54 protein-coding genes and 1 other RNA gene (2 of these 55 cut by a window edge) are annotated in these 57,671 nt (G+C 45.4%); 36 read left to right on the plus strand and 19 right to left on the minus strand.

What is annotated here, in order from left to right:
- Positions 1-445, minus strand: partial view of an outer membrane channel protein TolC gene (gene tolC, locus ACWPOD_RS13400; protein ID WP_012842165.1) — the start only. The gene continues 884 nt to the left of window position 1, outside the view; the window shows 445 of its 1,329 coding nt (coding positions 1-445); its start codon is at positions 443-445; the stop codon falls past the left edge of the window.
- Positions 446-674: 229 nt separating this feature from the next.
- Here tolC and nudF point away from each other — a divergent pair, with 229 nt between their 5' ends.
- From nudF to parC, 6 genes are all read left to right on the plus strand, one after another.
- Entirely contained in the window at positions 675-1,325 is a 651-nt protein-coding gene (nudF, locus tag ACWPOD_RS13405) for an ADP-ribose diphosphatase (RefSeq protein ID WP_456231945.1), read from the plus strand.
- Entirely contained in the window at positions 1,325-1,768 is a 444-nt protein-coding gene (locus ACWPOD_RS13410) for a DUF1249 family protein (protein WP_005395930.1), read from the plus strand. The genes nudF and ACWPOD_RS13410 overlap by 1 nt, the downstream gene beginning before the upstream one ends.
- A gap of 61 nt (positions 1,769-1,829) precedes the next feature.
- A complete protein-coding gene (gene cpdA / locus ACWPOD_RS13415) occupies positions 1,830-2,636 on the plus strand; it encodes a 3',5'-cyclic-AMP phosphodiesterase (protein ID WP_046874001.1) in 807 nt (268 codons plus the stop codon).
- A gap of 47 nt (positions 2,637-2,683) precedes the next feature.
- Complete coding sequence (gene yqiA / locus ACWPOD_RS13420; protein ID WP_167426903.1) at positions 2,684-3,268, plus strand: esterase YqiA; 585 nt, start codon at positions 2,684-2,686, stop codon at positions 3,266-3,268.
- A 249-nt stretch (positions 3,269-3,517) separates the two neighbouring features.
- Positions 3,518-5,398: a DNA topoisomerase IV subunit B gene (gene parE / locus ACWPOD_RS13425; RefSeq protein ID WP_005395924.1), complete on the plus strand. Its 1,881-nt coding sequence runs from the start codon at positions 3,518-3,520 to the stop codon at positions 5,396-5,398.
- Between the two features lie 3 nt (positions 5,399-5,401).
- Complete coding sequence (parC, locus tag ACWPOD_RS13430) at positions 5,402-7,687, plus strand: DNA topoisomerase IV subunit A (RefSeq protein WP_005395922.1); 2,286 nt, start codon at positions 5,402-5,404, stop codon at positions 7,685-7,687.
- A gap of 37 nt (positions 7,688-7,724) precedes the next feature.
- Here parC and degS read toward each other — a convergent pair whose 3' ends face one another.
- The 3 genes from degS to zapG all read right to left on the minus strand — a co-directional run bounded on the left by degS (position 7,725) and on the right by zapG (position 10,994).
- The gene (gene degS, locus ACWPOD_RS13435) at positions 7,725-8,789 is read right to left on the minus strand and encodes an outer membrane-stress sensor serine endopeptidase DegS (protein ID WP_005395921.1); all 1,065 of its coding nucleotides are present in this window, start codon (positions 8,787-8,789) and stop codon (positions 7,725-7,727) included.
- 190 nt (positions 8,790-8,979) lie between these two features.
- Positions 8,980-10,347: a Do family serine endopeptidase gene (locus ACWPOD_RS13440; RefSeq protein ID WP_005395920.1), complete on the minus strand. Its 1,368-nt coding sequence runs from the start codon at positions 10,345-10,347 to the stop codon at positions 8,980-8,982.
- 203 nt (positions 10,348-10,550) lie between these two features.
- Positions 10,551-10,994 carry a Z-ring associated protein ZapG gene (zapG, locus tag ACWPOD_RS13445; RefSeq protein ID WP_005395919.1) on the minus strand — a complete coding sequence of 148 codons (444 nt, stop codon included), beginning with the start codon at positions 10,992-10,994 and terminating at the stop codon, positions 10,551-10,553.
- A 195-nt stretch (positions 10,995-11,189) separates the two neighbouring features.
- On the opposite strand from zapG, the gene zapE reads away from it, so the two are divergent.
- The 8 genes from zapE to sspB all read left to right on the plus strand — a co-directional run bounded on the left by zapE (position 11,190) and on the right by sspB (position 17,826).
- Positions 11,190-12,293, plus strand: a complete 1,104-nt coding sequence (zapE, locus tag ACWPOD_RS13450; RefSeq protein ID WP_167426902.1) for a cell division protein ZapE — start codon at positions 11,190-11,192, stop codon at positions 12,291-12,293.
- A 250-nt stretch (positions 12,294-12,543) separates the two neighbouring features.
- Positions 12,544-12,972: a 50S ribosomal protein L13 gene (gene rplM / locus ACWPOD_RS13455; RefSeq protein ID WP_012842158.1), complete on the plus strand. Its 429-nt coding sequence runs from the start codon at positions 12,544-12,546 to the stop codon at positions 12,970-12,972.
- A 15-nt stretch (positions 12,973-12,987) separates the two neighbouring features.
- Positions 12,988-13,380: a 30S ribosomal protein S9 gene (rpsI, locus tag ACWPOD_RS13460; RefSeq protein WP_005372876.1), complete on the plus strand. Its 393-nt coding sequence runs from the start codon at positions 12,988-12,990 to the stop codon at positions 13,378-13,380.
- A gap of 618 nt (positions 13,381-13,998) precedes the next feature.
- Positions 13,999-14,589 (plus strand): ubiquinol-cytochrome c reductase iron-sulfur subunit, encoded by a 591-nt coding sequence (gene petA / locus ACWPOD_RS13465; RefSeq protein ID WP_005396462.1) that lies wholly within the window; start codon positions 13,999-14,001, stop codon positions 14,587-14,589.
- Positions 14,589-15,854 (plus strand): cytochrome b, encoded by a 1,266-nt coding sequence (locus ACWPOD_RS13470; protein ID WP_456231946.1) that lies wholly within the window; start codon positions 14,589-14,591, stop codon positions 15,852-15,854. The genes petA and ACWPOD_RS13470 overlap by 1 nt, the downstream gene beginning before the upstream one ends.
- The gene (locus tag ACWPOD_RS13475; protein WP_005372881.1) at positions 15,851-16,588 is read left to right on the plus strand and encodes a cytochrome c1; all 738 of its coding nucleotides are present in this window, start codon (positions 15,851-15,853) and stop codon (positions 16,586-16,588) included. Before ACWPOD_RS13470 ends, ACWPOD_RS13475 begins: the two co-directional genes overlap by 4 nt.
- Positions 16,589-16,684: 96 nt before the next feature.
- Positions 16,685-17,320, plus strand: a complete 636-nt coding sequence (sspA, locus tag ACWPOD_RS13480) for a stringent starvation protein SspA (RefSeq protein WP_005372897.1) — start codon at positions 16,685-16,687, stop codon at positions 17,318-17,320.
- A 17-nt stretch (positions 17,321-17,337) separates the two neighbouring features.
- Entirely contained in the window at positions 17,338-17,826 is a 489-nt protein-coding gene (sspB, locus tag ACWPOD_RS13485; RefSeq protein ID WP_048626626.1) for a ClpXP protease specificity-enhancing factor, read from the plus strand.
- A 70-nt stretch (positions 17,827-17,896) separates the two neighbouring features.
- Here the strand turns inward: sspB and ACWPOD_RS13490 are convergent, their stop codons facing one another.
- Genes ACWPOD_RS13490 through ACWPOD_RS13505 form a run of 4 tightly spaced genes read right to left on the minus strand, consistent with a single transcriptional unit; the run spans position 17,897 to position 21,347 of the window.
- Positions 17,897-18,565, minus strand: a complete 669-nt coding sequence (locus tag ACWPOD_RS13490) for a BON domain-containing protein (RefSeq protein WP_054867253.1) — start codon at positions 18,563-18,565, stop codon at positions 17,897-17,899.
- Positions 18,566-18,586: 21 nt separating this feature from the next.
- A complete protein-coding gene (locus ACWPOD_RS13495; protein ID WP_005372901.1) occupies positions 18,587-19,177 on the minus strand; it encodes a phosphoheptose isomerase in 591 nt (196 codons plus the stop codon).
- A 3-nt stretch (positions 19,178-19,180) separates the two neighbouring features.
- Positions 19,181-19,549 (minus strand): YraN family protein, encoded by a 369-nt coding sequence (locus ACWPOD_RS13500; RefSeq protein ID WP_012842156.1) that lies wholly within the window; start codon positions 19,547-19,549, stop codon positions 19,181-19,183.
- Complete coding sequence (locus ACWPOD_RS13505; RefSeq protein WP_048626628.1) at positions 19,536-21,347, minus strand: penicillin-binding protein activator; 1,812 nt, start codon at positions 21,345-21,347, stop codon at positions 19,536-19,538. Before ACWPOD_RS13505 ends, ACWPOD_RS13500 begins: the two co-directional genes overlap by 14 nt.
- A gap of 68 nt (positions 21,348-21,415) precedes the next feature.
- On the opposite strand from ACWPOD_RS13505, the gene rsmI reads away from it, so the two are divergent.
- From rsmI to lpxC, 16 genes are all read left to right on the plus strand, one after another.
- Positions 21,416-22,279, plus strand: a complete 864-nt coding sequence (gene rsmI / locus ACWPOD_RS13510) for a 16S rRNA (cytidine(1402)-2'-O)-methyltransferase (RefSeq protein ID WP_005396454.1) — start codon at positions 21,416-21,418, stop codon at positions 22,277-22,279.
- Positions 22,280-22,446: 167 nt separating this feature from the next.
- An RNA gene (rnpB, locus tag ACWPOD_RS13515) (RNase P RNA component class A) lies at positions 22,447-22,874 on the plus strand.
- A gap of 229 nt (positions 22,875-23,103) precedes the next feature.
- Complete coding sequence (gene rsmH, locus ACWPOD_RS13520; RefSeq protein ID WP_006743238.1) at positions 23,104-24,054, plus strand: 16S rRNA (cytosine(1402)-N(4))-methyltransferase RsmH; 951 nt, start codon at positions 23,104-23,106, stop codon at positions 24,052-24,054.
- Positions 24,055-24,059: 5 nt separating this feature from the next.
- Positions 24,060-24,377: a cell division protein FtsL gene (gene ftsL / locus ACWPOD_RS13525; protein WP_124008985.1), complete on the plus strand. Its 318-nt coding sequence runs from the start codon at positions 24,060-24,062 to the stop codon at positions 24,375-24,377.
- Positions 24,374-26,167: a penicillin-binding transpeptidase domain-containing protein gene (locus ACWPOD_RS13530; RefSeq protein ID WP_134647748.1), complete on the plus strand. Its 1,794-nt coding sequence runs from the start codon at positions 24,374-24,376 to the stop codon at positions 26,165-26,167. Before ftsL ends, ACWPOD_RS13530 begins: the two co-directional genes overlap by 4 nt.
- Positions 26,168-26,229: 62 nt before the next feature.
- Positions 26,230-27,711 carry a UDP-N-acetylmuramoyl-L-alanyl-D-glutamate--2,6-diaminopimelate ligase gene (gene murE / locus ACWPOD_RS13535; RefSeq protein WP_456231947.1) on the plus strand — a complete coding sequence of 494 codons (1,482 nt, stop codon included), beginning with the start codon at positions 26,230-26,232 and terminating at the stop codon, positions 27,709-27,711.
- A complete protein-coding gene (locus tag ACWPOD_RS13540) occupies positions 27,708-29,072 on the plus strand; it encodes a UDP-N-acetylmuramoyl-tripeptide--D-alanyl-D-alanine ligase (RefSeq protein ID WP_301610486.1) in 1,365 nt (454 codons plus the stop codon). The genes murE and ACWPOD_RS13540 overlap by 4 nt, the downstream gene beginning before the upstream one ends.
- Positions 29,072-30,154 carry a phospho-N-acetylmuramoyl-pentapeptide-transferase gene (gene mraY / locus ACWPOD_RS13545; RefSeq protein WP_005372931.1) on the plus strand — a complete coding sequence of 361 codons (1,083 nt, stop codon included), beginning with the start codon at positions 29,072-29,074 and terminating at the stop codon, positions 30,152-30,154. The genes ACWPOD_RS13540 and mraY overlap by 1 nt, the downstream gene beginning before the upstream one ends.
- A gap of 39 nt (positions 30,155-30,193) precedes the next feature.
- Positions 30,194-31,507 carry a UDP-N-acetylmuramoyl-L-alanine--D-glutamate ligase gene (gene murD, locus ACWPOD_RS13550; RefSeq protein ID WP_456231948.1) on the plus strand — a complete coding sequence of 438 codons (1,314 nt, stop codon included), beginning with the start codon at positions 30,194-30,196 and terminating at the stop codon, positions 31,505-31,507.
- Between the two features lie 18 nt (positions 31,508-31,525).
- Positions 31,526-32,722 carry a cell division protein FtsW gene (gene ftsW / locus ACWPOD_RS13555; RefSeq protein WP_005396444.1) on the plus strand — a complete coding sequence of 399 codons (1,197 nt, stop codon included), beginning with the start codon at positions 31,526-31,528 and terminating at the stop codon, positions 32,720-32,722.
- Positions 32,709-33,776 (plus strand): undecaprenyldiphospho-muramoylpentapeptide beta-N-acetylglucosaminyltransferase, encoded by a 1,068-nt coding sequence (gene murG, locus ACWPOD_RS13560; protein WP_124008988.1) that lies wholly within the window; start codon positions 32,709-32,711, stop codon positions 33,774-33,776. Before ftsW ends, murG begins: the two co-directional genes overlap by 14 nt.
- 22 nt (positions 33,777-33,798) lie before the next feature.
- Positions 33,799-35,256 (plus strand): UDP-N-acetylmuramate--L-alanine ligase, encoded by a 1,458-nt coding sequence (murC, locus tag ACWPOD_RS13565; protein WP_005396442.1) that lies wholly within the window; start codon positions 33,799-33,801, stop codon positions 35,254-35,256.
- 192 nt (positions 35,257-35,448) lie between these two features.
- Positions 35,449-36,231 carry a cell division protein FtsQ/DivIB gene (locus ACWPOD_RS13570; RefSeq protein WP_456231949.1) on the plus strand — a complete coding sequence of 261 codons (783 nt, stop codon included), beginning with the start codon at positions 35,449-35,451 and terminating at the stop codon, positions 36,229-36,231.
- Entirely contained in the window at positions 36,224-37,486 is a 1,263-nt protein-coding gene (gene ftsA / locus ACWPOD_RS13575) for a cell division protein FtsA (protein WP_012842150.1), read from the plus strand. The genes ACWPOD_RS13570 and ftsA overlap by 8 nt, the downstream gene beginning before the upstream one ends.
- A 30-nt stretch (positions 37,487-37,516) precedes the next feature.
- Positions 37,517-38,755, plus strand: coding sequence for a cell division protein FtsZ (gene ftsZ / locus ACWPOD_RS13580; RefSeq protein ID WP_012842149.1), 1,239 nt, complete (start codon positions 37,517-37,519; stop codon positions 38,753-38,755).
- 101 nt (positions 38,756-38,856) lie between these two features.
- Entirely contained in the window at positions 38,857-39,774 is a 918-nt protein-coding gene (gene lpxC / locus ACWPOD_RS13585; protein ID WP_005381871.1) for a UDP-3-O-acyl-N-acetylglucosamine deacetylase, read from the plus strand.
- Positions 39,775-39,887: 113 nt separating this feature from the next.
- Here the strand turns inward: lpxC and ACWPOD_RS13590 are convergent, their stop codons facing one another.
- Entirely contained in the window at positions 39,888-40,346 is a 459-nt protein-coding gene (locus ACWPOD_RS13590) for a DUF721 domain-containing protein (RefSeq protein ID WP_005396436.1), read from the minus strand.
- 408 nt (positions 40,347-40,754) lie between these two features.
- Between ACWPOD_RS13590 and secA the strand changes: the two genes are divergently transcribed.
- From secA to dapB, 3 genes are all read left to right on the plus strand, one after another.
- Positions 40,755-43,484, plus strand: coding sequence for a preprotein translocase subunit SecA (gene secA / locus ACWPOD_RS13595; RefSeq protein ID WP_005396435.1), 2,730 nt, complete (start codon positions 40,755-40,757; stop codon positions 43,482-43,484).
- 166 nt (positions 43,485-43,650) lie between these two features.
- Positions 43,651-44,049 (plus strand): 8-oxo-dGTP diphosphatase MutT, encoded by a 399-nt coding sequence (gene mutT / locus ACWPOD_RS13600; RefSeq protein ID WP_005396433.1) that lies wholly within the window; start codon positions 43,651-43,653, stop codon positions 44,047-44,049.
- Between the two features lie 110 nt (positions 44,050-44,159).
- Positions 44,160-44,969, plus strand: coding sequence for a 4-hydroxy-tetrahydrodipicolinate reductase (dapB, locus tag ACWPOD_RS13605; RefSeq protein ID WP_047009079.1), 810 nt, complete (start codon positions 44,160-44,162; stop codon positions 44,967-44,969).
- Between the two features lie 8 nt (positions 44,970-44,977).
- On the opposite strand, the gene ACWPOD_RS13610 is transcribed toward dapB, so the two are convergent.
- Entirely contained in the window at positions 44,978-45,205 is a 228-nt protein-coding gene (locus tag ACWPOD_RS13610; RefSeq protein ID WP_176319018.1) for a hypothetical protein, read from the minus strand.
- Positions 45,206-45,450: 245 nt separating this feature from the next.
- On the opposite strand from ACWPOD_RS13610, the gene carA reads away from it, so the two are divergent.
- Both carA and carB read left to right on the plus strand, forming a co-directional pair.
- Complete coding sequence (gene carA, locus ACWPOD_RS13615) at positions 45,451-46,590, plus strand: glutamine-hydrolyzing carbamoyl-phosphate synthase small subunit (RefSeq protein ID WP_167426894.1); 1,140 nt, start codon at positions 45,451-45,453, stop codon at positions 46,588-46,590.
- Positions 46,591-46,606: 16 nt separating this feature from the next.
- Positions 46,607-49,840, plus strand: coding sequence for a carbamoyl-phosphate synthase large subunit (gene carB / locus ACWPOD_RS13620; protein ID WP_167426893.1), 3,234 nt, complete (start codon positions 46,607-46,609; stop codon positions 49,838-49,840).
- A 323-nt stretch (positions 49,841-50,163) separates the two neighbouring features.
- Here the strand turns inward: carB and ACWPOD_RS13625 are convergent, their stop codons facing one another.
- Both ACWPOD_RS13625 and ACWPOD_RS13630 read right to left on the minus strand, forming a co-directional pair.
- A complete protein-coding gene (locus ACWPOD_RS13625) occupies positions 50,164-50,589 on the minus strand; it encodes a hypothetical protein (protein ID WP_145473186.1) in 426 nt (141 codons plus the stop codon).
- Positions 50,586-51,455, minus strand: a complete 870-nt coding sequence (locus tag ACWPOD_RS13630) for a hypothetical protein (protein ID WP_104974495.1) — start codon at positions 51,453-51,455, stop codon at positions 50,586-50,588. Before ACWPOD_RS13630 ends, ACWPOD_RS13625 begins: the two co-directional genes overlap by 4 nt.
- Before the next feature lie 307 nt (positions 51,456-51,762).
- Between ACWPOD_RS13630 and ACWPOD_RS13635 the strand changes: the two genes are divergently transcribed.
- Positions 51,763-52,542, plus strand: a complete 780-nt coding sequence (locus ACWPOD_RS13635; RefSeq protein WP_005396424.1) for a TSUP family transporter — start codon at positions 51,763-51,765, stop codon at positions 52,540-52,542.
- On the opposite strand, the gene ACWPOD_RS13640 is transcribed toward ACWPOD_RS13635, so the two are convergent.
- The 7 genes from ACWPOD_RS13640 to ACWPOD_RS13670 form a co-directional block, all read right to left on the minus strand.
- On the minus strand, positions 52,484-53,338 hold the full coding sequence (locus ACWPOD_RS13640) for a LysR family transcriptional regulator (RefSeq protein ID WP_104971268.1): 855 nt from the start codon (positions 53,336-53,338) through the stop codon (positions 52,484-52,486). The two genes, ACWPOD_RS13635 and ACWPOD_RS13640, sit on opposite strands and share 59 nt — an antisense overlap.
- Positions 53,339-53,466: 128 nt before the next feature.
- A complete protein-coding gene (locus ACWPOD_RS13645) occupies positions 53,467-54,087 on the minus strand; it encodes a TRIC cation channel family protein (protein ID WP_167426892.1) in 621 nt (206 codons plus the stop codon).
- Positions 54,088-54,156: 69 nt separating this feature from the next.
- A complete protein-coding gene (gene btuF, locus ACWPOD_RS13650; protein ID WP_012842144.1) occupies positions 54,157-54,981 on the minus strand; it encodes a vitamin B12 ABC transporter substrate-binding protein BtuF in 825 nt (274 codons plus the stop codon).
- Entirely contained in the window at positions 54,981-55,934 is a 954-nt protein-coding gene (locus ACWPOD_RS13655; protein WP_167426891.1) for a cobalamin biosynthesis family protein, read from the minus strand. The genes btuF and ACWPOD_RS13655 overlap by 1 nt, the downstream gene beginning before the upstream one ends.
- Positions 55,935-55,945: 11 nt before the next feature.
- Positions 55,946-56,641: a 5'-methylthioadenosine/S-adenosylhomocysteine nucleosidase gene (mtnN, locus tag ACWPOD_RS13660; RefSeq protein ID WP_005396324.1), complete on the minus strand. Its 696-nt coding sequence runs from the start codon at positions 56,639-56,641 to the stop codon at positions 55,946-55,948.
- A 63-nt stretch (positions 56,642-56,704) separates the two neighbouring features.
- A complete protein-coding gene (locus tag ACWPOD_RS13665) occupies positions 56,705-57,133 on the minus strand; it encodes a DUF1499 domain-containing protein (protein WP_041852996.1) in 429 nt (142 codons plus the stop codon).
- Between the two features lie 91 nt (positions 57,134-57,224).
- On the minus strand, positions 57,225-57,671 hold the 3' end of the coding sequence (locus ACWPOD_RS13670) for an FAD-dependent oxidoreductase (protein ID WP_167426889.1). The gene runs 966 nt beyond the window's last position; 447 of the gene's 1,413 nt are visible here — the last part of the coding sequence; its start codon lies beyond the right edge, outside the window; its stop codon occupies positions 57,225-57,227.

Below are 57,671 nucleotides of genomic sequence, written 5' to 3' on the forward strand. Positions count from 1 at the left end.
GTGCGCGTAGAACTTCAAAATACGCTTGTGAAACACGAAGAATTAGTGCTTGTTGAGTCGCAGCGTAAGTTGCGTCTGCTTGGCGAGCACTTTTCTCAGCGGTATCTAGCGAGATCCAAGATGCGCGGTTGTAAAGTGCTTGTGAAAAGCTAACACCAGCGGTTAGAGCGTTGGCATCGTTTGATACGTCATTGACTAGATTTGAGTCGTATTCAGTATCACCACGAGTTAAGTTGTAACCTGCTGTTAGGTTAATTTGTGGTAATAGAGCACTACGGCTTGAGGTGATTGCTTCGAAAGCTTGGTCACGTTGTGCTGCTACACTGAGCAATTGTGGATCATTTTGTTTTGCTAAGTCGTAGATTTCAGCCAAAGAGTCTGCGAACGCAGACGTACTCATGCTACCTAGCGCTGCACTGATAAATAGTGGAAGCAATTTTTTCATTTTCTATTCCCGCGGTCAATAGATTGGTTAATTCTCAGTAGTTTAACTCAATTTGCACGATATTTACTCTAAAGTTTGCACTTTTTTACACGTAATTATCCAGTCGTGCAATAAATTTTCACCAAAGACTTAAATTAATTTGTAACTATTGTACAAAAAGTTGAGCCAAGTCCTTTGAGCAAGCGAATAACAATGAGTAAACTACAAGATTCACTCAGAGAGGTGTCGAATGCAACAGTGTGACAAACAACAAAAGGATTTTACTTCGCAAGATGTAAAAGTCATCTCGAAAGAAACCTTATTTGAAGGCTTTTTCAAAATGGTGAAATATCGCTTTCAGCATAAGCTATTTGCTGGAGGTTGGAGCGAGGTTGTTGAACGAGAAGTGTTCGAGCGTGGTCATGCTGCAGCGATGCTTCCTTATGATCCAAATACGGATCAAGTGGTTATCATTGAACAGATTCGAGTAGGAGCCTTAGAGCATCAACACCCATGGCAGCTAGAGATTGTCGCGGGTATGATTGACCGTGATGAATCAGCTGAAGCCGTCATTCGCCGAGAAGCTGTCGAAGAGGCGGGGATACAAGTGGGGCGTGTTGCGCCAGTCACCTCTTATTATCCTTCTGCTGGCGGTTGCTCGGAAAAGTTGGACGTATTTGTTGGTGAAGTGGACGCATCTAAAGCGCACGGCATTCATGGTTTAGACTATGAGAATGAAGATATTCGCGTACATGTTTTGAGTCGTGAGCAAGCATATCAATGGGTGAAAGACGGAAAATTTGAAAATGGTGCGTCGATTATTGCGTTGCAATGGTTGCAATTAAACCATCAAGAGTTGAAGTCACAGTGGGGGCAACCCCAAATGGTGGAGAGTAAGTAATGGCACAAGTGGCTGAAAAACAGAGGTATCATGTTGATTTAGCGGGTCTAATGAGAACCTATGAGACCAACTACGCTAAATTGAACGCCTTATTGCCTGCTTCTGCCGAAGTTGGGGATGTACGCTGCTATCAAGCGGCGAACATGGTTTACCAACTGACCGTGAATGAAATCACAAAATACACCACAGTTGTTGAGATATGTCAGAGTGATGAAACGCCAGTGTTTCCTTTACCGACGATGTCTGTCAGGCTTTATCACGATGCGAGAGTAGCCGAAGTATGCTCAAGCGGAGAGTTCTCTCGCATAAAAGCTAAGTATGATTATCCCAACGACCAACTGATGCAGAAAGATGAAAAGCATCAACTAAACACATTCCTCGGTGAATGGCTGACGTTTTGTTTACGAAGTGGTATCAGTAGAACACCACTTGCCTTCAATTGATCGTCACGTCACTAAAGGAAAATAACAAATAACGATATAGTGGACGGATCAGGTTTTCATTTTGCAATCATCTAGTGACAGCATCAAACTTTTACAAATTACGGATACTCATCTGTTTGCTGCCGATGAGGGAAGTTTGCTGAGCGTAAAAACGGCCGATAGCTTTAACGCTGTTGTTGCTGATGTTTTACGCCGCAACGTGACGTTTGATTACATCTTGGCGACAGGGGACATTTCCCAAGACCATAGTGCAGAATCTTACCAGCGCTTTGCCGAAGGCATTGAACCGCTAGAGAAAGACTGCTTTTGGCTGCCTGGTAATCATGACTACAAGCCCAATATGGGCAGTGTATTACCTTCGCAACAAATCAAAGCGGCAGAGCATGTATTGCTTGGCGCGCATTGGCAGTTGGTTCTTTTAGACTCGCAAGTTGTTGGCGTTCCCCACGGACGCTTGAGTGATCAGCAGTTAGCGTTACTCGAAGAAAAGTTAGCAGAACACCCAGAAAGGCACACACTTGTGTTGCTGCATCACCATCCATTATTAGTGGGAAGCGCGTGGCTTGATCAACATACCTTAAAAGATGCCGAAGCGTTCTGGCAGGTTGTCGATCGTTTTGATAACGTGAAAGGCATTCTCTGTGGACATGTTCATCAAGACATGAATGTGCTTCATAATGGTATTCGAGTGATGGCAACACCCTCGACGTGTGTTCAGTTTAAGCCTAACTCGGATGATTTTGCCCTCGATACGACTTCGCCTGGTTGGCGTGAACTGCAGTTGCACGCTTGTGGTGATATTACGACCCAAGTGGGCCGACTTCCTGACGGCCAGTTCCAACCAGACTTCTCTTCTAACGGATACTAACGCGCCCGAGCTCTATGTTCGGGCTCGCTTTTTTGTGCGAGATATCTATGAGTAAACCTTCACTTCTTCTGTATATCCATGGCTTTAACAGTTCTCCATTCTCAATGAAAGCCAATGTGATGAGAGCATACTGCGAGCAGCATCGTCCTGATATCAAAGTGATTGTTCCCCAGTTACCTTGTTATCCTCAACAAGCGGCGAAAATGTTGTTGGATATCATCGAGCAACATAAAGACGATTATAACATTGGTCTGGTGGGCAGCTCATTAGGCGGCTTTATGTCAATGTGGCTAAATGACAAGTTTGGATTTAAAGCGGTTGTGGTCAACCCCGCGGTTAAGCCCTATGAGTTGTTAGTAGATTATTTGGGTGAGCAAACTAACCCTTATACGCACGAAACCTATACACTTGAAGCTTGTCATATTGACGAGTTAAAAGCTCTTGATGTACAAAGCATCGCGTCGCCACATTCTTTCTGGTTGTTACAGCAGACAGAAGATGAGGTTTTAGACTATCGACAAGCGGTAGATAAGTTTGCAGACGCTAAGCAAACAGTAGAACAAGGCGGTGATCACAGTTTTGTAGGCTTTGAGCGTTATCCTGCACAGATTATCGAATTTCTAGAACTGTAATTCGAAAGCGATTGGAAAAGGCTCATAGTTTTTATTGATATATCCAACCGTTTCTTGACATGGGCGGTATGCTTTCCGACTATGTTTTGCCAAAAGATCTTAAGGGTCGAGGACCCTGGCTACTTTGTTATGCATCATGTTTACAAGCACTTAGTGATGTGAACAGGGTGGCTTTTTCGTTTCCTGAGTATGGGTTCACCCATTGGTGATATTCAGGCAACAAGTAAACTTTGAGAATAATTCCGTATTATGACTGAACAATATAATGCTGGTGCCATTGAAGTACTGAATGGCTTAGAGCCAGTACGTCGCCGACCAGGGATGTATACGGATACAGCGCGCCCAAACCATTTGGGCCAAGAAGTTATCGACAACAGTGTCGATGAAGCGCTAGCCGGACATGCCTCAAAAGTACAAGTCATCCTACATGCCGACCAATCACTAGAAGTGATCGATGATGGTCGAGGCATGCCTGTTGATATCCACCCAGAAGAGAAAGTGTCAGGCGTAGAGTTAATCCTATGCAAGCTGCACGCAGGTGGTAAGTTCTCTAACAAAAACTACCAATTCTCTGGTGGTTTGCACGGGGTAGGTATTTCGGTAGTAAACGCGTTGTCAAAACGCGTTGAAGTAACCGTTCGTCGTGATGGTCAAGTGTATGAAATTGCATTTGAGCACGGTGATAAAGTCTCTGACCTGACCGTAACCGGCACATGTGGTCGTCGCAATCGCGGTACCAGCGTGCATTTCTGGCCTGATGCGAAGTACTTCGATTCGGCTAACTTCTCTGTTACACGCCTAGTCAATAATCTGCGCGCAAAAGCGGTTTTGTGCCCGGGCCTAGAAATTACATTAACCGACAAAGTTAATGGTAAAGACTATAAGTGGTACTACGAAGACGGTCTTAAAGACTATCTTGCGGAAGGCGTAAAAGGCTACCCAGTTATTCCTGAAGAACCATTTACTGGTGAGTTCTTGGCGGATACCGAAGCGGCAAACTGGGCGGTAATTTGGCAGCCAGAAGGTGGTGAGATGATCACCGAAAGCTACGTTAACCTGATCCCAACTGCTCAAGGTGGTACGCACGTTAATGGTTTACGCCAAGGCTTGTTAGAAGCGATGCGCGAGTTCTGTGAGTTCCGTAATCTATTACCTCGTGGCGTGAAGCTAACGGGTGATGACGTTTTCGACCGCTGTTCTTACGTGTTGTCGGTTAAAATTCAAGATCCGCAATTTGCAGGCCAGACCAAAGAACGTCTGTCTTCTCGTCAAACCGCGGCATTTGTCTCAGGTGTCGTAAAAGATGCGTTCAGTCTTTGGTTGAACGAAAAGCCTCAGCTAGCAGAGCAATTGGCAGAAGTCTGTATCGCTAACGCGCACCGTCGTATGCGTGCAGCGAAAAAAGTCGTACGTAAGAAAGTGGCGTCCGGCCCAGCACTGCCAGGTAAGTTGACCGACTGTTCAGCACAGGACTTAAGTCGCACTGAAATCTTCTTTGTGGAGGGTGACTCTGCGGGTGGCTCGGCAAAACAGGCACGTGACCGTGAGTTCCAAGCCGTGATGCCACTGCGTGGTAAGATCTTGAACACGTGGGAAGTCTCTGCTGACCAAGTATTAGCATCTCAAGAAGTACACGATATTTCAGTGGCTTTGGGGATTGATCCTGACAGCGATAACCTTGATGGTCTTCGTTACGGTAAGATCTGTATCCTTGCCGATGCGGACTCGGATGGTCTTCACATCGCAACGCTGCTTTGTGCACTGTTCACTCGTCACTTCCGTGCACTGGTTGAAGCGGGTCATATCTACGTGGCGATGCCGCCTCTGTATCGAATCGATTGCGGGAAAGAAGTGTTCTACGCCCTCGATGACGATGAAAAAGATGGCATCTTAGAGCGCTTGTCGAAGAAGAAAGCCAAAATCAACGTGCAACGATTCAAAGGTTTGGGTGAGATGAACCCACTTCAGTTGCGTGAAACCACCATGGATCCGAACACGCGTCGCTTAGTGCAGTTAACCATTGACGACTCTACGGCGACCATGGAAATGATGGACATGCTGCTGGGCAAAAAGCGTGCAGATGACCGTCGTTCTTGGCTACAAAACAACGGCGACTTGGCAGAGGTGTAACGGATGTCTACAGAAATTACCTACGATGGCGTCGAACAATTGCCAATGCGCAAGTTCACTGAAGACGCTTATCTGAACTACTCGATGTACGTCATCATGGACCGCGCCTTGCCATACATTGGTGATGGCTTAAAGCCGGTTCAACGACGCATCATTTATGCGATGTCAGAGCTTGGTCTCTCTGCATCAGCAAAATACAAAAAATCTGCACGTACCGTTGGTGACGTGTTAGGTAAATACCATCCGCACGGTGATTCAGCGTGTTACGAAGCGATGGTATTGATGGCTCAGCCATTCTCTTACCGCTATCCATTAGTCGATGGTCAAGGTAACTGGGGTGCGCCAGATGATCCGAAATCATTCGCGGCAATGCGTTATACCGAAGCAAAACTGTCTAAGTTTGCTGAAGTATTGCTAGGCGAACTGGGTCAGGGTACGGTCGAATGGCAACCTAACTTTGATGGCACAATGAAAGAGCCACAAATGTTGCCAGCACGCCTGCCTCATATCCTGCTTAACGGTGTAACCGGTATTGCAGTTGGTATGGCAACAGATATCCCACCGCATAACGTTCGTGAAATCGCAGATGCGACTATTCATTTGATCGACAACCCGAAAGCAGAACTGCCGGACGTGATGCAGTATGTTAAAGGTCCGGATTACCCAACAGAAGCAGAAATCATCTCGCCGCAAGCGGATATTGAGAAGATTTACCGCAACGGTCGCGGCAGCATCAAGATGCGCGCGGTATGGCACAAAGAAGGGTCTGATATCGTTATCACCTCTCTGCCACACCAAGTATCGGGTGCAAAACTGCTTGAGCAAATCGCTAACCAGATGCGTGCGAAGAAGCTACCAATGGTTGACGATCTTCGTGACGAGTCGGATCACGAGAACCCAACGCGTATCGTTGTGGTACCTAAGTCAAACCGCGTCGATTGTGATTTGTTGATGAACCACTTGTTCGCATCAACGGATCTTGAGCGCAGCTACCGCGTTAACTTGAACATGATTGGTTTGGATAATCGTCCTCAAGTTAAAGGTCTGGTGCAAATTCTGTCAGAGTGGATTGAGTTCCGTCGCACGACCGTACGTCGTCGTCTACAACACCGCCTAGACAAAGTCATGGCTCGCTTACACATTTTGGAAGGTTTGTTGGTTGCTTACCTAAACCTAGATGAAGTGATTGAGATCATCCGTACCGAAGATGATCCTAAAGCGGTATTGATGGCACGTTTTGGTATTACCGATATCCAAGCGGATGCGATTCTAGATACCAAACTTCGTCATCTAGCCAAGCTAGAAGAGATGAAGATTCGTGGTGAGCAAGACGAGCTAGAGAAAGAGCGCGAGAAGCTAGAACAGCTACTCGGTTCTGAGCGCCGTCTAAACACACTACTGAAAAAAGAAATTAAAGCAGACGCAGAGAAATACGGTGATGACCGTCGATCTCCATTGGTTGAGCGTGCAGAGGCAAAAGCGCTCACTGAACGTGATCTTGTTCCAAGTGAACCAATCACGGTTGTGCTTTCTGAAAAAGGTTGGATTCGTCACGCGAAAGGCCATGACGTAGATGCAGAAGGCCTGAACTATAAGTCGGGTGATAAATACTTAGCGCACGCACGAGGTAAGAGTAATCAGCCTGCGGTATTCCTAGGTAGTGACGGTCGAAGTTACTCTCTGGAATCACACTCGCTGCCTTCTGCTCGTAGTCAAGGTGAGCCGATTACCGGTCGTTTGAATATTACGGCTGGTAGCAGTATTCGCCAAGTGATCATGAGTGAAGAAGATCAGCTGTGGCTGGTGGGCTCTGATGCAGGTTACGGCTTTGTATGTAAAGGCGCTGACTTGCTGTCTAAAAACCGCAGTGGTAAAGCGCTGGTCACTTTGCCGGCTAACTCTGAGGTCATGACGCCAAAAGCGATTGAAGATTTAGATTCTGATGAAATCTTAGCAATCACTAACCAAGGTCGCATGCTGCTGTTCCCAATCAAAGACCTGCCACAACTGGCGAAAGGTAAAGGGAATAAGATCATCAATATTCCTGCTGCTAAAGCAAAAGAGCGAGAAGAAGTACTATCTCACTTAATGTCTTTACCAAAAGGTGCATCGTTAACGCTGTACGCGGGTAAGCGAAAATTGGGTCTTAAACCGTCTGACCTTGATAACTTCCGTGGCGAACGTGGTCGCCGAGGTGGGTTACTACCAAGAGGTTTGCAGCGAGTCACTCGCATTGAGGTTGAGCTGGACGATTCCGATACGACGGAAACACCGAGCGATAGCGAGTAACGCACAAATAAAAATCCCAGCCAATGGCTGGGATTTTTTATGCTTCTTGCTTGTCTTCAGCAATCGTGACTTTCAAGCTCATCTCTTTTCCTTTGCGAATGATGCCGACGTCCACGGTGGTGCCAGGACGTAAATCGGTGACGATATCCATGACGCTCTGACGCCCTTGCACTTTATTGCCATCAATACTGATAATGATGTCCTGCTTTTGGAAGCCTGCTGCATTGGCTGGACCATTTGGATCAATACCAAGCACGACAATACCACCTATGTGTTCATTTCCAAGTAGGCGAGCAGTGACCGCATTAATGTCTTGGCCGTCGATACCAATATAGCCACGAATCACGCGACCATCAGCGATGATTTTCTGCATGATCTTGCTGGCTAGTGGCGCAGGGATCGCAAAGGAAATACCGTAAGTTTCTAAATCAGTCGCTTGTTGGAAAGAGGCGGTATTGATGCCGACGAGCTCACCTTGAGTGTTCACTAGGGCGCCACCAGAGTTCCCCTCATTGATGGCGGCATCGGTTTGAATAAATGCTTGGCGACCGTCGCTAATAGATGAGCGTCCTGTTGCTGAAATAATGCCGAACGTTGTGGTTTGCCCAAGGTTGTATGGGTTACCGATGGCTAGGACCACATCACCAACTTGTGGTTTGTAATTAGAGTTAAGAGGAATAACAGGTAAATTCGAACCCTCGACACGAAGTACGGCAATGTCTGTGCGTTTATCCGTGCCAACTAGCTGAGCTGCCGCGGCTCTACCGTCTTGTAATGCGACAACAATTTGGTCTGCTTGAGCAACCACATGGTAGTTGGTAATGATGTAGCCTTTCTCACTGACAATGACACCTGAACCCAGACCTTGAGTCGAGAGTTTACTGCGATCATTTTCAACATATTTACGGCTGTAGATGTTTACTACGGCAGGTGCTGCTCTTCGCACCGCCTGATTAAATGTCAACTCAACGGACGCGATATTAACAGGTTGCGGATCTAGCGCGGCAGGAATTACGTTGTTGCGCAAAGATGGTACCGCCAGTAATACCACTGCGGCAGTAGCCAAGCCTAAAAAGACAGAACGTAATAAAAAGCTGAGCATATCCTCTCCATGCATGAGCGCCAAAATGGCATAGAAGATGAAGAATAGCATTACATTGAAAAATAACAAAAGGGCAGCACGGAATCGTGCTGCCCTTTTCATTAGCTATTGAGCGATAAGGAAAAGTATTCGAGGCTTATTACTCGATGCTATGCATCGAAAACCTTATTTCCTATCACTTTGAAAGTGACTAACGAATAACAAGATAAATAGTACGTTCGCCACGCTGAATATTCAGAGCTAATACGCCTTTGTGCTTATCCACGATTGCACGAAGCTCAGCAAGGTTTTTCACGCGCTGACGGTTTACACCGATAATGATGTCCCCTTGTTGTAATTGATATTGAGCAGCCGGAGAGTTATCTGCAACGCTCGATACTTTAACGCCTTGAATTGCATCACTTGGTGTCGTATTGCTTAACTCAGCACCCTTGAGCCCTTCGTGTAATGTTTCGGCTTTGGCTTTCATATTTGTAGATTCGCCAAGCGTTACATCAAAGGTTTTATTCTTACCATCTCGAACTACACCTAACGTGATTTCTTTTCCTGCGCCCAGCGTTGCCACTTTTGCGCGGAGCTCTGAGAAAGTATTAATCGCTTTACCGTTTACCGATACAATTACATCACCGGCTTTCAATCCAGCTTTATCGGCTGCGCTGTCTGGTACGACTTGGCCAATAAAGGCCCCTTTACTTGACTCGTAACCCAATGCATCAGCCAGCTCAGAGGTTACTTCACCGCCCTGTACACCCAACATGCCGCGTTTGACTTCACCAAACTCTAGAATTTGCTCGGTGAGGTTTTTCATCATGTTGGACGGAATCGCAAAGCCAATCCCCACGTTACCGCCGTTAGGGCCTAAAATCGCAGTATTAATACCGATCAGCTCACCATTAAGGTTGACCAATGCACCACCAGAGTTACCGCTGTTAATTGCGGCATCGGTTTGGATGAAGTTTTCGAAGTTTTCAACGTTCAAGCCACTACGGCCTAACGCTGAGACGATGCCCGACGTCACGGTTTGACCGAGTCCGAATGGGTTACCAATCGCAACCGTAAAGTCACCTACGCGAAGTTTGTCGGAATCTGCGACTTTAATTTGCGTTAAGTTTTTCGCTTTTTCTAATTTAAGCAACGCAACATCGGCCATCTCATCTCCGCCAACGAGCGTAGCGTCATACTCGCGACCATCATAGAGGCGAACTCGAATCTCATCCGCGCCCTTGATTACGTGGTAGTTAGTGACGATATGCCCTTTTTTCGCATCAATAATGACACCAGAACCTAAACCTCTGAACGGGCGCTCGCGCCTTTGCTCCATCGGAAAGTCCGGTCCAAAGAAGAATTGAAATTGTTCGGGAATACGGCTGGTTTGTACTTGTTTGCCTTCTACAGCAATACTCACAACAGCAGGGGTTACTTTCTCAAGCATGGGCGCCAAGCTAGGTAACTGTTGGCCATCCACATTTAAAGGTAATGCTGCGGTGGCTTGAACTGGCGCAATAATAGAGCCCAAACTCAGAGATAGAACGGTGAGCGCAAGCAGTGGTTTTTTCATCCAATAACTCCTCTTGAAACATGTCTGCCAAAAAGAAATATCCGAACGGTTAGTTCACTTTGTTAATAACTAATATAGGGCCTAGTTCGGATAATCAAAGGGGGAGGCAGTTCACATCCAAGTTAGAGCAAAGGTAAGAAGAAAAAGTTCAAAAAAGGGCCGATACAAATGTATCGGCCCTAGTAGGTAGAGGTAAGAGAAGGTTATGATGCTTTTGCGGTTACCGCTTCGGGAGCATTAATGATTTCTTTCTCTTGATCCTTTAAAAGACCCGTTGCGCCATTGGCGTAGTCTTTTGGCTGTTCGTTAAACTCTGGTTGATCTTCTGCAATAGCTTCAGAAGACATTGCCGTTTTCTTATCAAACGGGTTGTCTTGCTCTGGCAAGTTTGGCAAAAGCTCAGAAGAGGTCTTAGCCATATGTTGGTACAGCTTGGTGTAATCTTTACCTAGTGTATCCAACATTTCTGCGGTTTGTGCAAAATGATCGACGAGCTCTTGACGTTGTTGCTCTAGTTCAAACTTGGCCGCTTCAAGTTCTTTCTGCACAGACTTTTGTTTCTTGTATTCAGGGGTGGTTAGTCTACTAATGACTACGCCTACGATTGTACCGACCAGCAAACCCACAATGGCATAAATCCAAGGCATAACTGCTCCTTATAGTTGTTTTAACAAGTCTTTTACTACTTAGTTACACGCGGTGCTAGTCCATGTTACTATGGCTTGAACAGCCGATAAAGAAAAATAGCAGTATGTCTTCGGGGACTGATAACTACTTCTCTCTATTCTCAAAGTTGACCCCGAGGTAACCCTTTTCCCAGTACCTCTATACGACTTAATACGATGACACCACTACAACAATATCAAAAAGACATAGCAGAACACGGGTTTCAGCGTGATGAAGCTCAGTATCAAGCGGTCGTTGCATTAGATAAGCTTTACCATGCTATCGTTGAATTTCAGTCAGCTCCTGTGTCCCAGCTTTCCAAATGGCAAAAGCTCATGGGGAAAAAAATCGACATGCCTGAACCCCCAAAAGGTCTTTACTTTTGGGGAGGAGTCGGACGCGGTAAAACGTACCTCATGGATGCGTTTTTTGATGCTTTACCAACCCAAAGAAAAATGCGCGTACACTTTCACCGCTTCATGTATCGAGTACATGATGAGTTGAAGCTGTTAGGTGATGTCGAAAATCCGCTAGCAAAAGTAGCGGATAAATTCAAAGAAGAAGCGGATGTGGTTTGCTTTGATGAATTTTTTGTCTCTGACATTACGGATGCGATGATCCTTGCAACGTTACTCCAAGAGATGTTCAAGCGACAGATGATCCTAGTCGCGACTTCAAACATCGAACCGCAGAACTTATATCGTAATGGCTTACAAAGAGCGCGCTTTTTGCCTGCAATTGATATGATTTTGGCACGTTGTGACGTGTTGAATGTTGATAGTGGCGTTGATTATCGCTTAAGAACGCTTGAACAGGCCGAAATATACCATTATCCACTTGATGAACAGGCCAACATTAATCTCAACAAGTATTATCAGCAGCTGACGGGCGAACGTCAGATCGTCGCTCATCAAATCGAAGTTAATCACCGTCAGCTTGAGGTAATTGAAGCGAGTGATGGGGTTCTGCATGCGTCGTTTGCTCAGTTATGCCAAACCGCTCGCAGTCAAAATGACTACATTGAGCTGTCCCGAATTTATCACACGGTATTATTGGCGGACGTTCAACAGATGAACCGAAAAATAGATGACGCTGCGAGGCGTTTTATCGCACTGGTCGATGAGTTTTACGAGCGCAATGTGAAGTTGATTATTTCTGCTGAAGTGCCAATGGAAGACTTATATACTGAGGGGCAGCTCGAGTTTGAATTTAAGCGCTGTTTGTCTCGGCTCACTGAGATGCAAAGTCATGAGTACCTCGCGCGTGAGCATTTGGCCTAAATCTAGTGTGTTCTTAAAAAGTGAAGAAAAAATTAGTGATTTGGCGCAAAAAAAGGTGATTTTTTCTTCGCTCTTCTCTATAATCCTGCGACCCACCGTTACTGCAGACCGGATTATCGAAGTTATTTCGAAATTGAAGGTCGAGAGTACCAACGACTCGAAGGGGTGATGACTGGGCTCTTAGACAGTGTGGGAGCACCAGAACGGTGTTCCTTAAAGTTTAAATTTTAATTAACGGGTTATTATTAGCATGAAAACTTTCGTTGCTAAACCAGAAACTGTAAAACGCGACTGGTACGTTGTAGACGCTGAAGGTAAAACTCTTGGTCGTCTAGCAAGTGAAATTGCATCTCGCCTACGTGGCAAACATAAAGCTGAATACACTCCTCACGTTGACGCTGGTGACTACATCATCGTTATCAACGCTGAGAAAGTTGCTGTAACTGGTAACAAAGCTAAGAACAAAGTGTACTACCGTCACTCTGAGTTCCCAGGTGGTCTAAAATCTATCACTTTTGAAAAGTTGATCGATCGTAAACCTGAGATGGTTCTTGAGCTTGCAGTTAAAGGCATGCTTCCACGTGGTCCTCTAGGCCGTGCTATGTACCGTAAGCTTAAAGTTTACGCAGGCGCTGAGCACAACCATGTTGCTCAACAACCACAAGTACTAGACATCTAATTGGGGATTTCGAAAATGGCAGAGAATCAATACTACGGCACTGGCCGTCGCAAAAGCTCAGCTGCACGTGTTTTTATTAAACCAGGCAGCGGCAACATTGTAGTAAACAAGCGTAACCTTGACGAATACTTCGGTCGTCCAACAGCTCGCATGGTTGTACAACAACCTCTAGAACTTGTTGAACTAACTGAAAAGCTAGACCTTTACGTAACAGTTAAAGGCGGCGGTATTTCTGGTCAAGCTGGTGCTATCCGTCACGGTATCACTCGCGCGCTTATGGAATACGATGAGTCTCTACGTCCTGCTCTACGCGCAGCTGGCTACGTTACTCGTGACGCTCGTTGCGTTGAACGTAAGAAAGTTGGTCTACGTAAAGCACGTCGTCGTCCACAGTTCTCTAAGCGTTAATTTCCTCTTATTGGAAATTCTGCTTTTCAGAGTTATTCTGGAAACTGTGTACCAAAAGCTCGGCTCTATGCCGGGCTTTTTTGTTTTTAAAGAAATAATACCTGCCTATCAATATCCATTTGTATTCACTTATAACTAGGCTCAGAGTAAGGCTTCTTCCTTACCATACGTCATAAGCTTATTTATCTGCTGTGGGTGCCTTTGCGTCTTAATATCCCTGCAACATGTTTTAAAATGCCTACTCGTCTTTTTTGCGTATGCGGCGTGCTACAAAAGTGAAAATACAAATAACGTAAGTTGAATGTGCACTAAGAAATATTTTGCTGTGTAATTAACTGAAAACTACCAAGATAAAAGGTTTGAATAGCTTTCAGCAGAACTTCCATGTTGTGCTTTCTTGTTACAAATCACATCAATTTTTTATAATTCTGCCGCTTTTGTGACGACGCGAGCGATTTGCCTCACAAATGTTACAAAAAGGTAGCTTTATCTTGTCAAAAAGTAGGGTTTTCTTTATCATTTCCCTCCAATAAATAGAACTAAATTCATTATTTGTTAGCCATGCTCTTATAAGCGGAATAATAACGATCCAAAGGGAGCAAATGGGAGAATGTTTGGATGAGCAACGCGCCTTTAAATAACGGTCGCAGGCGTTTTCTAACCGCTACAACGGCAGTTGTTGGTGGGTTAGGGGCAGTCGCCGTCGCCGTGCCTTTTATCAAATCATGGAATCCGAGTGCTAAAGCCAAAGCGGCAGGTGCACCGGTGGAAGTGGATATAAGTAAAATTGAACCAGGTCAGCTGGTTCGTGTCGAGTGGCAGGGGAAACCTGTATGGATTGTTCGCCGCACTCAAAGCGTTCTAGATAACTTAAAAACGATCGGCGATAAGCTTCGTGATCCGCAATCTGAAATGGAACAGCAGCCTGAGTACGCTCAGAATGAGTTTCGTTCGATTAAGGAAGAGTTTTTTGTCGCTGTTGGTTTCTGTACTCACCTAGGTTGTTCACCAACCTATCTACCAGACTCTTTCTCAGAGCAGGTCCAGGGCGTAAGATCTGGCTTCTTCTGTCCTTGTCATGGTTCTAAGTTCGATATGGCTGGTCGAGTGTTCCAAGGGGTACCTGCTCCATTGAACCTTGTCGTTCCTAAGCACATGTATTTGAGCGACACCAAGCTCATTGTGGGTGTTGATGAGGGGGATGCATAATGCAAGTAATGTTAGACTGGGTTGAAAAGCGTATTCCTGCAATGAATGCTTATAAAAAGCATTTGTCTGAATACCCAATGCCTAAGAACTTCAACTTTTGGTACCTTTTCGGTTCTCTGGCGATGCTGGTTCTGGTTAACCAAATCCTAACGGGTATCTGGCTAACGATGAACTACGTTCCTTCTGGTGACGGTGCGTTTGCTTCTATCGAGTACATCATGCGTGATGTAGAGTACGGTTGGCTTCTACGTTACATGCACTCAACTGGCGCATCTGCGTTTTTCGTTGTTGTGTACTTGCACATGTTCCGTGGCCTGATCTACGGCTCATACCAAAAACCTCGTGAACTACTGTGGATCTTCGGTATGTTGATCTTCCTCGTTCTAATGGCTGAAGCATTCATGGGTTACCTACTGCCATGGGGTCAGATGTCATACTGGGGTGCGCAGGTAATCATTTCTTTGTTTGGTGCGATTCCTGTTATCGGTGATGACCTAACGCTTTGGATCCGTGGTGACTACATCATCTCTGGTGCAACGTTAAACCGTTTCTTCGCACTACACGTTATTGCACTGCCTATCGTTCTACTTCTTCTTGTGGTTCTGCACGTATTGGCGCTGCACGAAGTCGGCTCAAACAACCCTGATGGTATCGAAACTAAGCTACCAAAAGGTTCAATGGGCGATGATTACAAGACACAGTTCAAGTTCCACGATTACTACACGAAGAAATACGACATTATCGACTCTATTCCTTTCCACCCATACGGTACGGTTAAGGACTTAGTTGGTGTGGCTGGTTTCTTGTTCTTCTTCTGTTACGTGCTGTTCTTTAACCCAGAAATGGGAGGATACTTCCTTGAACCGCCTAACTTTGAAGCGGCCAACCCACTGAAGACACCAGAGCACATTGCTCCTGTATGGTACTTCACGCCGTTTTACGCAATTTTACGTGCGGTTCCAGACAAACTATTAGGTGTTATCCTAATGGGTGCGTCAATTGCAGTGCTGTTTGTTCTACCTTGGTTGGATCGTTGTAAAGTTCGTTCATACCGTTACCGTAGCAAACTTCATCTGTTGAATATTGTACAGTTCACTATCGCCTTTATCGCTCTGGGTATTTTAGGTGCGTTACCTGCAACACCAACGTACACACTACTATCTCAGATCTTTAGCTTGTGTTACTTCATGTTCTTTGTGTTGCTGTTCTTCTACAGCAAAAATGAAGCAACCAAACCATTACCAGAGAGGGTGACATTCAAATGAAGAAGTGGATTGTAATTCTATTTGCTATGTTGCCATCACTAGCGATGGCAGCGGGGGCTAACGTTCCGCTTGATAAAGCGAATGTTGACCTAACGGATAAAGCTTCGCTACAAAACGGTGCGAAGTTGTTCATGAACTACTGTTTTGCTTGTCACTCAACGCAGTATCAGCGTTATGAGCGTGTAGCAACAGACTTGGAAATTCCAACAGACTTAATGAAAGAAAACCTGATTTTCAATCCTGAAGCGAAAATCGGTGATCTAATGGTCAATGCAATGCCACCGAAGCAAGCGGCAAACTGGTTTGGTGCTCCACCACCAGATCTTACGTTGGTTGCACGAGTTCGTGGTGCTGATTGGTTATACACTTACTTACGCTCTTTCTATGTTGATCCATCTCGTCCATTCGGCGTGAACAACATTGTCTTCCCGAGTGTTGGTATGCCACATGTGCTTGAAGAGCTACAGGGTATCCCGACGCCGATTTACGATACGAAAATCGTAGATGGCGAAGAAGTACAAGTTGTTGTTGGTACTGAAACAGATGGTACGGGTGAGCTGAGCGAAGGCGAATACGACAAAGCGGTTGGCGACCTAGTGAACTTCTTGGTTTATTCAGGTGACCCAGTGCAGCTTGAGCGTCATGCTTTAGGTTGGTGGGTAATGGGCTTCTTAGTGCTTCTAACCATCGTTGTCGTGATGCTCAAGAAAGAGTATTGGCGCGATGTGCATTAATTGTGCTAAAATACCGTGCTAATTCCCAATTTTAATTGATGTACAATGGAGGCTTAGCCTCCATTGTTTTTATTTGTAAGTGTACTGGAGGGCTCCATGGCTGTAGCTGCCAATAAACGTTCTGTGATGACTCTTTTCTCAAGTGCATCAGATTTGTATAGCCATCAGGTTCGCATTGTACTAGCTGAAAAAGGCGTAAGTGTTGAAGTTGAGCTTGTTGACGAAGCAAACCTTCCTGCTGAGCTTGTTGAGCTAAACCCATATAAATCAGTGCCAACTCTTGTTGACCGTGAGCTAGCTCTTTACGATTCAAAAATCATCATGGAGTACTTGGACGAGCGTTTCCCTCATCCACCTCTAATGCCGGTTTACCCTGTTGCTCGTGGCAACAGCCGCTTGATGATGTACCGTATCGAACGCAACTGGTATTCACTCGCTGAAAAAGTGATGAAAGGTAATGCGGAAGAATCAGAAAAAGCACGCACAAAGCTGCGTAATGATCTTCTGACATTAGCGCCAATTTTTGCTGAATATGAGTACTTCATGAGCGAAGAATTCAGCTTGATCGACTGTTACCTAGCTCCATTATTGTGGCGTCTGCCTCAACTTGGTATCGATCTGGTTGGCCCTGGTTCAAAAGAAATCAAGGTGTACATGAACCGCGTATTTGAACGTGATTCGTTCCTTGCTTCTTTAACTGAAGCTGAACGTGAAATGCGCCTAGTTCGCTAAGCGATTTTAAACACGTTATGGATATTGCAAAAATGACTGCTCGCCGCCCGTATATGCTTCGCGCATTTTACGATTGGCTAGTAGACAATGACTTGACTCCTCACTTAGTGGTGGATGCAACGATGCCGGGCGTACGTGTACCGGTTGAGTTTATTCAAGATGGTCAAATTATTTTGAATATTGCACCACGTGCGGTGGGTAATCTTGAGTTAGGTAATGATGCGATTACCTTCCATGCTCGCTTTAGCGGTCGTCCGCACTCAGTAATTGTGCCGGTGTATGCTGTCCAAGCTATTTATGCGCGTGAGAATGGTGCTGGTACTATGTTTGAACCAGAAGAAGCGTACACTCACATCGAAGAAGAAGAAGCGATGACCGAGGAAGAATCATCCCCATCGTTTACAACGGTTAGCGATGAGCCTTCTGAGTTTGCCTCTGATTCGGATGCCGAAGAGGACGATGCTCCTCGACCAAAAGGCAAACCAAGCTTAAGAGTGATTAAATAATAAAAAAGCAGCGTAACGCTGCTTTTTTTCTTTTTAGTGTCTTGACGTGTTTTCAAGTGATGTTTCGCAATTACTCACTGATCGTAAATGCTTCGACGTTGGCTTCATTTTCCGCGTTTGTCTCACTTTCTATTGTTTGTACACCGTCACTCGGTAAGTCCACTTCAACAGGTTCCATTTCGCCATATTGGAACCCTTTAATGACTTGTTTTACGCCAGAGATATTACGCGCGATTTCTGTCGCTCGCTCGCCTTGCTCTGGTGTGACATAACCAAACAGAAAAACGTCGCCGTCTTCGGTGATCACTTTAACCTTAACGCCATTGAGTTCAGAGTCGGTCAGCAAGGCTGATTTTACTTTGGTTGTGATCCAACTGTCGTTGCTAATTTGAGTGACAGTGAGTGGCTCTTTTTGTTTGATTTGATTGTGTATGACTTTCACACCACTAACTTCTCGAGCTCTTCGCTCTAAAGCATGGATAAGGTCTTGCGTTGGAGCCTGACCCATAAGAACAACCGTACCGTTATAGGAGCTGGCAACCACACGAACCTCACCTTTAAACGGCGCCTTATTCCCGATCGCCGCAACTTCGAATTCGATGTTGTTGTCCTGCCAAATTTGTTTTGTACTGCGTGTGTCCGTGACAATATTTGCTGTGGTTGCAGCGCCAGCGATAAACAAGCCAGCGCAACCACTTAAACTCAATGCTGTTAATAAGATAACGAGGCTACGTATCATAATTCTGACCCTCAGTCTTGGTTACTCTTCATGAGCAGGGAAAAGCACCTGGTCAATAAGATCACAAAGACAATGGAGTGTCACCATATGTACTTCGTGAATACGTGCAGTGCGGTGTGATGGAATGCGAATTTCGACGTCGTTCTCACCAAGCAGGCCTGCCATCTCACCGCCATCTTTTCCTGTTAGCGCGATAATCGTCATGTCTCGAGTTACGGCCGCTTCCATCGCTTTGATAATATTTTTGCTGTTACCGCTAGTCGACATGGCAAGCAGAATGTCGCCTGGCTGGCCAAACGCTCGTACCTGTTTTGAGAAAATTTCCTGGTAGTGGTAGTCGTTTGCAACAGCGGTCAGGGTTGTATTATCGGCTGTTAAGGCCATTGCTGGCAGGCTAGGGCGCTCAGTTTCAAAACGGTTTAAAAGACAAGAAACAAATTGTTGAGCGTTTGAAGCACTGCCGCCATTACCACAACATAAAATTTTGTTGCCATTGAGCAAGCTTGAGACCATCGCTTGGGCCGCGTGAGTAATGGCATCGGGCAGCGCCTCTGCTGCTGCGATTTGAATTTGAATACTTTCTGTAAAGCTGTCTTTAATGCTGTCTAGCATCGCTTATCCTTCAGAGATTGCGTTTTCTATCCAGTTGATATCTCGCCCATTGTCATGAATAGCGATGACATCAAACCGATAATCGATATTGTGTTTTAAGCGCTTTTGTTGGCTAAGCCAAACTTGTGCAGTTTTGATTAGCTTGCGCATTTTTGCGTGCGTTACCATTTCTGCTGCTGAGCCAAAGTGATCGTTCTTACGGTATTTGACTTCAACAAACACGATAGTTTCACCTTGTTGGAAGATTAAATCAATCTCACCGACCTTGGTCAGGAAATTTTGTTCAATAAAGCGCAAGCCCTGGCGTTGCAAATAGTGCTTCGCCAGAGCTTCATATTGATTTCCGATTTGGCGCTTACTAAAGAGCCCCACGCTCAGCCCAGCTCAATTCACGCTGTACAACACAGTTGTTGTCGATACTTAAAATACCGGTTTGGCCACCGACTGAGTAACCAGGAACGACCTTCATTTGTGGAAGTTCACCGATCAATTTATATGCATCCATACCGAGAGCTTTCAAACGTTTTTCCATGTTAGATTGCTCTGACCAAAGCTCGTTCATTTCAGCGGTCACGCTAGGATCTGGGTCAATCAGCAATGGAATGTCGCTGTAGATGATGCCTGTTAGATCTTCGTATGTCGCGCCGCCACTGTTGCTACGCGAACTAGAGAAGATTTGTGGTGCTTTCGCATCAGGGTTAATCGCTACTTCGATAAACGGCTTGATCAAAGTCAGCTCAGTGCTTCTAGCTACGATATAAACCGCATCAACATCACGACGGCTACGTGGCTGTGTTTCAAGCTTAATTCGCATTAATGATTGCATTTGGGCGATACGCTGCTTGCTCTCTTGCAGGCCAAATACTTCATTGATGTCTTTTTGAAGTTGGCGCTTGTCACCAAAGTAACTTGCTGCGACTTTGTTAGAGCTGTACTTTCGCCATTCTTTGTTGAAAGCCTCAGTTACACGCTCTCCAAAGCTGCCTTTTGGTGCAAGAATAAGAGGGAAGTTGTAGCCTTCGCTGAACAAGTGTTTTGCAGCTTGTGCAGCTTCTTGTTCCGGTGATAATGCCAAGTAGCAAATATTGCTATCTGGTTGCACATCCTCGGGGATATTTAGCGCAAGGGCTGGAATGGTAGGGCCATTTGCTGAGCCATCCATGGTTGTGTGCAACAACTCCACGTTCTCTTTTTCTAGAGGGCCAACAACAAAATCGATGTTTTCATTGATCAAGCGTTGTTTAATTTGGTCAGCGTTATACGCATTGGTGTCAATCACCGTAAGTGTTGCACTAGGATCTCGATTACGATCATTCATCATCGCAAACACAAAACCATCACGAATTAATTGCGCTTGTGGCGAGAACTTACCCGTCAGCGGCAGCAATAAAGCAGTATTGTTTGGCTTCACGATATCAAGAGAGAGAATGTTTTGAATCTCTTCTGGTGTATAGATAGCAGCAGGGTGCGAAGGATTTTCGCTTAACCAGCGCTCTAGCGTATTTTTAAGTTGGGACAGGTTGCCCGATAGCGTTTTTGCATAAACAGCCAGCTGAAGCCAGCCGTCTAGAACATCCTCATTCGGCTCTGTTTCTAATGAGGTGAGTTCATATTCTGAGTAGCTGCCAAAGTTCATCCAAATACGGCTAGAGATTTCCCTCTGCTCTGCTGACGAGGCGTATTGACCAAATGCAACCAGCTGGCGGTTTGCTTCAAACGCTTGGTTAAGGCCTTGATAAGCGTCGGCACGCATCAAGTAATAGTCTTTCCATTGCTCGTTTGGCAATTTCCACCAAGGTTTAAAGTTTAACAATTGCAGCAACTGCGAGTAATTACCTTGCTTTTGCTGTATGGTCGCACGCGCCAGTTGCCACTCCGCTTGCTGAACTTCGGTCAACTGTTGTCGAGCCAGACGTTTGATCAACAGTTCTGCTTGATCAAACTGGTTCGCTTGAATAGCGGCTTTGGTTGCCATGATCAACCAGTCATTTTGTAAACTGCCTTCCGTGCTATCAGCTTGGATCATATAGTTCTGAACAGACTGAGTAGGCTCAAGTGTTACATCAACGCCATCAGGCTGTCTCGGGCCTGAAGAACAGGCGGCGAGCGTAATTGCTAGTGCAACAGGAGTAAGTATGCGTGGTACACTGAGTCTCTTATGGTTAATCATTGCCGTGAGTTCTCTATAATTTTGTACAAAATTGTCTCTATATTAATCGTTGAAGTGATGGTAAACAAATGACAGATAAAAATAAGTTGCCGAATGAGGGGCCAACTCTCTATATCGTACCGACTCCAATCGGAAATTTAGCGGATATCACCCAACGTGCTATCGAAATTCTGTCGACGGTGGACATCATTGCTGCTGAGGATACTCGACATACGGGTAAATTACTGTCTCACTTCAATATTCAAACCAAAACTTTTGCTCTGCATGATCACAATGAACAGCAAAAAGCACAGGTTTTGGTAGAAAAGCTGCTTTCCGGTCAGTCTATCGCGTTAGTTTCTGACGCTGGTACGCCACTTATCAGCGACCCAGGATACCATTTGGTGACAAAATGTCGTCAAGCGGGCGTTAGAGTTGTGCCGCTTCCTGGTGCTTGCGCGGTCATTACGGCGTTAAGTGCATCAGGCTTGCCATCCGATCGCTTTAGCTTCGAAGGCTTTTTACCACCGAAAAGCAAAGGCCGTAAGGATAAATTCCTAGAGATTGCTTCGGTAGAGCGTACGTGTATTTTTTACGAGTCACCGCACCGTATTTTGGACTCTCTACAAGACATGTTAGACGTTCTTGGCCCAGATAGAGAAGTCGTGTTGGCGAGAGAACTAACGAAAACCTTTGAAACCATTCAAGGTATGCCATTAGGTGAGTTAATTGAGTGGGTGAAAAGTGACGATAACCAACAGCGTGGCGAAATGGTATTATTGGTACATGGTCACCGCGAAACCGCGGACGATTCATTGCCAGATGATGCCTTGCGTACATTAGGGATTTTAACCAAAGAGCTGCCTTTGAAAAAAGCAGCGGCTTTGGTGGCAGAAATTCATAACTTGAAGAAGAATGCGTTGTATAAGTGGGGCTTAGAAAACTTAGACTAAGCACTGCTAACGAGACACATGGTAAAGCGGGTCGATGTGAAAATATCGGCCTTTTTTAGGCTCAATGTTTGATGGTTAGGTTAAAAAAACACCACTCAATGCATTCATTTCATCATATCTGTGATCTCACTAGACTCTGAGTAGATAACTCTATACAATCCGCCCTCGGAGTTGACTGGGTAGTCGCTGCTTTACTGATGTCCTTCGGGAGACTGACGTTGAAGTCCTTTGGGAGACTGACGTTGACGTCCTTCGGGAGACTGGTAAAGGGGAGGAAAGTCCGGGCTCCATAGAGCAGGGTGCCAGGTAACGCCTGGGAGGCGCAAGCCTACGACAAGTGCAGCAGAGAGAAGACCGCCGATGGCCCTAGGGCACAGGTAAGGGTGAAAGGGTGCGGTAAGAGCGCACCGGACGACTAGCAATAGTTCGTTGCAGGGTAAACTCCACCCGGAGCAAGACCAAATAGGCCTCCACATTGCGTTGCTCGCGTAAGGAGGCGGGTAGGTTGCTTGAGCCAGTGAGCGATTGCTGGCCTAGACGAATGGCTACCGCCGCGCAAGCGGAACAGAACCCGGCTTATGTGTCGACTCCAACTATTCGAGACCCATCACTACTTTTTGTAGTGATGGGTTTTTTGCATTTTATTGACGCAAACCCTGTCATTACCAATAAACTTGGCGTTAAATCACGTCTGACTTTAGACTTGAGGTGGCGATGATGTGGGAAATCAGTACACTATGGTAGGTTGATCTTTTGCTATAAATATTCAGCATGAGAGAGCAACATATCTTAAAATCGCTTCAAGATCATTCAACGAGAAAGCTATGACCGAAACCTTCCAACATATTTCCGTGTTATTAAATGAATCCATTGATGGCCTAGCTATCAAACCAGACGGTATCTATATCGATGGAACATTTGGCCGTGGCGGTCACAGCCGGACTATTCTATCTAAACTCGGAGAAAACGGCCGACTGTACAGTATCGATCGTGACCCTCAAGCGATAGCTGAAGCAGGCAAAATCAATGATCCTCGCTTCACCATCATTCATGGTCCATTTTCTGGTATTGCTGAGTATGCTGAAGAGTATGACTTGGTTGGCAAAGTTGATGGCGTTCTACTGGATTTAGGTGTTTCTTCTCCGCAGTTAGACGACGCAGAGCGTGGCTTTAGCTTTATGAAAGACGGCCCGCTAGATATGCGTATGGACCCAACATCAGGTATTCCCGTATCTCAATGGCTAATGGAAGCTGACTTAGATGATATTACCTGGGTGATTCGTGAGTTTGGTGAAGATAAACACGCGCGCCGCATTGCCAAAGCGATTGTTGCCTACCGTGAAGACGAAGAAAATGAACCACTGGTACGTACTGGCCAGCTCGCGAAGCTGATCTCAGATGCTGCACCCAAAAGCTTTAAAGAGAAAAAACACCCTGCGACTCGTGCGTTCCAGGCATTTCGTATTTACATCAACAGTGAGTTAGAAGAAATTGATACGGCATTAAAAGGCGCGGCAAGTATTCTGGCTCCTGAAGGTCGTTTATCTGTCATCAGTTTCCACTCTCTGGAAGACCGTATGGTCAAACGTTTTATCCGTAAAGAGAGCAAAGGACCTGAAGTGCCACACGGCATTCCAATGACTGAAGAGCAAATTCGTGCTCTTGGTAGTGCGAATATGAAAGCGGTGAGCAAAGCGATTAAGCCAAGCAAACAAGAAATTGAAATGAACCCTCGTTCGCGCAGCTCTGTGCTAAGAATTGCAGAAAAGCTTTAATTATTATGACGAAACCCACTCCTAACCTTGCTAAGTTGATTGCAACGGATCTTATCAGCGTTGGTCGCTGGCCTTTACTGTTGTTGCTATTGATCGTGGCATCGGCAATGGGAGTGGTATTTGCTACCCACCATGCGCGTCAAGCGATCACCGAAAAAGATCACACTTTGGTTGAACGAGAGCGTTTAGATAGCGAATGGCGCAACCTGATGTTGGAAGAAACGGCCCTCGCGGAACACAGTCGTGTTCAAGACCTTGCCAAAAAAGAACTTGAAATGAAACGACCTGATGGCGATAAAGAAGTGGTTGTCACGCTCAAATGATTAGAAAGAAAACCAACACGAAACCAAGCAACAAGCGTAAACCTGTCGCGAAAGAAAAAAACGCTTCGGGGGATACGAAAACCGAGAAAAAAGCAGTAAAAGTGGAGGTTGAAGAATCCTTTCTGATTCGTTGGCGCTTCCATCTATTACTGTTTTTTGTCTTTTGTGCATTTGCACTTTTGGTGGCGCGCGTAGCCTATATTCAAATCATTGAACCGGATAACCTGATTAAACAAGGTGACCTACGCTCGGTTCGTGTGAAATCCATTCCTTCTGCACGCGGTATTATTTCGGACCGAAATGGTGAGCCGCTCGCTGTCAGTGTGCCTGTTGAGGCCGTTTGGGCGGATCCCGCGACGATATTTAAAGAAAATGCCTTAAGCCAGACCAAGAGTTGGTATGCATTAGCGGATGTTCTTGGTGTTGACCGACAAGGGTTGATAGACAAGATCAAGCACAATGAAAAGCGCCGCTTTATTTACTTGCAGCGCCAAGTGAGTCCAGCCATGGCGAACTATATTCGTGAGCTAAAGCTGCCTGGTGTGGGTCTTAAGTCAGAATCTCGTCGTTACTATCCTGCCGGTGAGGTTAGTGCTCACTTAGTTGGGGTGACGGGGATTGATGGACATGGTCTAGAGGGTGTTGAGCGTAGCTACGATGAGTGGCTTACTGGCGCCGCAGGTAAGAAAACTATTCGTAAAGACCGTTATGGTCGCGTCGTAGAAAACATTGCGTGGCAAGACAAGCAAGAAGGTAAGTCACTCCAGTTGACAATCGACCAGCGCCTACAGGCGATTGCTTATCGTGCGATTAAACAAGCCGTTGCGGACCATCGCGCCACATCAGGCTCCGTTGTTATGTTGGACGTGAAAACCGGCGCCGTATTGGCCATGGTGAATGCGCCTTCCTACAACCCTAACAATCGTAGCGACTGGCAAAGCTATAAAATGCGTAACCGAGTGATCACGGACTCGATGGAGCCAGGCTCCACCATTAAGCCTTTCGTTATTTTAGCCGCCTTAGAAAATGGGGTAGCCGATAAAGATACCATCGTAGATACCGGTAATGGTGTACTTCGTTTAGGTGGTAGCCGAGTAAGAGATGTATCCCGCGTGGGTAAAGCGAGCTTGACCACGATCCTCAAAAAATCGAGTAACATTGGTGTGACGAAGCTGGCAATGCAAATGCCAGTAGAGGCGTTGCTCGGTCTGTACAGCTCTGTGGGCTTTGGTGAGCTTTCTGGTCTGAACCTCGTTGGGGAAGTGACTGGTATCTTCCCGACACGAACACGATGGTCTCCTATTGAACGTGCCACGATTGCGTTTGGTTATGGTCTATCGATAACGCCAATCCAGTTAGCGCATGCCTATGCGACGCTTGGAAATCTCGGCAAATACGAGCCAATCCATATTATCGAAAGCAATGATCATGACATGTCGCGCCAAGTAGTGAGTGCAAAGTACGCACGCCAGGTCTTGGACATGCTGGAAACCGTAACCCAAAAAGGAGGCTCGGCTCGTCGAGCGGCAGTTCCTGGTTATCGAGTGGGAGCCAAAACAGGTACCTCACGTAAAGCGTCTGCAGGTGGATACAGCGATGAGTACATTACTTATACGGCAGGGCTTGCTCCGGTTAGCGATCCGCGAATTGCATTGGTTGTGATCGTAAACGAGCCTCAAGGTGATGATTACTATGGTGGTTCGGTAGCGTCTCCTGTCTTCTCTGAAATCATGAAAGGCGCGCTACAAATACTCAATGTTGCACCAGACGAAAACAAATTCCAGCAGTAAGCCGAGTGGCTTACTGAGCAAACAAAATTAAGAAAACCTGAGCCAAAGCTCGGAGAACAAATATGACTAAAGCCATCAGTATGGACGTGCTACTTTCCCCTTGGGTGGATTGCCCCAGCTTATCGTCCGTTCTTGTTTCTGAATTGGAGCTCGACAGCCGAAGAGTTCAGCCTGGAACCACGTTTGTTGCGGTGATTGGCCATGTTGTGGATGGGCGTAACTTCATTGCTTCTGCCATTGAGCAAGGCGCCAATGCGGTTCTAGCGCAAGCCTGTGATGTAAAAGCACACAGCACGATGGAAATCATCGATGATGTTCCCGTTATTTACCTCGATGCGTTGGATCAACGTTTATCTGCAATCGCTGGAAAGCTCTATGCTTACCCAGATATGGATTTGATTGGTGTCACCGGCACCAACGGCAAAACCACCATAACCCAACTAATTGCACAATGGCTAGAGCTACTTGGCCACAAAGCGGCAGTGATGGGCACGACAGGAAATGGTTTTCTCGATAATTTACAGCAAGCCGCGAATACAACAGGGAATGCTGTAGAAATTCAGAAAACGCTCTCCTCTCTCGCAAATCAACAAGCCACATACACCGCGCTAGAAGTCTCTTCTCATGGCTTAACGCAAGGCCGTGTCAAGGCGTTGTCGTTTGCGGCGGGTGTGTTTACTAATCTAAGTCGTGATCACCTAGATTACCATGGCACGATGGAAGAGTACGCCAATGCAAAGCTGGGGTTGTTTACACAACATCAATGTGAACGTGCCATTATCAATGTCGATGATGAGGTCGGTCATACATGGGCGACGCAGTTAAGCAATGCGATTGCGGTGTCACTTAAACCGAACACTGAGTTTGAAAGCGCAATTTGGGCGAGAGATGTCCGTTACGCGGAGTCGGGGATTACTATCCAATTCGATGGTCAATTTGGTTCAGGTCAATTGCATGCGCCACTGATTGGTGAGTTTAACGCAACCAACTTAATGCTCGCTTTTGCGACTTTATTAAGCTTAGGTAAGGATAAACAAGCGTTACTCGAAACTGCAGGTCAGTTGCAACCTGTACTCGGCCGAATGGAGTTATTCCAAACAGAGGATCGTGCCAAAGTCGTGGTCGATTATGCCCATACTCCTGATGCACTAGAAAAAGCACTGCAAGCTTTACGAGTTCACTGTGAGGGGCACCTGTGGGCTATTTTTGGTTGCGGAGGCGATCGCGATGCAGGTAAGCGCCCAATGATGGCGGAAATTGCAGAGCGTCTAGGCGACAGAGTGGTGTTGACTGACGATAACCCACGCAGTGAAGATCCGGTTCAGATTGTAAAAGACATGCTATCCGGGCTGTCAAAACCTGCCGAAGCGATTGTGCAGCATGACCGCTTCAAAGCACTGTCTTATGCCATTGAGAATGCTTCGCCAAAAGACATCATCTTGTTAGCGGGTAAGGGCCACGAAGATTATCAAATTCGGAATGGCGAAACGATTCATTACTCCGACCGTGAGTCTGCTGTGCAGCTTTTAGGATTGTCCTTATGATCAAAGTAACGTTATCTCAAATTGCCAACATCACTCGCGGTGAGCTATTCGGCGATGATCTACTTATCGACGCGGTTTCTACTGATACACGAGCGATTGACAACGGTGCTTTATTTGTTGCGCTGGTGGGTGAGCGCTTTGATGCGCACAACTTTTGCCAACAAGCGGTGGATGCAGGCGCAGGTGCTTTACTCGTACAAAAACGTCTAGATGTGAATGTGCCACAAGTCGTGGTGTCGGACACCAAAATGGCACTGGGTGAGTTAGCCTCTTGGGTGCATCAAACTTGCCAAACATCTACCGTTGCCATCACAGGCAGTTGTGGTAAAACGACCGTCAAAGAAATGGTCGCGAGCATTCTGCAATTGAAAGGCAAAGTGCTGTTTACTGCAGGTAACTTCAATAATGATATTGGTGTTCCGTTGACGTTATTGCGCTCACAGCAGGATGACGACTATGCCGTGATTGAGCTTGGTGCTAATCATATCGGTGAAATTGCTTACACAACGCAGTTAGTAAAACCAGATATCGCGTTAGTGAATAATGTAGCCGCCGCGCACCTTGAAGGCTTTGGTTCTATTGATGGCGTGAAACAAGCCAAAGGTGAAATTTACCAAGGTCTTGCTGCAGGTAGTATTGCGATTGTCAATTTAGACAGCAATGGCGAAACAAAGTGGGAAAGCGTGCTGGCGGATAAGGAAGTTATCACCTTCTCACAAAGTAATTCTACGGCTGATTACTATGCATCAAATATCGTGATGAATGCCGCGGGAGAGGCCAGCTTTAACCTACATATCGCAGCAAGCTCACAAGAAATTGAACTGTCTCTGGGTATTATAGGTCAACACAACGTGGCGAATGCAATCGCAGCTTCTATTATTGCGTTACAAATGGGCGCCACATTAGAAGAGGTTCGCGCTGGCCTTAAACATTTAAACAAAGTGAAAGGTCGCGTCGAGGTTGAAGCGCTGAGCGAAAAAATCAAATTGATTGATGACAGCTACAACGCAAGCGTGCCAGCCATGAAAGCGGCGGTTGACTTATTAGCTGCTTTCCCAGGTCAGCGTTGGCTGATTTTAGGTAATATGGCGGAATTGGGCGAGGAAAGTCTTGCACTTCATCGTCAAGTCGGGGAACATGCTGCCCCACAAAAATTTGAACATGTTCTCACATATGGTGCAGACGCCAAGGTGATCAGTGAGCTTTGCCAAGGCATTCATTTTGAGACGCACCAAGAGATGATTGAATACATCAAGCAGCATCTAGACCAAGCCGTTCCTGAAAACCATACGATTTTGGTGAAAGGAGCGAACGGTGCACGTATGTTTGAAGTCGCTGCTGCTTTGAAGGAGTATTATTAATGATTATTTGGCTTGCCGAGCTGCTACAGCCATACCTGTCTTTTTTCCGATTGTTTGAATACTTGTCTTTTCGAGCAATTCTAAGCGTATTAACCGCTCTGGGTCTGTCATTATGGATGGGACCAATCATGATCAAGCGTTTGCAAATGCTGCAAATTGGTCAGGTAGTACGTAACGAAGGTCCTGAATCTCACTTTAGTAAGCGTGGTACTCCAACTATGGGCGGTATCATGATCTTAGCGGCCATCTCAATCACAATCTTGCTTTGGACTGACTTATCCAACCCATATGTATGGGCGGTCTTGACGGTTTTGCTTGGCTACGGTGCAGTCGGATTTGTTGATGATTATCGTAAAGTGGTGCGCAAAAATACCGATGGTTTGATCGCGCGTTGGAAGTACTTCTGGCAATCGTTGATCGCGTTTGTCGTGGCTTTTGCATTGTACGCTTACGGTAAAGACACTGCAGCCACTCAGCTCGTGGTGCCATTCTTTAAAGACATCATGCCGCAACTTGGTTTGATGTACATTATCCTGACTTACTTTGTGATTGTCGGTACGAGTAACGCGGTTAACCTGACCGATGGTCTAGACGGTTTGGCAATCATGCCAACGGTTCTTGTTGCTGCAGGCTTCGCGGTTATTGCATGGGCGACGGGTAACGTTAACTTCTCTGAATACCTTCATATTCCATACCTACCACATGCTTCTGAGTTGGTTGTCGTATGTACAGCAATCGTGGGTGCGGGCCTTGGTTTCTTGTGGTTTAACACGTATCCAGCACAAGTGTTCATGGGTGATGTCGGCTCACTAGCGCTTGGCGGCGCATTAGGCACTATTGCTGTTCTCGTTCGTCAAGAGTTGGTGTTGGTGATCATGGGCGGTGTGTTTGTGATGGAAACGCTGTCGGTAATTCTACAGGTGGGTTCATACAAACTGCGTGGTCAGCGGATCTTCCGTATGGCACCGATTCACCACCACTACGAATTGAAAGGTTGGCCAGAACCTCGCGTAATCGTGCGCTTCTGGATTATTTCTATGGTTCTTGTTCTGATTGGTCTTGCGACATTGAAAGTGCGTTAATCGCACTTTCCAAGAACAAGATTTACAGTGTGATCAAATATGGAACGTTGGCAAAACATACATAGTGTTGTCGTCGTAGGGCTCGGTATTACCGGGCTCTCTGTCGTTAAACACCTAAGAAAAAATCAGCCACAGCTTGTGGTCAAAGTCATTGATACTCGTGTAAACCCTCCAGGTGCAGAGCGCTTGCCGGAAAGTGTTCAACTGCATAGTGGTGGTTGGAATACAGACTGGCTTTCTGACGCGGATCTTATCGTGACCAACCCTGGTATTGCGCTAGCGACACCAGAGATCCAAGCCGTATTAGCAAAAGGCACGACAGTAGTTGGTGATATTGAGTTATTCGCCTGGGCGGTGCAGAAGCCTGTGATTGCGATTACGGGCTCAAACGGTAAGAGCACTGTCACCGATCTCACAGGCGTGATGGCCAAGGCCGCGGGTTTGGATGTTGGCGTTGGTGGCAATATCGGCGTTCCTGCCTTGGATTTACTAGAACATGACGCAGACCTATATGTGCTTGAACTCTCAAGCTTCCAGTTGGAAACAACGTCAAGCTTAAAGCTCAAAGCCGCTGCGTTTCTGAATCTTTCTGAAGATCATATGGACCGTTATCAAGGCATGTCTGACTATCGACAAGCCAAGTTGCGTATTTTTGATCATGCTGATCTCGCGGTAGTGAACCGTGATGATCAAGAAACCTTCCCAGATGCAGAGATGCCATTGGTGACATTTGGCAGCGACAATCAGGACTTTGGTCTCGAGGTGGATGGCAATCGCACTTGGCTGCTCGATCACGGTCAACGAGTCGTCGCAAGTGATGAGCTTAAGTTGGTTGGTAAACACAACTTATCCAATGCATTGGTCGTTTTAGCGCTCTTAAAGGCTGCGGGCGTTGATTATCACAACGCATTGAATGCACTTAAAAATTACACGGGACTGACACACCGATGCCAGGTGGTTGCGGATAATCAAGGCGTAAAATGGGTGAATGACTCTAAAGCAACTAATATAGCCAGCACTATGGCTGCGCTATCTGGTTTGGAGTCGACAGGTAAGCTCTACTTGCTCGTTGGTGGTGTTGGCAAAGGTGCTGACTTCTCGCCATTAAAACCGATCTTCGCGACGCTTAACTTGCAACTGTGCTGCTTTGGCGCTGATGGCGATGACTTTATGCCACTGCATGAATCTGCAATACGTTTCGACACCATGGAAGATGTGATTCAACAAGTATCTTCGCAGTTAAAACCAGGCGATATGGTGATGCTGTCTCCAGCATGTGCTAGCTTTGATCAATTCGACAACTTTACGGCAAGAGGCGATGTCTTCGCTGCCCTTGCTCAGAAATATGCATAATTAAAGGTTACACACTTCGTGGGTTTAGGTAACGTTAAACGCAGTATTGGCAATTGGCTCAAGCATCCAGCCCCAGAGGCGATGTTTGATCGTCAGCTAGTGTGGATTGCACTGGGTTTGATGTTGACGGGGTTGGTGATGGTAACCTCTGCATCATTTCCGATCAGCTCACGATTAACCGAACAGCCGTTTCACTTTATGTTTCGTCACGCGACGTTTCTTGTGCTGGCGCTAGGGACATCCGCTGTTATTTTGCAAGTGCCTTTGCAAGAGTGGTTTAAGAAAAGCCACTACTTACTTTGGGCTTCTTTTGCACTGTTGATCATCGTGCTCTTGGCGGGTAAGTCGGTTAATGGTGCGTCTCGTTGGATTCCCCTTGGGCTGTTTAACCTTCAGCCAGCAGAGGTCGCGAAGCTATCGCTGTTTATCTTCATGTCTGGTTACTTAGTTCGAAAGCAAGACGAAGTACGACAAACCTTCTTTGGTGGCTTTATGAAGCCAATCATGGTGTTTGCCTTCTTCGCAGTATTACTGCTTGGTCAGCCAGACTTGGGTACGGTCGTCGTGATGCTAGTAACACTGTTTGGCATGCTGTTTATCGCAGGCGCAAAACTGACTCAGTTTCTCGCGTTGATGGTGGCAGGTATCGGCGCTGTGGTAGGTTTGATTTTAGTCGAACCATACCGTATGCGACGAGTAACCTCCTTCCTTGACCCGTGGGAAGACCCATTTGGCAGTGGCTATCAGTTGACTCAGTCTTTGATGGCGTTTGGTCGTGGTGAATGGTTCGGTCAAGGTCTCGGTAATTCAATTCAAAAACTGGAATATCTACCGGAAGCGCATACCGACTTTGTGTTTGCCGTACTTGCTGAAGAGCTCGGTTTTGTTGGCGTTGTGTTGGTCTTAATGTTGATTTTTAGCTTAGTGTTAAAAGCGGTTTACATAGGCAAGCGTGCGTTTGAAGAAGGCGAAATGTTCGGCGGTTATCTGGCTTTCGGTATCGGTATTTGGTTTGCGTTCCAGACCTTGGTGAACGTTGGTGCTGCAGCTGGTATCGTACCAACCAAAGGTTTAACACTTCCGCTAATCAGTTATGGTGGTTCCAGTCTGATTATTATGTCCGTCGCAGTGTCCATATTACTGCGTATCGATTACGAATGCCGCTTGAAACGCGAGCAACAACAATCAGAACAACAAACTAATGAAACAAAATAAACGTTTGATGGTGATGGCTGGTGGTACTGGCGGTCACGTATTCCCAGGGTTAGCCGTAGCAAAACAGCTGCAAGAGCAAGGCTGGGAGATCCGTTGGTTAGGCACGGCGGATCGAATGGAAGCGGATTTGGTGCCAAAACATGGCATTGAAATCGATTTTATCAAAGTGAAAGGGTTACGAGGTCAAGGCGTAAAGCGTCTGCTTGCAGCTCCATTTCAAATTATTAATGCCATCATGCAAGCTCGCGCGCACATGAAGCATTGGAAGCCCGATGCCGTGTTAGGTATGGGGGGGTATGTGAGTGGCCCCGGTGGTATTGCGGCTTGGTTGAGCGGTATTCCTGTTGTTCTGCACGAACAAAACGCGGTTGCGGGTTTGACAAACCAATGGCTATCAAAAATTGCTAAGAAAGTCTTTCAGGCCTTTCCTGGCGCGTTCCCTAATGCTGAGGTAGTCGGTAACCCAGTTCGTGAAGACCTAACAAGATTAGAAGCGCCTGCAGAGCGAATGCAAGATCGCCAAGGCCCAATTCGTATTCTGGTGATGGGCGGTAGCCAAGGTGCACGCATTCTTAACCAAACTCTGCCAGAAGTGATGGCAAAGTTGGGCGGTGATTACTGTATTCGTCATCAAGCGGGCAAAGGTTCCGCCGAAGAAGTGAACGCCGCATACCAAGCTAATGGTGTGGTAAATGCAGAAGTCACAGAGTTCATTGACGACGTAGCAGAGGCTTATGCATGGGCTGACCTTTTAGTTTGTCGTTCAGGGGCGTTAACCGTTTCTGAAGTATCAGCGGCAGGCGTAGGGGCTATCTTTGTTCCTTTTATGCATAAAGATCGCCAACAAGCACTGAATGCCGATCATCTAGTAGAATGCGGCGCAGCGAAAATGATTGAACAACCAGACTTAACCGTTGAGTCTTTGACTCAGCAGATCCAACAATTGGATCGCCAAGCTTTACTTACGATGGCTGAGCAAGCGCGTGGCGCTGCTAAATTGAATGCCGACCGAGTTGTCGCACAAGCCATTGTCGCTTTGACCGAAAAGCGTTAACGAATTATTGAGAATAGAATTGATGACAATCCAACATACACAAGACTTAGCTCAGATTCGCGCCATGGTGCCAGAGATGCGCCGCGTGAAATCCATCCACTTCATCGGTATTGGTGGTGCGGGCATGAGCGGCATTGCAGAAGTGCTGTTGAATGAAGGCTATCAAATCACGGGTTCTGACTTATCAGAAAACCCTGTGACAGAGCGTTTAGTATCAAAAGGTGCGACGGTATTTATCGGGCACCAAGCTAGCAATGTTGAAAAAGCCAGTGTGGTTGTGGTTTCAACCGCTATCAACGAAGAAAACCCAGAAGTGATGGCGGCACGTGAGTTACGTATCCCTATTGTACGTCGTGCTGAGATGCTCGCTGAGTTGATGCGCTTCCGTCATGGTATTGCCGTTGCGGGCACGCACGGTAAAACGACGACGACGGCGCTCGTGACACAAATTTATTCTGAAGCCGGTCTTGATCCAACGTTTGTAAACGGCGGCTTGGTGAAAAGCGCAGGTACAAATGCTCGTTTAGGCTCGAGTCGTATTCTAATTGCTGAGGCGGATGAGAGCGACGCGTCATTCCTGCACCTGCAACCAATGGTAAGTATCGTCACTAATATTGAAGCCGATCATATGGATACTTATGGGGGTGACTTTGAAACGTTAAAGCAAACCTTCATTGATTTTCTACACAATCTACCGTTCTACGGCCAAGCTATTGTTTGTATTGATGATCCTGTGGTTCGAGAGTTAATCCCACGTATTAGTCGTCAAGTGATTACTTACGGTTTCTCCGCAGATGCTGACGTACGCATCGAAAACTATCGTCAAGAAGGTCAGCAAGGCAAATTTACGGTAGTACGTAAAGGGCGTGCCAACCTAGATATCACTCTGAACATTCCAGGTCGTCACAATGCACTTAATGCGTCGGCTGCGATTGCAGTGGCTACCGAAGATGACATTGAAGACGATGCAATTCTAAAAGCAATGGCCGGAACGCAAGGCACGGGACGACGTTTTGATCACCTTGGCGAGTTTGATACCGGTAATGGTCATGCCATGTTAGTGGATGATTACGGACACCACCCAACAGAAGTTGATGTGACCATTAATGCTGCGCGAAGCGGTTGGCAAGATAAACGTCTCGTTATGATTTTCCAACCACACCGTTATAGCCGTACTCGTGATCTATACGATGACTTTGCGAATGTTCTAGAGCAAGTTGATGTATTAATCATGTTGGATGTTTATGCCGCAGGTGAAAAGCCAATTGCAGGAGCTGATGGACGTTCATTGTGTCGCACAATTCGCAGCCGAGGTAAGGTAGATCCGATTTTTGTTCCAGAAATCGAGCAATTACCTTCAGTTTTAGCTAACGTTATACAAGACGGCGACCTAATCTTAACGCAAGGTGCGGGTGATGTTGGTAAAGTGGCGAAACAACTGGCAGGTCTTGAATTAAATATAAACAAGATGCTTGGTTAACATAGATTGTTGGCGCGAAGGACAGATAAAGACTCAGATCTCGATTTTGCGTCAATATCATTGTGATTTATTGCTATCAGTGTTTGATAGTTTACAAGAGCTCAGTATAATCCCAAGGTTAAAGTCAAGACTTTTACCTCTGCGTAATTATGTGGGTAAAAAGTACACGACAAAAGTCAGGAAACGAAGACGTTGTTGAATATTGCACTGAATGACGAGCGACCAAACACGGATAATAACCGTGGTCGCCAAGAGAAAATCTTGGGTGCGTTATTTTTCGTTATGGTTGTGACCTTAATTAGTTCTGTTTTGTACTCGGCGATCAGTTGGATGTGGGATGACCAAAGGTTACCTCTCTCCAAAATAGTACTTCAGGGAAAACTGGAGTATGTCCAAGCTGACGATGTGCAGGCTGCATTTAGTCGAATAGATCACATCGGTACATTTATGTCTCAGGATATTGATGTATTACAGCAAAGTGTCGAAGCTCTGCCGTGGGTGGCGCATGCCGCAATCCGAAAGCAGTGGCCGGATACAGTAAAAGTTTTTTTGACAGAGCATCAACCTGAAGCCATTTGGAATGGCAACGAACTGTTAGATAAAAACGGGTTTGTTTTTGATGGCGATGTGGCTCTGTTACAAGACGAAAAAGTGAAACTGTACGGACCCAAAGACAGCGGACCAGAAGTCTTACAGACTTACCGTGATTTGAGTCCTAAGTTTCAGCAATTGGGTTTAGCGATATCGTCTCTGGTATTAAACGAGCGACGAGCTTGGCAAATCATCCTTGATAACGGTATTCGATTAGAGCTCGGTAAAGAGTCTCTTCTTGAGCGTATAGAGCGATTTTTTAAGCTCTATAACAAGCTTGGCAGTGACACGCAAAGAATCAGTTATATCGATCTTAGGTACGATACAGGAGCCGCAGTTGGTTGGTTTCCTGAACAAGAGTTAGAAGAGAGTACAGATGACTAAGGCCGCTGATGACAACATTATTGTTGGTCTTGATATAGGCACTGCAACCGTATCGGCTCTAGTGGGTGAGGTTCTACCAGACGGTCAAATTAATATTATTGGCGCAGGTAGTAGCCCTTCACGTGGCATGGATAAAGGTGGCGTGAATGACTTGGAGTCGGTTGTAAAATCAGTACAACGTGCAATTGATCAAGCTGAATTGATGGCCGAGTGCCAGATCAGCCGAGTCTTCATTTCGTTGTCTGGTAAGCATATCGCAAGCCGAATTGAAAAAGGTATGGGCACGATTTCAGATGAAGAAGTGTCTCAAGAAGACATGGATCGCGCTATCCATACCGCAAAATCGATTAAAATCGGTGATGAACAGCGAATCCTTCATGTGATTCCGCAAGAGTTCACCATTGATTACCAAGAGGGAATCAAAAATCCGCTTGGTTTATCTGGGGTAAGAATGGAAGTAAGTGTCCACCTTATCTCATGCCATAATGACATGGCACGCAATATTATTAAGGCGGTAGAACGATGCGGCCTTAAAGTAGAGCAACTCGTATTTTCTGGGCTTGCTGCAAGTAATGCAGTAATCACCGAGGATGAAAGAGAGCTTGGAGTTTGTGTGGTGGATATTGGCGCCGGCACGATGGATGTGGCCATCTGGACTGGCGGTGCGTTACGTCACACAGAAGTATTTTCGTACGCAGGAAATGCTGTAACCAGCGATATTGCTTTTGCTTTTGGTACGCCAGTGAGCGATGCTGAAGAAATAAAAGTCAAATATGGCTGTGCTTTGAGTGAACTGGTCAGTAAGGATGACACGGTTAATGTACCAAGCGTAGGTGGGCGACCATCACGTAGTCTGCAACGTCAAACGTTGTCAGAAGTGATTGAGCCACGCTACTCTGAGCTTATGGGACTGGTTAACCAAACTATTGACTCTGTACAAGCGAAATTGCGCGAAGAGGGTATAAAGCACCATCTAGCTGCGGGAGTTGTACTCACCGGCGGTGCTGCGCAAATGGACGGAGTGATAGAATGTGCGGAACGCGTATTCCGCAATCAAGTAAGGGTCGGCAAACCGCTCGAAGTCAGCGGATTAACTGACTATGTAAAAGAGCCGTACCATTCTACGGCAGTTGGATTACTTCATTACGCAAGAGACATGCAGTCTAGCGACGATAGCGATTATAATGAACCTAAACGCTCATCTGTTACTGGCTTTTTCGATAAATTGCGTAACTGGATACAAAAAGAGTTTTAACCTGAGTTGCAGGATAAACGGAGACAACACATGTTTGAACCGATGATGGAAATGTCTGACGATGCAGTAATCAAGGTCGTTGGGGTTGGTGGCGGCGGTGGTAACGCCGTTGAACACATGGTGCGTGAATCCATCGAAGGTGTGGAATTCATCAGCGTCAACACTGATGCGCAAGCACTTCGTAAGACAAGCGTTGGCAATGTTATTCAGATCGGTGGCGATATCACCAAAGGTCTGGGTGCAGGTGCTAATCCACAGGTTGGCCGTGACGCAGCTCTCGAAGACAGAGATAGAATTAAAGATTCCCTAACTGGCGCCGATATGGTGTTTATCGCAGCTGGTATGGGTGGCGGTACAGGTACTGGTGCAGCACCTGTTATTGCTGAAGTAGCTAAAGAGCTTGGCATTCTAACTGTCGCGGTAGTGACAAAACCGTTCAGCTTTGAAGGCAAAAAGCGTTTGGCGTTCGCTGAGCAAGGTATCGATGAGCTGTCTAAGCACGTTGACTCTTTGATTACGATTCCAAACGAAAAGCTGCTTAAAGTACTTGGCCGTGGTGTCACGCTACTAGAAGCTTTTGCAAGTGCGAACGACGTTCTTAAGAACGCAGTTCAAGGCATTGCAGAGCTAATTACTCGCCCTGGCATGATCAACGTCGACTTTGCGGACGTAAGAACAGTAATGTCTGAAATGGGTCACGCGATGATGGGCAGCGGTATTGCTAAAGGCGAAGATCGTGCTGAAGAAGCGGCTGAAATGGCAATTTCTAGCCCACTTCTGGAAGACATCGATCTAGCGGGCGCTCGTGGTGTTCTTGTCAATATTACTGCAGGTCTGGATATGCGTCTTGACGAGTTTGAGACGGTTGGTAATACAGTGAAAGCATTTGCTTCTGACAATGCAACTGTTGTTATCGGTACTTCTCTAGACCCAGATATGACGGACGAAATCCGCGTAACAGTTGTAGCGACAGGTATTGGCAATGAGAAAAAACCAGATATCACGCTAGTTGCGGGTGGTAAAGCGAAAGTCGCTCCGACGCCGCAGGCTCAACCACAACAGCAAGCGGCGGCAACGCAAGCTGAAGAGAAACCGGCACAAACCTTGCAAAATAATCAAGTGCAAGAGAAGCCACAGGTAACTCCTCAGCCTACAAATACAGTTTCTTCTTCTCCAGCATCGTCGAGCCAAAGCTCTGCGGCTCCGAAGCAAGAGAAGGAAAGTGGTTATTTAGATATCCCGGCATTTTTGCGTCGTCAGGCTGATTAATCTTTAATCCATAAATTTGACATGGCTCAAAATTATGGTAGCATTCACGGTCGACGTTACAGACGGCCGTGTTTTGTAGCAAATTTTTGAGAGGCAAGCAGATGATCAGACAACGTACTCTGAAAGAAATAGTGAAAACAACTGGTGTGGGCCTCCACTCTGGTCGTAAAGTCACGCTTACTCTGCGCCCGGCTGCTGCAAATACAGGTATCATTTACCGTCGTACAGATGTAAACCCACCTGTAGATTTTCCAGCTGATCCAGCTTCTGTTCGTGACACCATGCTATGTACTGCTTTGGTAAACGACGAAGGTGTGCGTATTTCAACTGTAGAGCACTTGAATGCGGCACTTGCTGGTATGGGCATCGACAACATTGTTGTCGAAGTAGACGCACCTGAAATTCCAATTATGGATGGTAGTGCTAGCCCATTTGTATACTTGCTACAACAAGCAGGTATCGAAACGCAAAATGCGCCAAAACGTTTCATCCGTATTAAAAAGCCAGTTCGTTTTGAAGATGGCGATAAATGGGCAGAGTTTGTACCATTTAACGGCTTCCGCATGGACTTCGAAATTGAATTTAATCACCCTGCTATTGAGTCAGACGAACAGCGCTTGCTGTTTGATTTCTCTTCAAAAGGCTTCGTTCGTGAAATTTCTCGTGCACGTACGTTTGGCTTTATGCGTGATATCGAATATCTACAATCTCAAAACCTAGTATTGGGTGGTAGTTTCGACAATGCTATCGTATTGGATGATTACCGTATTCTTAACGAAGAAGGTCTACGCTTTGAAAATGAGTTTGTGACTCACAAAGTGTTGGATGCGATTGGTGATCTTTACATGTGTGGTCACCCAATCATCGGTGAATTTCGCGCCTTTAAATCGGGTCACGGTTTGAACAACCAACTTCTGCGAGCAGTTCTTGCTGATCAGGAAGCGTGGGAGTGGACTACATTCGAAGAAGAAGTCGGCTCACCAGTAGCATTCGCTGAACCAAATATGGTGCTTGCGTAAATACTCGGCATTAAAATTAATAAAAACCAGGCTTATGCCTGGTTTTTTGCTATTTGGCTTTAATCTTGGGCTTATTAATAGCATTCGAGCTTTTCAGCATATTGAAATAACGATCACTTACGGTCTTTCTTTTCTGCCATATCGGCCAATCGCTTTAAACGCTCTTGAATTTTAGGCGGTGCCATGTCGGCAATCGTCATCAATGACTTTGCTGCAGATTCTGTTAATGGTGGACGTTTAGGTCTGTCGTCTTGTTCGAAACGATTTCGGTATAATGATGGATTGATCCTCACTTCAACGCTCATCAGTTTGGCAAAGCCTTGAGTACGAAGTTTATTTAGGATCATGAGGCGATCGTAATCGATCTTCATTTTGATCGCGGCACTAGAAACATCGATCAATAGGTGGCCGTTACGAACATTCGCCACCCGGCAATGATCGGCCGTCCCTTTGGGTAAGATCTCTTGCAAAGCTTGGTTAAGCTGTAAGATTTCTCCAGCATGTTCTTGAATCTGCTTGAACTGTGATTCAGCAATAACATCTTCAGTCGAGGTTGGACGGTGATCACGCATAGGTAAAATCTAATTTTGTTGAGATATCAGCTATTCTAGAGCAGCTTTCTATCAAGGTATAGTTTACATTAACGTCTTTCGCTTCAGTTTTACAATGTAGCAAGGTAAAAAGCAAAGTCTGCTCTGAATAAATTACACATATTGTGGTATGCAATATCGTCTAATCAGTCACCACTTTAAGTAAAAACTTCAGAGTGCTTCAAACAAATACGTCTATTTATGGTTGTATCGATGAAAAATCCTTACACTAAGCCACATTGTTTCGAAACTTAGCCTTGAAATATGGATGTTTGAACTCAATATCTTTGATAAATGATTTATCTCAGTATTCTTAGTTCCAAACTGGCAGAGACTGAAGGCATTATGAGTAGATCGGGAACGGTCTGATTAAAGAGAGATTCACGAAAAATGATAACTAAGCTACTGACAAAAGTGATTGGCAGTCGCAACGACCGAACACTGCGCCGCCTTAGAAAAATTGTAAAAGAAATTAATAACTACGAGCCAACATTCGAAGCTCTAAGTGATGAAGAGTTAAAAGCAAAGACGGTTGAGTTCCGTGAGCGCCTAGAGAAAGGTGAAACTCTTGATAAACTACTTCCTGAAGCTTTTGCTACGGTTCGTGAGGCATCTAAGCGTGTCTACGGCATGCGTCACTTCGACGTTCAGCTTATCGGTGGTATGGTTCTAAATGCGGGTCAAATTGCGGAGATGCGTACAGGTGAAGGTAAAACGCTGACTGCAACGCTTCCAGCTTACTTAAATGCTCTTGCTGGTAAAGGTGTTCACATCGTAACAGTGAACGATTATCTAGCTAAACGTGATGCTGAGACGAACCGCCCTCTATTTGAATTTTTAGGTATGACCGTTGGCGTAAACGTGCCAAACATGCCTCCTCAAGAGAAAAAAGAAGCGTACCAAGCTGACATTCTATACGGAACCAACAATGAATTTGGTTTTGACTACCTTCGTGACAATATGGCTTTCCGTAGCGAAGACCGTGTACAGCGTGATCGCTTCTTTGCTGTTGTCGATGAGGTGGACTCAATCCTAATTGATGAAGCTCGTACTCCTTTGATCATTTCTGGTCCTGCTGAAGATAGCTCTGAGCTATACACTCGAATCAACCTTTTGATCCCGCATCTGAAAAAGCAAGATAAAGAAGACTCTGAAGAATACCGTGGTGATGGTCACTACACTGTTGATGAAAAATCAAAGCAAGTATACCTAACAGAAACAGGTCAAGAATACGTTGAAGAACTGTTGGTGAAAAACGGTCTGATGGAGGAAGGTGATACACTTTACTCTCCGGCTAACATCAGCATGTTGCATCACGTGAATGCTGCTTTGCGTGCTCATGTGTTATTCGAGCGTAACGTTGATTACATTGTTACTGATGAAGGTGAAGTGGTCATCGTTGATGAACACACTGGTCGTACAATGCCAGGTCGTCGTTGGTCTGAAGGTCTTCACCAAGCAGTAGAAGCGAAAGAAGGCGTTAAGATCCAAAACGAAAACCAAACTTTGGCTTCTATTACCTTCCAGAACTACTTCCGTTTATACGAAAAACTGTCAGGTATGACAGGTACAGCGGATACTGAAGCGTTCGAATTCCAGTCTATCTATGGTTTGGAAACGGTGGTTATCCCAACCAACAAGCCGATGATTCGTAACGATATGCCAGATGTGGTTTACCGTACTGAAGCAGAGAAGTTTGCGGCAATCATTGAAGATATTAAAGAGCGTGTTGCCAAAGGGCAGCCAACGCTTGTTGGTACTGTGTCGATTGAAAAGTCAGAACTTCTTTCTAACGCATTGAAGAAGGCTAAGATCAAACACAACGTATTGAACGCGAAATTCCATGAGAAAGAAGCGGAAATTGTTGCTGAAGCGGGCATGCCTGGTGCGGTAACTATCGCGACCAACATGGCCGGTCGTGGTACGGACATTGTGCTTGGCGGTAGCTGGCAATCAAAAGTTGAAGCTTTAGAGAACCCAACTCAAGAGCAAATCGATGCGATTAAAGCAGAGTGGAAAGTGGTGCATGACCAAGTGCTAGAAGCTGGTGGTCTACATATCATCGGTACTGAGCGCCACGAATCTCGCCGTATTGATAACCAGCTACGTGGTCGTTCCGGTCGTCAAGGTGATGCGGGTTCATCGCGCTTCTACCTATCTATGGAAGACTCTTTGCTACGTATTTTCACTTCTGATCGTATGGCGAGCCTTATTCAAAGTGGTATGGAAGAAGGTGAAGCTATTGAATCGAAAATGCTTTCTCGCTCAATTGAAAAAGCACAGCGCAAAGTGGAAGGTCGTAACTTTGATATCCGTAAGCAGCTGCTTGAATACGATGATGTAGCGAACGATCAACGTAAGGTTGTCTACGAACTGCGTGACGAGTTAATGAACGTTGAAGACATCAGCGGCATGATCGAGCAAAACCGTGAAGATGTGCTAACAGCGGTTATTGATGAGTACATTCCACCACAGTCACTAGAAGATATGTGGGATGTTGAAGGTCTACAAGAGCGCTTGAAAGCGGACTTCGATCTTGATGCGCCAGTGAAGCAATGGCTTGAAGAAGACGACAAGCTTTACGAAGAAGCATTACGTGAAAAGATCATCAACCTAGCCGTTGAAGTGTACAAAGAGAAAGAGGAAGTGGTGGGTGCACAAGTGCTTCGCAACTTCGAAAAATCGGTCATGCTTCAGACACTGGATACGCTTTGGAAAGAGCATTTGGCTGCGATGGATCACTTGCGTCAAGGTATCCATTTACGCGGTTACGCACAGAAGAATCCAAAACAAGAATACAAACGTGAGTCGTTTGAACTGTTTGAGGGTCTACTAGAAGCGCTGAAAACAGACGTTATTACTGTTCTATCTCGTGTTCGCGTTCAGCAACAAGAAGAAGTTGAACGTATGGAAGAACAGCGTCGTGCGCAAGCTGAAGAAGCCGCTCGTCGTGCGCAAGCGCAACACGCTGCAGCACAAAATCCGCTTTCTGAAGGCGAAGAATCTGAAGAAGGTTCAAATCAACCAATGGTACGTGATGAACGTAAAGTAGGTCGTAATGAACCTTGCCCTTGTGGCAGTGGCAAGAAGTACAAACAGTGCCACGGCAAAATCGACTAATCTGTTAGTCGGATTATTTATCAAAGAGTCGCTTAGGCGACTCTTTTTTTAAATAAATTCTTTGGCTATCAAATTCCATAAGTTTGATAGGTCAGCAAGTTTTTGAGATGTAGAAGCTCGTTGTCACAATAGAAAAGTACAACGGTCTTGAGAGTTAGGAATCCCCATGAAAAGAATTCACATAGTCGCGGCAATTATTTTTAACCAAGACAAATCAAAGATCTTTATTACAAAGCGTCCTGATGATAAGCACAAAGGCGGGTTTTGGGAGTTTCCGGGTGGCAAAGTCGAGCCGGGAGAAAGTATTGAGCTTGCTATTACAAGAGAACTCGAAGAAGAAGTGGGAATTGAAGTTATTGAGCAAGCCCCTTTTGAACACTTGGAATACGACTATCCAGATAAATCACTCAAGTTTGATTTTATTACAGTATCTCAATTCAGTAATGAGCCTTACGGTCGAGAAGGTCAAGAAGGATGCTGGGTTGAGATCAGCGAATTGGGCGACTACACCTTTCCTGAAGCGAACGTACCTATCTTGGAGCGTGTTGTAAAAGAGTTTGCTTAAGCTCGATGAACTTGCTTGTGGTAACCATAGTATGTTGTTAGTTTAAACAGATTAAGCAAAACGAGAGAACGAGAGCAAACCTCGTTATCTAGAGAAGGAGAGAAAGCGCAATGGTTCGTATTGCAATCGCAGGAGCAGCTGGCCGAATGGGCCGTAATTTGGTTAAAGCTTCACACCTTAATCCTGAAGCGACAGTGAGCGCGGGATCAGAACGACCTGAGTCTTCACTTGTCGGTGTCGATATCGGTGAACTTTGTGGTGAAGGTAAATTCGATGTGCTCTTAACGGATGATCTTGCTAAAGACGTCGATAATTTTGATGTAATCATAGATTTCACCGCTCCAGTAAGCACATTAGCGAATCTTGAACTGTGTAAGAAGCATGGAAAGAGTATTGTGATTGGGACGACTGGCTTCAGTGATGCAGAGCGTGAACTGATTGACGAAGCCGCTAAGCAAGTGCCTGTTGTGATGGCGCCAAATTATTCTGTAGGCGTAAACCTTGTCTTTAAGCTTCTTGAGAAAGCGGCCAAAGTAATGGGGGATTACTGTGATATCGAGATTGTTGAAGCACACCATCGCCATAAAGTTGATGCCCCCTCTGGTACCGCTATCGGAATGGGAGAAGCTATTGCTGGTGCGATGGGTAATAAGCTGAATGATGTAGCTGTCTATGCTCGAGAAGGCATTACTGGTGAACGAACAAAAGATGAGATCGGCTTTGCTACGATTCGCGCTGGCGATATCGTCGGTGAGCATACGGCTATGTTTGCTGATATCGGGGAACGAGTGGAAATAACGCACAAAGCGACTGATCGCATGACGTTTGCTAATGGAGCCGTAAAGGCTGCAGTTTGGTTGAGTGCTAAACCTGCGGGCTTTTATACCATGACAGATGTTTTGGGATTGAATGAACTCTAAATACATAATTATTCGCCGGCGTTAGCCGGCTTTTTTATATCTATAGAATTATTTGTAAATAAAATGATTCTGATAGAGAAGATTTTAGCACTTACTTTTGTTGTGTTTTTATCTATTTTGGCTTTGTTTTTGGGTGTAACCGTTAAAAGTGTTCCTATTTTTGTCGTGGTGAACGTTTGCGTTAAAAACTCATAATTTTTTGTGATCCCTAAAAAGTTCAAATTTGTAAAATTCATTAAACCTCTATCCCTCCCTATGTAATAGCATTCAAAAGTTGTCTTTTTGAGCCTTACTGATTCGAAATGACCTTACTCGCTAGAAATTGATAATTTATTTTTGATTGTAGGTTGACAGGTTTCCAGTCCAACTTTAGAATACCGCCAATTTGTCTGAAATACCTATTTATGTAGATTTTATAGGTAAAGGAAGGCATGTTTGCAGTTTGATTTATTTTTTTTGCATTTTTATTCTGGAGGTTGTCTTGGGTAAATTAGCACTGTTAGTCCTAGAAGATGGGACAGTGTTCCACGGAGTGTCCATAGGGGCAGATGGTATTTCCGTTGGTGAAGTCGTTTTTAATACCTCGATGACGGGGTATCAAGAAATCCTCACTGATCCTTCCTATTCTCAGCAAATCGTCACCCTTACTTATCCTCACATTGGCAATACCGGAACCACTTCCGAAGATGAAGAATCCTCTTCCATTCATGCACAAGGCCTTGTGATTCGCGATCTTCCTCTTATCGCTTCTAACTTCCGTAATGAACAATCCCTCTCTGATTACCTTAAGTCTCAAAATATCGTTGGCATCGCTGATATTGATACGCGAAAGCTCACTCGTATCTTGCGTGAAAAAGGTGCTCAAAACGGCTGTATTGTTGCGGGCAACAACCTAGACGAAGCTTTGGCACTAGCGAAAGCAAAAGAATTCCCAGGCTTAAAAGGAATGGACCTTGCGAAAGAAGTTACAACAAAAGAAGCGTATCAATGGAAGCAAGGTTCGTGGACGCTTGAAGGTGGACTTCCAGAGGCGAAAGATGACAGCGAGCTGCCATACCATGTTGTCGCTTACGACTTCGGCGCAAAACGCAACATCTTACGAATGTTGGTTGACCGCGGCTGCCGCTTAACGGTTGTACCTGCAGAAACGTCAGCGGAAGAAGTTCTGGCACTAAATCCAGATGGCGTATTCTTATCGAACGGCCCTGGTGACCCAGAACCATGTACTTACGCGATTGAAGCAACCAAAGTGTTCCTAGAAAAAGGCCTGCCAATTTTTGGTATTTGTCTAGGTCACCAAATTCTGGCGCTAGCATCAGGTGCGCAAACGGTGAAAATGAAGTTTGGTCACCACGGTGCAAACCACCCAGTAAAAGATTTAGAGCGTAACGTTGTGATGATCACTTCGCAAAACCACGGCTTTGCGGCAGATGAAGCAACATTACCGGAAAACTTACGTGCTACTCACGTATCGCTATTTGATGGCTCTTTGCAAGGTATCCACCGCACAGACAAGCCAGCATTTAGCTTCCAAGGTCACCCAGAAGCGAGCCCTGGTCCACATGACGCGGCACCGCTATTTGACCACTTTATCGAACTAATCAAAAAACACAGCGCTTAATTCGGAGTAGTAGATAATGCCAAAACGTACTGACATTCAAAGTATTCTAATTCTTGGTGCTGGTCCGATTGTTATCGGTCAGGCATGTGAGTTTGACTACTCTGGCGCACAAGCGTGTAAAGCTCTTCGCGAAGAAGGTTACCGAGTTGTCCTGGTTAACTCTAACCCAGCAACCATCATGACTGATCCTGAAATGGCAGATGCAACTTACATCGAGCCAATTCAATGGGAAGTAGTACGTAAGATCATCGAGAAAGAACGTCCAGATGCAGTTTTGCCAACCATGGGTGGCCAGACTGCACTTAACTGTGCGTTAGACTTAGAGAAACACGGCGTACTAGAAGAATTCGGCGTAGAGATGATCGGCGCAACTGCAGATGCAATCGACAAAGCGGAAGACCGTTCTCGTTTTGATAAAGCGATGAAGTCTATCGGCCTTGAGTGTCCTCGCGCAGATACAGCGAAGAGCATGGAAGAAGCTTACAAAGTTTTAGATATGGTTGGCTTCCCTTGTATCATCCGTCCATCGTTCACCATGGGTGGCACTGGTGGTGGTATCGCGTACAACAAAGAAGAGTTCGAAGAAATCTGTCGTCGCGGTCTGGACTTATCTCCGACCAACGAACTTCTTATCGATGAGTCACTAATCGGTTGGAAAGAGTACGAAATGGAAGTCGTTCGTGACAAAGCGGACAACTGTATCATCGTATGTTCAATCGAAAACTTTGATCCAATGGGTATCCACACGGGTGACTCAATCACAGTAGCACCAGCACAGACACTGACTGACAAAGAATACCAGCTAATGCGTAATGCATCGCTAGCCGTTCTACGTGAAATTGGTGTTGAAACAGGTGGTTCAAACGTACAGTTTGGTATCAACCCGAAAGATGGCCGTATGGTTATCATCGAGATGAACCCACGTGTATCTCGCTCTTCTGCGTTAGCGTCAAAAGCAACAGGTTTCCCAATCGCTAAGATTGCCGCGAAGCTTGCTGTTGGCTTTACTCTGGACGAACTACAAAACGACATCACGGGCGGTGCAACACCAGCATCATTCGAGCCAACTATCGACTACGTCGTAACTAAGATTCCTCGCTTTAACTTCGAGAAATTTGCTGGCGCAAACGACCGTCTGACTACTCAGATGAAATCGGTTGGTGAGGTAATGGCAATTGGTCGTAACCAACAAGAATCTCTTCACAAAGCACTTCGTGGCCTAGAAGTTGGCGCAACTGGTTTTGACGAGATGGTCGATTTAGAAGCACCAGATGCACTGACTAAGATTCGTCACGAACTTAAAGAAGCAGGCGCTGAGCGTATCTGGTACATCGCCGATGCATTCCGAGCTGGCATGTCAGTTGACGGCGTGTTCAACTTGACTCAAATTGACCGTTGGTTCCTGGTTCAAATCGAAGAAATCGTAAAACTCGAAGAGCAAGTCAAGGCGGGCGGCTACGCAGGTTTGACCAAAGAAGTGCTTCGCCAGATGAAACGTAAAGGCTTCTCTGATGCGCGCTTGTCTAAACTGCTTGGTGTCGCTGAAAGTGAAATTCGCCGTGCTCGTGAGCAGTTTGATATTCACCCGGTTTACAAACGTGTAGATACGTGTGCCGCTGAGTTTTCTTCTGATACGGCTTACATGTACTCATCTTACGATGAAGAGTGTGAAGCAAACCCAACAGACAAAGACAAGATCATGGTTCTTGGTGGCGGTCCAAACCGTATCGGCCAAGGTATTGAATTCGATTACTGTTGTGTACACGCATCACTTGCGCTGCGTGAAGACGGTTACGAAACCATCATGGTTAACTGTAACCCAGAAACGGTATCTACTGACTACGATACGTCTGATCGTCTGTACTTCGAACCAGTAACTCTGGAAGATGTACTGTCTATCGCTCGCGTCGAAAAACCAAAAGGTGTGATTGTTCAGTACGGTGGTCAAACGCCACTTAAACTGGCTCGAGCTCTAGAAGCGGCTGGTGTTCCAATCATTGGTACTAGCCCAGATGCTATCGACCGTGCGGAAGACCGTGAACGCTTCCAGGCAGCTGTTGACCGTCTAGGTCTACTTCAGCCAGAAAACGCGACAGTAACAACGATGGAACAGGCGGTTGAAAAATCGAAAGAAATTGGCTTCCCATTAGTTGTTCGCCCGTCTTATGTACTCGGTGGTCGTGCGATGGAAATTGTTTACGATGAGCAAGACCTGCGTCGCTACTTCAACGAAGCAGTAAGCGTATCGAACGAGTCTCCAGTTCTACTAGACCGTTTCTTGGATGATGCAACCGAAGTTGATATTGATGCTATCTGTGACGGTGAACGCGTCGTTATCGGCGGTATCATGGAACACATCGAACAAGCCGGTGTTCACTCTGGTGACTCTGCATGTTCACTGCCTGCATACACGCTAAGTCAGGAAATTCAAGACAAGATGCGTGAGCAAGTTGAGAAGCTGGCGTTCGAACTCGGTGTACGCGGTTTGATGAACACGCAGTTTGCTGTGAAAGACAACGACGTTTACCTAATCGAAGTGAACCCTCGTGCTGCTCGTACGGTACCATTCGTATCGAAAGCGACAGGTGCACCTCTAGCGAAAATCGCTGCACGTGTAATGGCGGGTCAATCTCTAGAGTCACAAGGCTTTACTAAAGAGATTATCCCTCCTTACTACTCAGTGAAAGAAGTGGTTCTGCCGTTCAACAAATTCCCTGGCGTTGACCCGCTATTGGGCCCAGAAATGCGCTCAACAGGTGAAGTAATGGGCGTTGGCGCAACATTCGCAGAAGCTTACGCGAAAGCAGAGCTAGGTTGTGGTGCAGTTTACCCTGAAGGTGGTCGTGCGCTACTGTCTGTACGTGAAGGCGATAAAGAGCGTGTTGTTGACCTGGCTTCTAAGCTAGTGAAACTGGGTTACCAGTTGGATGCGACACACGGTACTGCTGTAATTCTGGGCGAAGCGGGTATTAACCCACGTTTGGTAAACAAAGTACACGAAGGTCGTCCACACATTCTTGACCGTATCAAGAACAACGAATACACCTACATCGTAAACACGGCTGCTGGTCGTCAAGCGATTGAAGATTCGAAAGTTCTACGTCGCGGCGCACTGGCAGAGAAAGTGAACTACACAACGACACTGAACGCAGCGTTCGCTACATGTATGTCTCATACTGCAGACGCAAAAGCGTCAGTAACTTCGGTTCAAGAGCTACACGCAAAAGTGAAAGCTAGTCTAGACGCGTAACAGATAAAAATCAGTAAGCTCGTTAATCAGGGCTTACATGACAACCTCATTGCCCGCTCATTTGAGCGGGCTTTTTTATATTGAGGTTTTTCTAAAATGAAGAGCATTAAAGTGTGCTAGGAACGATTGGTATGCTTTGCTTTTGAAGATCATCAAGCTAATTATGGCAAGCAATATTCCCAAAGATGAAGAAATAGTACTACCACTTGCTACAACAAAGTTGACCCTGTAGGCCTGAGGGATTAAGCCGATCATAATTCTTTAAACAGATAGGTAATTAGCAAAAGTTAAAATAAGCAGTGTTGAGCTTAAAAACATACTAACTATGGAGCTATTCGGTATATTCTTTTTTCTAAGACTAAGTTATAAGTTGATTCTTCAGTATCAAGAGAGTATCCGTTACTTTTTGCAAAAATATCTGCCGCTATTAGTGAAGGATAAAGAAGAAAAAAACTAGTTACCGATATGATTAGAAATACCTTACTAGAATTTTTAAACTCACTTTTAGTTAGGAATTTATTTGATTTTAATGTTTTTACAGACATTCTAGAGCATTCAAATAAGATCAAACTAGAGCCTATGATCAAAATATCAGCCTGATCAAAAGATGAATAACTTTCATTATTATAGATTTTAATATAAAAATCTGACAATCCATCAAAACCACATATTAACAGTGATATTGCGGATACTAATAAAACTATTAAATAAAAAAATACTTGCGTTCGGTCGTAACTCTCTTTTTTCACCGTAACAAACCTCGCTGTATTTCTTGAGAGAAGATCATACTTTGAGTCTTACGTTGAATCTCATTATATTCTTCTTTTGCTCTTTTCTTTGCTTCTATATCTCTTTGCTTTAAGTAAATATCTATAGAGGTTATTAACTTCTGTGTTAAACCTCGTTTATCATTTTCTCTATTCAATAAAAGACCTACAGCCGAGCTTATCAAAATAGCCCCTAATAATGGGCCAGCGCTTAAAGTTACAACACTGCCACCCACTGCTGCGGCAAAGTTTACAAATATAGCTGCTGCAGCTGACGATAACCCGATAGTGATTATATCACTAGCTAAAGTACCAAATAGTTTGGCTAAGGTTTGACGGTCATTGAGGAAAAAGTCAATCACTCTGTATGTGGATATTAAGATAATTGTTATTATGCCCCCACTTCTAATGGATTGTAATGCCCCTTCTGGTCCAACAGCGAACTTTGCCACAGTTGGTGTGGGAAGAAACTTTCCTAATCCAGAAAGCTTTGAGTGCATAGCAGGGGAGCCTGTGAGTATGATATGTGGAGCTCCAGAATAATTTTTGACGATAACAGAGCTATTATTTCCGTACAAATAGTTTGATAAGTTGGTTATAAAAACTAAGTCCTGTCCTGTAGCATAATAGTTTGCTGAATTTTCAAACATTCCCTTTATGTTTTTCCAACGTTCTATTTTCGCTTTGTCTTTTACTTTGTTCTTGACAACGATATCAAAACTCTCGATAGATAAGATAATGGTTTCTTTATCTCGATGTTGATTATTTGATTTATAAAGTGGGTAGGTGCTTATACTACCAGTACTTTTTGAGGATTGATGTCGTGATAAAGGGTAGTTGCTAGTCATGTATTTTCCTCAGATATCGGACTTCGAACACTGACAATGTAAACTCTACATGCTGAACAGATTTTTTATATTCGTCTAGTTTTATATTTAAAGGTAAGCGTTTGATCTCATTATTAGGAATCGATTTGTGACAGTGATTCAATTCTTCCTAACAACTAAATTTTATATAAAAGTTTGGAATCAAGTTTATGCATTAATTCTATGAAAATTAGGAATAGATTGGTGTCTTGACTTTCCATTGGTGGTTTTGTGAATAAGTGCTACCGTTTTTCCTCTTTGATGCCTCTTTAAATAAAAAGGATGTGTAGTGGAAATCACGGTTGAGATTTTGTTGGCCCTATTTTTTGTTGCGACTGCCGCAGGCTTTATTGATGCGATGGCTGGTGGGGGAGGGCTCATTACGCTCCCTGCGCTTTTGGCTGCGGGGTTGAGTCCGACTCAAGCTCTAGCAACCAACAAGTTACAAAGTTCGTTTGGCAGTTTCTCTGCTAGCTGGTATTTCGTGCGTAACGGTATTGTCAGCCTAAAGGAAATGCGTTTCGCGATACTCTGCACTTTTATAGGCGCAGCAATCGGTGCCGAGGCTGTGCAGTTTATTGATGCTAGCGTACTCACCAGTTTGATCCCTGTTCTTTTGATAGCCATTTCCCTCTATTTTTTACTCGCGCCAAGTACGCGAAAAATCGATGGAGAACCAAAGTTATCTGAAGCGATGTTTGCGCTATGCATTGGTGGCGGGATCGGTTTCTATGATGGCTTTTTTGGCCCTGGGACTGGATCTATTTTTACTGTTTGTTTTGTTGCACTGGGTCACTTTTCTTTGGTCGAAGCCACTGCTAGAACAAAAATCCTCAATTTCACGTCAAACATAGCGGCACTACTCTTTTTTATCTTAGCCGGGTTGCCAGTGTGGAAGCTCGGTTTAACCATGGCTGTTGGCGGTTTTCTTGGTGCTCAGTTAGGGGCGAAGGTCGTGGTAAGTAAAGGGCAAAAATGGATTCGTCCTCTAGTTATTGTGATGTCGATGCTCATGGCAACGAAACTTCTTTGGCAACAACATCAGCAATGGATTTTGTCAGTGCTTTAACTCGTTCGCTGCGATATGTGCTGTGGCGCAAGCAGATATGTATTGGTCGAATTAACTGTCCTAGTTCTTCAAAGTCATAGCAGAATTTGGGTGTGATATTAAGTGTCTTCAGGATAGATTTAGGAATTAAAGCAGGAGCCATTCCGCCCAAAGCCAGTTGTGCTGCCGCAGTGTATGAATCCATTTCCATCAAAGGCTCAATTCCGTATTTTGACAAAATAGCCTGTTGGTAAGTGTTGGCAGGATTGGTTAAGTCATTGGTCAAAATGGCTTTGGGTAGTTGCGAAAGTGGGTATCTACTGACGATTGAAAAAGGTTCATCAGCGAGGTGAAGGCTCATTAATCCATGATGAGGCGGTAAATAACCAGCACAGAATCCCAGTGTCGCTTTACCTGATTTGACGTTCTCAATAATGCGTGGTGTATGATTGGTCGATATTCGTATGTATTGGTCATGGGCAAAGCGTTCTGCCATGATCACACTAAGGTATCCAGCGACTAAGGTTTCAGAGCAGTCTATCTTGATCAAAGAAGTATCTTCTATTTCTTGCTGATCATAGATCTGACCTCTTAACTCATTGAACGTTGGCTCGATCGTGTTGATGAGCGCAAGGCCATCGGAGGTCAGCTTTATGTGCCGACCACTTGGCTCAATCAATTTTTTTCCTAACTTCTTCTCTAGATTCGAAATGCGCTTACTCACCGCAGATTGACTAATATAGAGTTGGCTGCCCGTGCGGCTCATGGTTTTTTCTTTACTGAGGACAAGTAACGTCTCAATACCTTCAAGCAACATAATAATTAATGAAAGTTAGGAATGGTTGAGATAATTTAGCGAATTGTCCAAGAATTGGCTAATCAAATGAGCATAAATGAGAGGAGCCGACACTTGGTCGACTCGATGATGAGTGATGCTGTTTGTGTTTAACGGTTAATTGCGAAAGTTGGCAGGGATAGATGCCAACGAATAGCACCGAGACGTATAATGAGCGTTGAGATTACACCAGCGAGTAAAGCCGTTGAGTGGTCATAACCCATGTTTACCGCCATCGTATGGAAGATGCCGCCAATAATACATGCCGTAGCGTAGACTTCACTTCTTAATACCATAGGAACTTCGCGAGCCAGCACGTCTCGTATAATGCCACCTCCACAGCCAGTAATAACCCCCATTATCACAGCGACCATTCCAGATGCATTGTAGGCGAGTGCCTTCTCTACTCCAATTCCCACAAATACAGCGAGACCGATGGCATCACAAACGGGTAATACCCACCATGAGAGTCGCTTGGGTCTTCGAATAACAAACATGGTTAGTAGACACGTAACAAATATCACCCATAAGTACGTAGTATCTGTTATCCAAAATACAGGAGTGGCACCTAGCGCCATGTCTCGGATTGTTCCGCCACCAATAGCAGTCACACTGCCGAGAACGATAACGCCGAATGGATCCATTTTTAAACGGCCCGCCAGTAACACGCCAGAGATAGCGAAAACAGCGGTACCGAACAAATCGATCATATAAAGCAGCATGGAGTCCATGTTACTTAGTACCTTTATATAGTGTGAGAAAAAATGGGCGGAAATTGTACGGTATTTGCCACGAAATCGTTAGCGTTTTTGACGAACGCTTTTAAAGTGCTCACACACTTCTGTGATCGCATTTAGTGTGCGTGGGGTTGGGCGGTTAATCCAATCTGAGTTTAGAGACCAGATGTGTTTATTTCTAAGCGCGGGAAGCTCATTGCTCCACTCTGCCCACATACCATCATTACTCATTGCGTGACGAGAAGTAAAAATAACCTCTGGTTGGCGAGTGATGACCTGCTCGATGCTGACCTGAGGATAAGGCGCGCTGGATGCTGCGAAAATGTTTTCACCACCGCAAAAAGTAAAGACTTCACTTGGCCAGTTCTTCCCGGCGACAGTGATGATAGGCTTTTCACTCAACTGATAAAAGTAACGAACTTTCTCATGCGTGTTGTACTTCTCTTTTAGTGTATTCAGTTGCGTTCTAAAATCTTCAGCGGCCTTTTGTCCTATTTGCGGGGTTTCGCTGTATTGGCTTAGCTGCTCGATATTATTGGCGATATCTTCCAGTGAGCCTGTAGTGGAATAATAGATAGGAATGCCGAACTGTTTAATTTTCTCCAGCTCTTTTGCCGGGTTTCCTGCCGGCCAAGCAATGACTAAATCCGGTTGAAGAGCAATAATGCGCTCTAATTTAATTCCTTGGTAATTAGAGACTCTTTCCAGCTGCTTTGCCTGCTCTGGATAATCACTCATTTCGCTGACAGCAACAAGCTTGTCTCCTAGCCCTGCCGCAAAGGCAATTTCAGTGGCATGCGGAGCTAAACTTACAATGCGTTGCGCTGGTGTTTGAGCGAAGGTCGCTGTCGAAACAAACAGCGTTAATGCGAAGCATAGTTTATTCATCATAATCCTTGATAAATCATTCCTAAAAGCAGACTTTGGATAGCTATCCAAACGAAGACTCGCCAAACGAGCAGCGTATGTATTTGTGAAAGGTGAATAGCTGATGGGGCGATTCGTCCACCGATTTTTGCGCGTTCCGCACGTATACCTTGATAGATAGCAGGGCCGCATAAAGAGAGTTGTAGTTTGTGTCCGATGGTACACAACACCCAGGCAGGCCCGGGTAGTGGCCAAGACTTCGCTTGTTGCTGTACACCAGAAAGCACATTGCTTACGTTCTTTCCTACAGCTAAAAGTATGGCAAAGAGACGAAGTGGAATAATATCCAGAGCGGCAACCAGCTGAACGGCAGGTTTACCAAAGGGCAAATATTGGCGTCGGCTAGGAGACCAAACTCGAGCTAACTCTGTAGTTAGTCGATACATTAACGCACCAATACCACCTGCGAGTGCGTACCAAAATAACACACCGATTACGTTGCGGCAGTATCCCATAATCACAGTTTCTGAGCTTGCTTTACCTATGCCGATGATCGAGAGGCTGTCAGTATCGCGATTAAGATATGGTCTCAGTAATTGTCGGCACTGGGCTTTGTCTTCTCTCGACATACTTGTGACGAGTTGTTTTGTTAAGGCTTCGCTGTTGCGCCAGTCCAAAGCAATGATCAATAGCACTAATTCGTATAAAGGCACTTGCCAAACGAATGGCTCCACTGCAATCAGCAAGAGCAAGCAAGGCAATAGCATCAAGCCCAATGCAAGACTGCCGGAGGTCAGGCTCTGTGAGTAACTGTGATTATTGTTCACTTTGTTGGCGAGCTGCTCAGCTAACTTTCGCCATAAAGTGATGGGATGCGATGAACGGGGGATTGGTAAAAGAAGGTGAAAGAGCAGTGCGCCCCACATAATAAGGAGCGCACCGTTGGCATAAAATGACTGAAAAACTTCTTCCATGAATGAGTCGTTTACTTAATGAGTTCCAGCATTTTGAATACCATTTCAGAAGAGCTTTTTGCTGCTAGCGGTAGGAACTCATCAAAGCTCATTGGTGACTCTTTATCAGCGACATCAGAGATTGCGCGCACAACAACAAACGGCGTGTTGAATTGGTGACAAGTTTGAGCGATAGCAGATGCTTCCATTTCTACCGCGATAACGGATGGGAAGTGCTTACGAATAAACTCTTGGCGTTCAGCGGTGCAAACAAATGCATCACCAGTACAGATCAGGCCGCGAACTGCATGAGTGTTTTCCATTTGCGCTAGTGCCTTTTCTGCTAAATCCATTAGCTTTTCATCCGCTTTGAATGCAGCAGGCTGGCCAGCCATTTGGCCAATTTCATAACCAAAAGCGGTCACGTCTGCATCGTGATGACGAACTTCTGTTGAGATAACAACATCACCTAGATTTAGGCTTGAATCGAAGCCACCAGCAGAGCCTGTGTTAATCACAACATCTGGCTGGTATTCATCAAGAAGAATGGTAGTGCCTACTGCAGCTGCAACTTTACCGATACCTGATTGTAGTACGACTACTTCTACATCATTAATTTGACCAGAGAAAAACGTACAACCTGCTTTATTTACGGTTTTGCAGTTTGTGATTGCTTCTTTCAGGATGGTCACTTCTTGTTCCATCGCACCGATGATACCAACTTTCATAACACTCTCTTTCGGTAAATATTTTAGTTGGCCGAGAGTATAGCACTCCCCGTGAGCAGTTTTCTATTTGATGAGCTTAGCTTGAGTGAGCTTTTCTCGTAATTGTTCGGCGCGCTTTCTGTTTACGCCAAAGTCAGAATAGCCCACACGTGACTCTGAGCGAACAATCAGTTTGTCTCCTGCTACTTTTAATTCGAGGTCATCCACGAAGCGCATGATTTTAGATGTGCATTCTATCCGAAGGTAATCACCCTCTTTTACCGCGGTTTTGGCGCCAGGAAGTTGAAGCGCGGCTTGCTCAATGGCATCTAACGTTGCGGACTCAGTGAGCAAAAAAGGTGCTAATTGAAACTTGTCTCTTGAGTCTTGAGTTGAAACGCAATTTGGTTTGTCACCACAAGGTGATTGAGAACGATCTGGCATACTGGTGACTCCTTGGCTGCAGGCTGTAAGGCTGAGTAAAGTGATGGAAAGGAGAGCGGCTTTTTTCATTGTATTTACTCTTATAGTTTTGCTTCTAATTATATGGATACAAAAGAAAAAGGATCCAATAATAGGATCCTTTTTGTGAGGTTAGCTGTGATTAGACTTCTAGGTAATCAAGAATGCCTTCTGCCGCTTTTCGCCCTTCATCAATGGCGGTTACGACGAGGTCTGAGCCACGGACCGCATCACCGCCAGCGAAGATTTTCGCATTGCTGGTTTGGTACATGAACGCTTGCTCAACAGGTGCCTTGATACGTCCCCATTGGTCTAAATCGACACCATACGGTTCTAACCAGTCCATTTTGTGTGGCTGGAAACCAAATGCCATGATCACGGCATCCGCAGGCAATACATGTTCACTGCCTTCCACTGGTTCTGGTCTGCGACGACCTGCATCATCGGGCTCACCTAAAGCGGTTTTTACCACTTTAACGCCCGATACGTTACCTGAGGCGTCGACCTCCACACCGAGTGGTTGCAGGTTAAACATAAACTTCACGCCTTCCTCTTTAGCGTTTTTTACTTCTCGACGTGAACCTGGCAT

It is taken from the genome of Vibrio sp. JZG120 (assembly GCF_053890955.1).

What these genes read in the sequence shown, in the direction of transcription:
- nudF (WP_456231945.1), top strand. Translation starts at nt 675, where the DNA reads ATGCAACAGTGTGACAAACAACAAAAGGATTTTACTTCGCAAGATGTA.
- ACWPOD_RS13410 (WP_005395930.1), top strand. Translation starts at nt 1,325, where the DNA reads ATGGCACAAGTGGCTGAAAAACAGAGGTATCATGTTGATTTAGCGGGT.
- yqiA (WP_167426903.1), top strand. Translation starts at nt 2,684, where the DNA reads ATGAGTAAACCTTCACTTCTTCTGTATATCCATGGCTTTAACAGTTCT.
- parE (WP_005395924.1), top strand. Translation starts at nt 3,518, where the DNA reads ATGACTGAACAATATAATGCTGGTGCCATTGAAGTACTGAATGGCTTA.
- parC (WP_005395922.1), top strand. Translation starts at nt 5,402, where the DNA reads ATGTCTACAGAAATTACCTACGATGGCGTCGAACAATTGCCAATGCGC.
- degS (WP_005395921.1), bottom strand. Translation starts at nt 8,789, where the DNA reads ATGCTCAGCTTTTTATTACGTTCTGTCTTTTTAGGCTTGGCTACTGCC.
- ACWPOD_RS13440 (WP_005395920.1), bottom strand. Translation starts at nt 10,347, where the DNA reads ATGAAAAAACCACTGCTTGCGCTCACCGTTCTATCTCTGAGTTTGGGC.
- zapG (WP_005395919.1), bottom strand. Translation starts at nt 10,994, where the DNA reads ATGCCTTGGATTTATGCCATTGTGGGTTTGCTGGTCGGTACAATCGTA.
- zapE (WP_167426902.1), top strand. Translation starts at nt 11,190, where the DNA reads ATGACACCACTACAACAATATCAAAAAGACATAGCAGAACACGGGTTT.
- rplM (WP_012842158.1), top strand. Translation starts at nt 12,544, where the DNA reads ATGAAAACTTTCGTTGCTAAACCAGAAACTGTAAAACGCGACTGGTAC.
- rpsI (WP_005372876.1), top strand. Translation starts at nt 12,988, where the DNA reads ATGGCAGAGAATCAATACTACGGCACTGGCCGTCGCAAAAGCTCAGCT.
- petA (WP_005396462.1), top strand. Translation starts at nt 13,999, where the DNA reads ATGAGCAACGCGCCTTTAAATAACGGTCGCAGGCGTTTTCTAACCGCT.
- ACWPOD_RS13470 (WP_456231946.1), top strand. Translation starts at nt 14,589, where the DNA reads ATGCAAGTAATGTTAGACTGGGTTGAAAAGCGTATTCCTGCAATGAAT.
- ACWPOD_RS13475 (WP_005372881.1), top strand. Translation starts at nt 15,851, where the DNA reads ATGAAGAAGTGGATTGTAATTCTATTTGCTATGTTGCCATCACTAGCG.
- sspA (WP_005372897.1), top strand. Translation starts at nt 16,685, where the DNA reads ATGGCTGTAGCTGCCAATAAACGTTCTGTGATGACTCTTTTCTCAAGT.
- sspB (WP_048626626.1), top strand. Translation starts at nt 17,338, where the DNA reads ATGGATATTGCAAAAATGACTGCTCGCCGCCCGTATATGCTTCGCGCA.
- ACWPOD_RS13490 (WP_054867253.1), bottom strand. Translation starts at nt 18,565, where the DNA reads ATGATACGTAGCCTCGTTATCTTATTAACAGCATTGAGTTTAAGTGGT.
- ACWPOD_RS13495 (WP_005372901.1), bottom strand. Translation starts at nt 19,177, where the DNA reads ATGCTAGACAGCATTAAAGACAGCTTTACAGAAAGTATTCAAATTCAA.
- ACWPOD_RS13505 (WP_048626628.1), bottom strand. Translation starts at nt 21,347, where the DNA reads ATGATTAACCATAAGAGACTCAGTGTACCACGCATACTTACTCCTGTT.
- rsmI (WP_005396454.1), top strand. Translation starts at nt 21,416, where the DNA reads ATGACAGATAAAAATAAGTTGCCGAATGAGGGGCCAACTCTCTATATC.
- rsmH (WP_006743238.1), top strand. Translation starts at nt 23,104, where the DNA reads ATGACCGAAACCTTCCAACATATTTCCGTGTTATTAAATGAATCCATT.
- ftsL (WP_124008985.1), top strand. Translation starts at nt 24,060, where the DNA reads ATGACGAAACCCACTCCTAACCTTGCTAAGTTGATTGCAACGGATCTT.
- ACWPOD_RS13530 (WP_134647748.1), top strand. Translation starts at nt 24,374, where the DNA reads ATGATTAGAAAGAAAACCAACACGAAACCAAGCAACAAGCGTAAACCT.
- murE (WP_456231947.1), top strand. Translation starts at nt 26,230, where the DNA reads ATGACTAAAGCCATCAGTATGGACGTGCTACTTTCCCCTTGGGTGGAT.
- ACWPOD_RS13540 (WP_301610486.1), top strand. Translation starts at nt 27,708, where the DNA reads ATGATCAAAGTAACGTTATCTCAAATTGCCAACATCACTCGCGGTGAG.
- mraY (WP_005372931.1), top strand. Translation starts at nt 29,072, where the DNA reads ATGATTATTTGGCTTGCCGAGCTGCTACAGCCATACCTGTCTTTTTTC.
- murD (WP_456231948.1), top strand. Translation starts at nt 30,194, where the DNA reads ATGGAACGTTGGCAAAACATACATAGTGTTGTCGTCGTAGGGCTCGGT.
- murG (WP_124008988.1), top strand. Translation starts at nt 32,709, where the DNA reads ATGAAACAAAATAAACGTTTGATGGTGATGGCTGGTGGTACTGGCGGT.
- murC (WP_005396442.1), top strand. Translation starts at nt 33,799, where the DNA reads ATGACAATCCAACATACACAAGACTTAGCTCAGATTCGCGCCATGGTG.
- ftsA (WP_012842150.1), top strand. Translation starts at nt 36,224, where the DNA reads ATGACTAAGGCCGCTGATGACAACATTATTGTTGGTCTTGATATAGGC.
- ftsZ (WP_012842149.1), top strand. Translation starts at nt 37,517, where the DNA reads ATGTTTGAACCGATGATGGAAATGTCTGACGATGCAGTAATCAAGGTC.
- lpxC (WP_005381871.1), top strand. Translation starts at nt 38,857, where the DNA reads ATGATCAGACAACGTACTCTGAAAGAAATAGTGAAAACAACTGGTGTG.
- ACWPOD_RS13590 (WP_005396436.1), bottom strand. Translation starts at nt 40,346, where the DNA reads ATGCGTGATCACCGTCCAACCTCGACTGAAGATGTTATTGCTGAATCA.
- secA (WP_005396435.1), top strand. Translation starts at nt 40,755, where the DNA reads ATGATAACTAAGCTACTGACAAAAGTGATTGGCAGTCGCAACGACCGA.
- mutT (WP_005396433.1), top strand. Translation starts at nt 43,651, where the DNA reads ATGAAAAGAATTCACATAGTCGCGGCAATTATTTTTAACCAAGACAAA.
- dapB (WP_047009079.1), top strand. Translation starts at nt 44,160, where the DNA reads ATGGTTCGTATTGCAATCGCAGGAGCAGCTGGCCGAATGGGCCGTAAT.
- ACWPOD_RS13610 (WP_176319018.1), bottom strand. Translation starts at nt 45,205, where the DNA reads ATGAATTTTACAAATTTGAACTTTTTAGGGATCACAAAAAATTATGAG.
- carB (WP_167426893.1), top strand. Translation starts at nt 46,607, where the DNA reads ATGCCAAAACGTACTGACATTCAAAGTATTCTAATTCTTGGTGCTGGT.
- ACWPOD_RS13630 (WP_104974495.1), bottom strand. Translation starts at nt 51,455, where the DNA reads ATGACTAGCAACTACCCTTTATCACGACATCAATCCTCAAAAAGTACT.
- ACWPOD_RS13640 (WP_104971268.1), bottom strand. Translation starts at nt 53,338, where the DNA reads ATGTTGCTTGAAGGTATTGAGACGTTACTTGTCCTCAGTAAAGAAAAA.
- ACWPOD_RS13645 (WP_167426892.1), bottom strand. Translation starts at nt 54,087, where the DNA reads ATGGACTCCATGCTGCTTTATATGATCGATTTGTTCGGTACCGCTGTT.
- btuF (WP_012842144.1), bottom strand. Translation starts at nt 54,981, where the DNA reads ATGAATAAACTATGCTTCGCATTAACGCTGTTTGTTTCGACAGCGACC.
- ACWPOD_RS13655 (WP_167426891.1), bottom strand. Translation starts at nt 55,934, where the DNA reads ATGGAAGAAGTTTTTCAGTCATTTTATGCCAACGGTGCGCTCCTTATT.
- mtnN (WP_005396324.1), bottom strand. Translation starts at nt 56,641, where the DNA reads ATGAAAGTTGGTATCATCGGTGCGATGGAACAAGAAGTGACCATCCTG.
- ACWPOD_RS13665 (WP_041852996.1), bottom strand. Translation starts at nt 57,133, where the DNA reads ATGAAAAAAGCCGCTCTCCTTTCCATCACTTTACTCAGCCTTACAGCC.